The organism is Halomonas sp. AOP43-A1-21, from assembly GCF_052376775.1.
In the GTDB taxonomy this organism is placed as follows: domain Bacteria; phylum Pseudomonadota; class Gammaproteobacteria; order Pseudomonadales; family Halomonadaceae; genus Vreelandella; species Vreelandella colorata.
In genome coordinates this window covers 57672-114454 of sequence record NZ_JBQSWC010000006.1, presented here as the reverse complement: position 1 = coordinate 114454, position 56783 = coordinate 57672, and the positions used below count along the sequence as shown (strand labels likewise).

Genomic DNA, 56783 nt, shown 5'->3' with positions numbered 1-56783 from the left:
GAGTCCAGCAAACAATCGCAAGGACTGAACCAGAATGATGTCGATACTGATCATCTATTTACGCTGTTACAAGCCAGTGACGGTATGTTGAGGGCGATGTTTGACCTTCCGGTAATGGCATCCACGGCATTTGTACCAGTGAATGAAGACAGTGCAGACTTATCCATTGAGCAGTGGCATGAAGCACTGCGAGCTATATTGCAGCTTTTAGAGGTAGGCAGCCTGCAAGCGATCGAAAAGAGTGAATCGCTTCAGGGACTCACTCCACAGGCTATGCGGAGTGAGTACGATGCTTTTCTTGATCTGGTAAGATCTCTGGATTTTGCGGCAGCGCTACTCGCAGGTCATGACCTGCTGCATTCAAACTGAGGGACGATTAGTGCAACAGTGGCAAGCCGTTTCAAAAAACAAGCCTAAATTACTGCTGGTCGATGACCAGCGCATTAATATTATGGTGTTGTATGAGCTGTTTCGTGAGGAGTGTGAGGTATTCATGGCCACGGATGGGGCTCAAGCCCTAGATATGTGCCAAACGATAGCACCGGATTTGATTCTGCTTGACGTTTATATGGACGGCCTGGATGGCCATGAGGTCTGTCGTAGACTCAAAGCCGACCCTGGAACACGCGATATCGCTATTATTTTTGTAACGGCTCTAGGCGCGGTAGAGGATGAAGTGTTGGGTCTCGAACTTGGAGCGGTTGATTTTATCGTCAAGCCGATCAACCCCGTCATTGTCAAAGCACGGGTCAATACGCACCTAACGCTCAAGCGGCAAAGTGACATTTTGCGCTCGTTTGCATTGATCGATGGCTTAACAGGTGTCGCTAATAGACGCATGTTTGACGAACAGCTAAATCGAGATTGGCGCCAGTGCCTGAGGGAGCAATATACGCTGTCGGTGATCATGATTGATGTCGACTATTTTAAGCGTTACAACGATCTTTATGGACACTTGAAGGGCGATAATTGCTTGCAGCAGGTAGCTGAAGCTCTAATCGGTGTATCCTTCCGGCCGTATGATTTGATAGCGCGTTATGGTGGTGAAGAGTTTGCATGCCTGTTGCCTAAAACAGATTTGGCGGGGGCTTTACATGTTGCAGAGCGTATTGAGGCAAGCGTGCAAGCATTAAAGCTTGAACATATGGGCTCGGAGGTAGCGCAGCATGTGACTATCTCATTAGGTGTGGCATCGGTTATCCCAGACAGCAGCATGGAGCAACAAGCGCTGTTGGCGGAAGCGGATAAGCAATTGTACAAAGCGAAGCAGGCTGGTCGAGCTCGTGTCAGTTATGGCGCATTAGCAAGCTCGTCATAATGGTTATAAAAGACCCGCCAGAGAATAGTGATCCGACACTAATAGAGTAAAAGTATATTGCGTGATAATGAACACCATATTTAACATAATATATATTATGCGAACAACTAGAGGATCTTTGTGAAGCGCACAGAACCCGCAGCCTACTATCCTCAGTATCTAGGTTGAAGGCCGCCTCTAACCCCTGAATTGGGTCAGGTACATAGACATTAAAAAGCAGCCTGCTTGAGCAAGGCTGCTTTCCAAGGACATATGTCCAAGCACTAAAGGCTGTGTATCAGTGCTTATTCATCAGCTGGTGCGTAGGAGCCGTCTTCGCGGTGCACTTCTTTACCTGACAGCGCGGGAGTAAATACGCAGGCAACGGTCATGCCTTTTTCTTTACCGCGCAGTAGGTGCTCGTCATGCTGATCCAGCAGGTAGATATCGCCTGCTTTAATGGGCCAAATTTTGCCATCGGCCAGGGTTTCTACTTCACCTTCGCCTTCATAGCAAAAAACCGCTTCATAGTGATGTTTGTACTGAATATGGGTTTCAGTACCTGGAAAAATGCGCGTGATGTGAAAAGAAAAACCCGCGTTGTCTTCAGCAAGTACTAGACGCGTGCTGTCCCAGTTGCCGTTTTCAGCGGTTACCAGACGATCAGTTTTGCGCGCTTCTTCTAGATTACGAACAATCATAATTTACTCCATCCCTGAACGGCTGGCAGTACCAGCCGCTGAGTTTTTCGTTAGGGTGATTCGTAAGACTGCGTCAAATTACCTATTAATAACCGTTTTGACAGCCGCTTCCAGGATATCCAGCGCTTCAAGCAGGTCTTCATCGGTAATGGTTAACGGGCAAAGACATTTAACGACTTCGCCGCCCTGGCCACTCGTTTCAATAATCAAGCCGTTTTCAAACGCTTCGCTGGTGATTTTATCGGCAAGATCACCTGAGACAACGTCGATACCGCGCATCAAGCCGCGGCCGCGCTCGGTAGCTGGCATACCGTTTTCAGATAATAGAGTTGCCAGCTTCTGGAAACGCTCTTCTACAATACGCGCTTTGCGCTGAATATCGCGCTCAAACGTATCGTTAGACCAATATTTTTTAAGCGCTGCGGTCGCCGTTACCATGGCAAGGTTAAAGCCACGGAAGGTGCCGTTATATTGACCCGGTTTCCACATATCGAGCTCTGGGCGTATCAATACATGGGCAAATGGCAAACCAAACCCTGAGAGAGACTTAGAATTAGTCACGATGTCAGGCTTGATACCCGCATGTTCAAAACTGAAAAACTTCCCAGTACGGCCACAGCCGGCCTGGATATCATCCACGATCAATAGGATATCGTGTTCGCGGCAAATGCTTTCAAGGCGTTTCAACCAGTCCAGACCTGCCACGTTAATACCGCCCTCGCCTTGCACGGTTTCAACAATGACGCCTGCCGGGATATCCAGTCCACCTGATTGGTCACCGAGTAATTTTTCAAAATAATCAAGCGTATCGGCATGCTCACCCATGTAACCATCGAAAGGTAAAAAGCTTGCGCCCTGAGTAGGAATACCGCCGGTTGCTTCACGGAATTTACGGTTACCTGTCGTTGCCAATGCACCCATGGTCACACCGTGGAAACCATTGGTGAAAGTCACAATATTGTGACGGCCTTTGGCAACACGTGCCAGACGAATAGCTGCTTCAACGGCGTTCGTGCCCGTTGGGCCTGGCAGATGAACTTTATAATCCAGCCCGCGCGGTTTAAAAATGAGTTCTTCTAATGTTTCGAGATATTCCCGTTTTGCTGCCGTCCACATATCCAGGCCATGAACAATGCCGTCGCTGGATAGGTAATCAATCATGGCTTGCTTGAGATGCGGGTTGTTATGGCCGTAATTAAGCGTTCCGGCACCCGCCAAAAAGTCGATATATTCACGACCGTTTTCGTCGGTTAAACGAGCATTTTGCGCTTTGGTAAACACAACAGGAAATGAACGTGAATAGGTACGAACATTAGATTCCATACGTTCAAGTGTTTGAGTCTTCATTAGCGACCTCCTTGTGATCATTAAGCTGGCAAGAGTGTGACGAGATAATGCAGCGATAGTGCAGATTAGATGTGATCAGCCTGAAATGGGCCGATGCGAACCAGGTTCTCCGGATCATGTTCTCCACCCAGCTGTTCGGTAGAGAAATATTCTCGGCTATTAAGCGGCGCATGCCAGCGAGCTGCTAAGCGGCGAAACAAGCCCCAGGATGCCAGATTGTCAGGCGTAATCGTGGTTTCAAGATGATGAACGTTAGTGAGTTCAGGGCGTGACAGGATGGCTTCAACCAAGCGGCGAGCAAGTCCGGTGCCGCGGGCCTTTTCACCTACTGCCACCTGCCACAGAAAATAAGTGTCTGGGGCGTTATCTTTTACGTAACCAGAAACAAACCCGACAATTTCGCCCTCTTCGTTAGTGGCAACGGCGCATGTATCACGGAATTGCGTCGCAAGTAATAAGTAGGCGTAAGCAGAATTGACGTCCAGAGGAGGACACGCTTTCACTAATTCATATACTCCCCAACCATCTTCGGCATTCGGCTTACGGATAAACAGCGGTGTTTCAGAAAAACCAACCACTGCATCGGCTACCGTGGGGCGTGCAAGCTCAGATGACGATGTAAAAGGCTGTATTGGCGTATTCATAGTTATGCTTCGCTGTAGCGAATTTGATGCCCATTATAACAACTGATTATTAACAATTCAAAAATCATATTATCCACCGCCCTATTTTCCATAATTTTTGATTATAGTTGGCTCATTTAAGCCGCTCTTGGTGCCCTAAGTGGTGGTCTGCGTAATGAGACAATATGAGTTTAGTCTGACTTTGCAAAAGGTGAGGCATAAAAAAAGCGAGCCTGATGCTGGCTCGCTTTTTTAAACACTTCTTTTTGAAAAGTTAGAAAAAAAGGGGGGTCAATGTCGAGTCACTGTTCTCATGGTGACAAATTCTTCGGCCCCGGTCGGGTGGATGCCAATAGTTAAGTCAAAGTCACGCTTGGTAAGACCTGCTCTAACAGCAATGGCAATACCCTGCATAATTTCCCCCGCTTCATCTCCTACCATATGGACACCGACGACTCGATCGGTCTCATCATCCACAATGAGTTTCATAAGCGTGCGTTCCTGACTTCCCGAGAGGGTATGTTTCAGCGCTCGAAACTCAGTGGAATAAACCCGAATCTTGGCCAGTTTTTGCCGTGCTCCCTCTTCACTGAGCCCTACTGTGCCGATATTAGGATGACAAAAGACAGCAGTAGGTACCGTAGCGTAATCAAGAGGAGTTGGCTGCTTATCTTTAAAATGGTAATCAACCAGTTGCATGGCTTCAGCAAGAGCGACAGGCGTTAATTCAGGGCCGGCAGTTAAGTCGCCTAGCGCTAAAATAGATGGCACTAACGTTTCATAGCGCTCATTGACGGGAATTTTTCCGTCTCCATCCAAACAAATTCCCAGCTCTTCCGTGCCCAGCCCTTGAACGTTGGCTACACGCCCCGTGGCTGCCAGTACCGCATCCACCTCTAACACTTCACCGGTGGTCAGGTGGACGTTATAGCTGGATCCCGTGGCCTCGATACGCTCGATATTGGCATTAAAATGAAGGTTGACCCCCTTTTTGTCCATTTCGTTACGGGTGAACTCGCGCACCTCGTGGTCAAACTGCTTTAAAAATAGATCACCACGATAGATTAGATGGGTTTCGCTACCTAAGCCGTTAAAGATACTTGCAAATTCAACCGCGATATACCCACCGCCCAACACCAGGAAACGTTTTGGAAATTTTTCTAAATCAAACACCTGGTTTGAGTCCAGCGCATGCTCGTTACCTGGAAAATCGGGCACCCATGGCCAACCGCCTGTCGCCAGCAAAATTTTATTCGCCGTGATATGAGTAACGCCATTTTCATCTTTCAATGCCGCCGTATGGCCGTCAACCAGCTGTGCGCGGGCATTGAAAAGTGTGACGTCTGCTCCTTCAAGCATGCGCTGATAAATTCCGTTTAAGCGCTTAATTTCACTAGTTTTATTATCTCTTAACGTGGCCCAGTCAAACGTAGCAGGTTCTGAAAGGCTCCAGCCAAATCCTGCGGCGTCGTCGAAGCTGTCGTGAAAATGGGCCGCATAGGCATAAAGCTTCTTGGGGACACAGCCTACATTGACGCAGGTGCCGCCTAGATAGCGGTCTTCTACGATAGCGACCTTAGCGCCTGTCGCAGCTGCGGTACGGGCAGCACGCACGCCGCCTGATCCTGCACCGATCACTAGCAGGTCATACTCATATTCAGAATCGGCTACCATTATCTGCTCCTAATAAGTTTTTATACGCATTAAACGCTTAGCTGCGCCCGCTTATTGACCTTCGTCGCAGGGAAGGTTAAAACCTTCTCCACTTACTTGCATTTCGCCTTAACCTGACGATGTAATGAAACGGAGATTCAATGTCTGATTCTATTTCGACGCTTCTCGACAATAATCGTGCCTGGGCTGAACGCATGTGCGAAGAGGATCCCGAGTATTTTAAGCGCCTTTCAGATCAGCAAAATCCTGATTATTTGTGGATAGGCTGCTCTGATAGCCGGGTTCCCGCTAATCAGATTATTGCACTCCCCCCCGGTGAAGTCTTCGTTCACCGTAATGTTGCCAACCTTTTGCATCATACTGATATGAACGCGCTTTCTGTCGTTCAGTATGCCGTTGATGTACTCAAAGTAAGTCATATTATGATTGTCGGTCACTACGGCTGCGGCGGAATTAGAGCGGCAGTAACAGGCGGCGAGTGCGGTGTGGTTGATTACTGGCTACATTCGGTGCGTGAGCAATACAACCAGCATCGAAACACACTTGGACATCTTCCCCTGGATGATCAAATAGACCGTATGTGCGAACTCAACGTTAAAGCACAGGTTAACAGCTTATGCCGTACTAAAATTTTGCAGCGGGCCTGGCAGCGTGGCCAGTCCATTTCCGTGCACGGCTGGGTCTATGGTTTAAGCGATGGTCGTGTAAAAGACCTTAAATGTACGGTCACTGGCTTAGATCAGGTAGAAACGCTTTACCGTATCGATCGCATACAGTCTGGCGATTAAGCACCAGGCGACTATGGCTAAGCAGCACTTATAGCTAAGTAGTACTGTATTTAAGTAAGTACTATGGCTCAGCAGCATAGTCGCCTTTATTTGACTGTATTTGAGCGGTTACCCACCAATAGGGCAAACCACCCCAGTGCCCTTCAAACCACAATAGCCGTTCGGATTTTTATCGAGATATTGCTGATGGTACGTTTCTGCAAAATAAAACGTATCCAGCGGTTCGATGTCCGTGGTGATTGCTCCCCGGCCTACTTTACTCAAAGCACTTTGATAAGCTTCTGCGCTCTGCCTCGCTGCGGTTAGCTGCTCATCGGTGGTCGTATAAATCACCGAGCGATACTGTGAGCCAATATCATTGCCCTGACGATTTCCCTGAGTGGGATCGTGCTGCTCCCAAAACACCTGAAGCAAGGTTTCAATGGCCACTTTGCTTGGGTCATAGATCACGCGGATAACCTCAGCATGCCCAGTTCGCCCGGAACAAACTTCCTGGTAAGTGGGATGCTGGATAGTACCGCCCGCATAGCCTGCAGCTGTAACGTAAACACCGGGCTGCTGCCAGAAAAGACGCTCAACACCCCAGAAACACCCCATCCCCAGTACGATTTCTTCATGGTTTTCAGGATAAGGCGCATGTAGTGAGTGACCATTGATAGTATGGTGCTCACTGGTTTCGACGGGCGTTGTACGTTCTGTTTCTGCGCCTTTACCATCGTTTAATTGCGTCATGTCAGTCTCTCTATTGCTGCTTATAAATTACAGGGTTGCCTTGGCGGGAGAAGGTGTAAATCAAATCCACCGCCTGATTAGCACCTGACACAGCCTGTACATATAGATTACGCCATAGCGTATAACGTAACGTTAGTTCGGCAATCGGTGAGAAAATTCCCACCCCATAGCTAATACGCAGATCATCGGATAGTTGACCACTCAAGGCTACCTGACTGTCATCCCCTACACCGGTCGTATCCAGTGCCAGGTCATCGATACCAAACGCTTCACCAATGGAGCCAACAGCTCCACCCGTGCGGCCCAGTGACATGCCAATCAAGGCTGTGGTCAGGGCACTGTCCATACCGCCGCTGGAATCTGATGCTCGACCTCTTAATAGATACGAGAGGGCCTGGTTTTCAGGCATTGAAGGCTCCGAGAAAATCGTCACGTTGGGTTCTTCAGCGCTACCCGTTACGCGTAGTCCTGCAATGACATCGTCTGCGGTCACGTCCGGATTACGGATAGCTTCGAAATCAAGAGATGGCAGCGACGGCGGGCCGCTAAACAGTAGCTGGCCGCGTCGGATCAATAGGTCCTGGCCAAAGGCCTGGAAACGGCCATCAACGAGATTTACATCGCCAAACAGCTGAAGCCCGCCGCTGTCTTGGCGGATTTCCAGCGTGCCACCCAAGCCTGATTCAAGCCCATAGGCCGAAATTAGCATGTCTCTGCCCAGCGTCAAGGTGATCAGAACATCTAGCTCCATACCCGCTTGAGCTAACTCATCGGCGGCACTTGGCCCGCCATTTTCAGCCACGCGCCGCGCTTCTTCTTCAGCTTCGCGATCCTCGCGCTCGGTAATAATGATTTCATCCGAGCTGGGTTCAATCGCAGAGGAGGACTTTGAGCCAATCTCGAGCCGCGCCCAGGGTAAGTCGACATTACCCCGCACCTGGAGTAGTTCTGGCGTAATGCGTACTCGAATATCCGGTGCGGCCTCTAATCGGCCAAACTGGGGCAATACCAACAGTAACGGCTCTTGCGTGGCGTTCAAGTCGATCCCAATCCGCCAGTCGTCCGCGCCGGGCCAATAGGCGTCCCCGGTAATGTTCAGTCGGCCACGCTCGGCCGCCACGAAGCCATTAATATCCCCTTGCTCACCATCAAACGAGAGGGCTAACTCGCCATCGCGTACATCAACAGGAATATCGGGGCCGTGAACGCGCAACCCACGTAGTGCCAACGTGCCCTGCAAATCCGGCTGGCTGGTGGTGCCGCCAATCTGCACTCGGCCGTTTAGTTCACCCTCAAGACTATCCATGCTCACGACCATAGGACGATAAGGGGCAAGAGAGAGATTGTTGGCTAGCAGCTCGCCATCTAACGTGCCTCGTCCAAGCGGGTCATTGAGCGACAGGTTAAGCCTTAAATCGCCCGCTTCAGAGAACGATAGGACTATGTTGGTATCCGCCTGTGCCTGGTTCGCCTGAAGGTTTGCATCCAGATTAATAACCGGCAGTTGAACAGGCTGCCCATAATCGTTGATCGCGGTAATCGCAAGCTCACTAAGCACTTGAACATCGGCCTGCCAGCGTGCGCCTCCTTGGCGCCAATCAACGACCATGTCCGCCGTTGTATCCCCCTCGAACGACCACTCTTCAGGTAAGAAAGGTTCGAGCATCTCCATAGGCACTTCGCGTACGGTTAATACCGCACGCCCCTGGTCGGGGGAAGCATTGATCGGTTCCTGAGAGCAGACCAGACCGCCCTCTTCACGCCGTAAGCAGAAAGGCGACAGGCGTGCCTGCCCATTAGCCAGGTTGTAACTCAAATCAAGCGGCGCCTCCAGACGAATATTGCCCGCTTCTGAGTCAATTTCCAGAGGAGTTAGCCGGCCTTGATACTGCTGACCCTGTTGATTGAATCGCCCGTCCAGCGCTAATAGGGCTCGGCTAAGGGGGCTATCAGGCTGTCCCTGCACATTCACTTCCAGACGGTGTTGAGACAGCCGCCCTGTCAAATTCAGGTCGGCAGAGGATAGCCGTTGGCCGCCTGCAAGAATTTCCTGCAGGCCAAGCTGAATATCTAGCCTTGGGTCTTCAAGCCCCTGCACATTGGCATTCATCGATAGCCGTTCTACGCGGTTATCCGCAAAGCGCAGGTCGCGCCCCGATAGATCGGCAAGCAGCGCTGGTTGCTCGAAGCTACCGCTTGCCTGTAGATTGCCGGTTAAAGTACCCGCCAAGTCAGGCGATAAGGTACTTAACTCCCGCAGGTCTATGTCGGCATTTAATGACATTGTCTGCTCGCTAAGCTGCCCTGACGCTTGAAGACGGTTATTCCCCTGAGTGAATAACAGCTCGTGGATATCCACTTCTAAATTGCTGTTAGCGTCAAGCGCTGCCTGCAGCGTTAATGGGTAATCGCGCAGCTCACCTTCAATGTCGATATCCGCGATGCTAACGGACCACAGATCACCTAGCTGGCGCACGTTCAGATCAATATCGCCGGTTAAATTGCCGTCCATCTGATCAACAAAGTGGGCCGGATCAAATCGATCAAGGCGTATGCGGGTATCAATGGTTAGAGGAGCCAGCCAATCGATGCGCCCTTCACTACGCAGCGTGCTTTCCTCGACTTGTAGCGCTAAAGGGGCCCAGCGGAAATGGCTAAAGTCGCCATCGCCGTTAAGCGTTATCTGGGTAGGCGGCAACTGTGGCCCTTGTGCCTGAAGGCTGACCTCGGCACGGTAGGCTTCCAGGCTACCCGCAACCGTCAGGTCAACCGCTTCCACCACGTAGGGTTCATTGGTATTTTCGCCCTCCGTCTGTGGCTCCTCCGTTAGCGGCCATTGCAAGCGCTCGCTTTGTAGGCGAACCTGAAAGGGTAAATCCGGTGCCAAGGCATCTATTTGCGCATTAAGAGAGGCAGCTACCACGCCTGCAGCATTCAGCTCAGCCTGCAGGTTATTGAGTGGCCCGGAAAGGTCGAGCACAAGCGTTTCGCCACTTAACGCGGGGAATAACTCGGGCAGAAACAGCTCAGCATTTAACTGCGCTTCTAACGGATAATTGCCCGTCAGGTTAGCGTTACCCACAAGCGTTGCCTGAACATCGTCAGTCACTACTTCGAAGGTGTCGATTGCCACTTGGCTTTCCTGGGTGCTGCCCGCTAGCTGTAGCCGCTCAATAGAGTATTCGAAGGCACCTTCAAAATTTACATCGGTGACGGTCAGGTCGCTAACCTCCACATCAACCGGCAGTACTATCTCAGGTAAGGTAATCGGCTCGCGCGCGGCTAAACGCTCGTTGACAGGAACTGCTTGTGACGCATCTTCTTGGGGCTGGGTAATGAAAATAGCACCATCAATCCCTTCAGCGGTTAACGGCGTCTGCGTATCCTGAGTGAGCTGTACGCCAGACGATGGCGGTAAATAAACGTTTAGCTGATCGAGGCGAGTCGGTGCTAACGCCACCTGACTTTGTTCAGCGGTGGCCGAGGATTCAAACGATACCCAGTTGATATGCGTTCCATCCGCAAGCTGAACATCGACATTGTCTAGACGGACAGAGCGCAGCTCAATGGGAAAAGGCAAATGCAGCCTGAAGGGATCACCCGAATCCTGGGGCGGCTCTTCAGGCGTATCGCTGGCGCTTAAACGAATGTCTGCCCCATCAACCTGCAGGGTATCCAGACACAGTCGCCCTGAAAGCACGCAGTCATCGGCCCAGGCAAGCTCCAGGTCATCAATGACTACCCTGATATTGCCTAGCTCAAGGTGAAAGCCTTGTAGCGTGAATTGATCGAGAAGCGCCCCGTCCTGATGTTCAAATGAAAAATAGCCGCGCTGTTCCCCCTGAGAAAACAGTACCCCTGTTCCCCAGGGAGATAATGCTGTACCCAGCAGTACTGCGATTAAACCAAACAGCCAGAGTGGCAGCACGATAACCAGACGTACCAAGCTCCATATCAATAGCCACATACGATGGCGTGGTGAGTATTGATGGCGCGGCGTGGCGGTAGAAGATTCAACCTGGGACAAAGCGTGCTCCTAGAATTCCGGGCCGATGGAGAAATGCAGACGAAACGCATCTTCATGATCGAAGGGATGTGCTACGTCCAGGCGAATAGGCCCCACAGGCGATATCCAGCGGACGCCTACCCCGGCTCCGGTTTTTAAATCATTCGGCCCCCAGTTATCGAAAGCATCGCCGGTATCGATAAATGTGGCTCCCCACCAGTTTTCTCTAACACGGCGCTGGTACTCAAGGCTGGAGGTAATCATCTGTTGGCCTCCGCGTAGCCGGCCATCGGCATTACGTGGAGAAAGGCTTTCATAAGAGTAGCCGCGCACGCTGCGATCCCCGCCTGCAAAGAAACGCAGTGACGGTGGCAATTTGGAAAAATCGTCGGTTTCAATCGCACCAATACTCAAGCGGGCAGAAAAGCGGTTGTCGTTGTTGATGGTGCGTATCCACTCCGTATCGCCGGTTACACGCGTAAACTTGGCGTCCGAGCCCCAGATTCTGTCCGAATATTCGACTGAAAGCTGCTGACGATCGCCCCAGAGAGGAAACCGCTGCGGACGAGTTCGCGTGCGCGACCACTGAATACCCGGGTAGAAGAGCCACACCTCGTCAGCCTCTCCGCCTTGGGTAAAGTCTTCATAGGTGGTCCGGAAATACAGCGTTTGTACCCAATCGTTTTCAAATTGCCAACGGCGAGCCACTTCAACAGAGCCTTCCAGCGACTGAGTGTCGCTATCATCGATATTACGGATCCCGTACTGCAACCGGTAACTATCGCGCAATGGATCTTCAAGCGGAATGTTGTATACCCCGGTGAAACGCTGCTCGGGCGCAGAGAGATAAAGATCGTGGTCGAGGCTATGACCTAAGCTATTAATCCACGGCTGATGCCAGCTAAAGCGCAGGCGTGGACCTACATCGGTTGCATAGCCAATACCCACTTCAAACTGATGCCGATCGGCAGGCTCAACGCTTACATCAATGGGTAGCGTAGTATTGTCACGCTTATTGATGTTCAGTACGCTTAACAAAGCTGCGCTGCTGATCAGTGGCCGCTGAGGTTGAGAGGCAGTGGCCTCGCTAAACCAGGGATCACCGCCCCCTGGAGGGGTAATAGTAAGTTCTTGGGCCGTTTCCAAGCGTGGGCGTACGGTAACGGACTTAAACCAACCGGTTTCTCCAAGGCGCTGATTATAAGTGGCCAAGGATTCTGCTAGATAGGGATCATTTTCTTCAAAGGTTTGCATCTGCTGCAAACGGTCGGGATCGATATGGCTACCGGTAATATTTACCCTGCCAAACCGGTAACGGGTTCCGCTATCGAAATCCATATAAAGTCGGGCACTTTGCAGATAAGGGCGCACTTCCATACGTCGATCTGTAAAGCCCCAGTCAAAATAACCGCGCTCAATGGCAAGCCCTGCAAATTGGGTCCGTAAACGATCCCAGGGGGCATGACGTAACGGATCACCCTCGCTTAAGGGAAAATTATCCAAGGCTTCTTGAAAAGGCGGGTCGTCTTGAGCATCGCCTTCGATATTGATCGATAGCACTTCAATTTCAACACGCGGGCCAGGCTCAATCGTTAGCCTGATAGGTGGCGTAAGCTCAATGGTAATATCCGGCTCATAGTAACCAAAGACACGCAGGGCTTCTTGCGTGCGGCTACGTATCTCGGCTTCCAGGCGCACATCGGTATATTGCTCAGCGTCAATATTCTCCAGATATGCACTCACGTTTGCCTCAACATCGCCATCGACGCCACTGATGTCGGCAGTGAGCGCCCATGCGGGCATCACACTCGCCGCGCATAGCGGTAATATGATAAAACAAGCCACCTGAGTGGCGGAACGCCATCGCCGTTGTCTTCCCATACATAAAATCCCTAATAAATCAGCGACTCAGAGCTGTTTTGTTACGTAACCTATTACCGAAGCATTTCTATTTGAGCACTAAACGCTAATTGAGCTTGGCGAATCTGGCGTATATCGCTTTCAAGAGCCGCTAAACGTTGACTCCACTGTTGTTCAAATGCTGCCATCTCTTCATTATTAGCCGAGGCTGACTCTAACTGTAGCGTATTTAGCTCAGTTTCTAGCATATTAAAGCGCTCATTCATGGCCTCATTCTGGGCATCCAGCCGCTCGTCTAACGTTTGGCTCAACTGGTTGGACTGCTCTTCAATTGAGGTTAGCTGTTGCGTTGTGGTCTGCTCCAGATAATTGACTTCTTCAACAAGATTCTGTCGCCCCGTCGTGCCCGCCTGCTCAAGCGCATCTAGCGAGCTACTCAGCGCCGCTAGTTGACTGTCGCGTAAGGCAGCCTGCTCCTGATATTGACTAAGGCGCTGTGAAAAGGTTGCCATGGTTTCACTGGAAGCTTGATCCTCATTATCAGTAAGCACGCCGTAAAGCTCTTCTCGAGTATTCGTCAAGGCTATAGAAAGCTGCTCTTGCTCTTGAAAAAGTGTCGACATCTGAGCTTGTACAAAGGTTATCGTATCTTGTACGTCAGTGTCACCCGACTCCAGCCGAGCATGAACATTAGATACCTCACCACTCACCCGATGAAGCTCGGATTGAAGACGCTCACGTTCTAACCACAGCCCAACCGAGGCGGCGGCGAGTAAAGCAAACAGCAGGAATATCCCAAGCCATAATGGCCACACAGCCGGGCCTTTACGGTGGCGTAAATGCTGGGCCGTTAAGCTTTGGTCCACATCGGGAACAATTCGCTGAGAAGGCGTCGAATTGGGCATGGCGTTTCCTCAAAAAGACGTAGGGTCGGCGCGACGACCAATACCACGGTACTTTAACCCGCAGCTGGCAACAAATGTAGGGTCGTAAATATTTCGCCCGTCTAACACTAACTTAGCACTAAGTAACGCGGCCAACCGATGCCAGTCTGGGTTCCAGTAGGGCTTCCACTCGGTCACAAGCATTAATGCATCGGCGCCTTCGCAGGCTTCATAAGGGTCCTGATCGAACGTTTGCAGGTCTTCCCGATAGCCGACTTCCTGATGCAGGGCCGCCGTCGCCGCAGGGTCATGTAGCCTTACCTTAACGCCCTGTGCCCAGAGTGCTTCCAGAAGTGTCAATACGGGGGCGTGATCAATACGTGCCGTTCCGGGTTTAAATGCCGCCCCCCAAATAGCCACCGTTTTACCTTCAAGCTGGCCCTCAAAGTGGCTCCAAAGCTTGCGAAACAGGGTCTCTTTTTTCTGCTCGTTGATATCCATGACTTGTTCAAGCAGAGCAGAATAACGTCCGCTTTTGGATTGGACGTCTGCCAAGCGCATTAAATCGCGAGAGAAGTTAGGGCCGCCAAAGCCACAACCGGGGTATAAATATTCAAAACCAATGCGCGTATCGGCGCCCATGCCCTGACGTACATGTTCGACATCAACGCCTAACGTGTCTGCCAAACCGGCGATTTCATTCATATAGCTAATACGCGTGGCCAGCATGCCATTAATGGCCAGCTTAGTAAGTTCGGCTGCCCGGCGCGGCATAGGTTGAAACACTTCTTGGCGTCGATTAAAAGCACGCAAAAGCTCGCGTATTACATGTTCGCCCTGTGCGTCATCGCAACCCAGTAGCCAACGCGTTGGCCGAGTAAAGGAAGCCCAGGCGCGACCTTCTTCCAGCGTGTCAGGTAAGGCAACGCTGCTATGCTGGTCTTGCATTAAATCGTGTAAACGCTCCGTTTCACCCACCGGGAACGTTGAGTTATTGACTAGAACGGCGCCTTGCTGAACGTTGAGGTCTGGCTGCTGAAGTAGCGTGCTGGCCGCATTACGCTGGCTTGGGGAAAGTGCAAGCCAGATAACATCGGCGGGAGACGCCTGCGCTATATTATCAATAAGTTCCAGCGTACCATCGGTCAGGCCTTGCTCAATATGCGGCATTAATTCAGGTTCACGACGAAGCCAGTCAACTTGAGAAAGCACCGCCCAAGGGGCGCTTTCGTGGGGTAGCCACTGAACCTGATGGCCTACCCAGGCTAACGCAGCAGCAGCGGTCACAGCACTTAACTCGCTGCCATAAAGTAATACTCGCATTTACCAGACTCCTTGCGCGACGGAAAAGCGAGAAAGTATCGCCATGAAATTCATACAATGGTCCTTTTCATGCGTTCTGACCCAGGAGTGGTTAGAATGCCCATAATACTGAACGATTGAGTGGATACCACTCACCACTTGACGTCAACACCCAGGCTGGATGGAAAAAGTAATCATCCATTGCTGATTGAATATGGGAGCCAAACACATGCAAGCGACACCTCAGGATAGCACTGCTGGCCACTATCAAGGCAACGTCGATGCAGCGGAAGTTGCTAAATTTGAAGCACTTGCTAGCCGCTGGTGGGATCCTAAAAGCGAATTTAAACCGCTGCATGATATTAATCCACTGCGCCTGAACTTCATTGACGCTCGCGCGGGCCTTGCGGGCAAAAAGATACTGGATGTTGGCTGTGGCGGCGGCATCTTAAGTGAGTCCATGGCGCATCGCGGTGCCGATGTAACGGGTATCGACCTTGGCGAAGCACCGCTTGGCGTGGCCAGACTGCATGCTGAAGAGAGCGGCGTCTCTGTGGACTATCAACATATTAGCGTTGAAGCATTAGCGGCCCAGAAGCCGGGCCATTTTGATGTAGTGACCTGTATGGAAATGCTGGAGCACGTGCCCGACCCTGCCTCGGTTATCCGTGCGTGCTGTGCCTTGGTGCGCCCGGGTGGCTATGTATTTTTCTCCACGCTAAACCGTACGCCCAAGTCTTACGCCTTTGCGATTTTAGGCGCGGAATATGTTTTAAAGCTGCTGCCGCGTGGAACCCATGACTATGCCAAATTTATTCGCCCCTCAGAAATGGCCGCCTGGTCGCGTCAGGTTGGGTTAGAAGTGCGTGAGCAAACGGGATTGACTTATAACCCTCTTACTCGCCGCTACCGCTTGGTGTCTGATGACGTCTCGGTTAACTATATGATGTATTGCCGCAAGGTGAGCCAATAGATGTCGACCACTGCACCACTAGCCATTCTGTTTGATCTTGATGGCACGTTAGTCGATACCGCGCCCGACTTGGCACAGGCAACCAACGTATTGCGCGAGCATCACGGGCTGGCGCCGCTGCCCTATGAACAGATTCGCAGACAGGTTTCTAACGGAGGAAGCGCGCTGGTGACGCTGGCGCTGGGGCTTAAACTTGGGGCTCCTGAACACGATACGGCGCGTCAGTTTCTGCTGGATACCTATGAGCAAGCCGTAGCGGTACAGAGCCAGGTATTTGATCCGCTGAATCAATGGTTGATTGAATGGCATGGCAACCAGCGGCTATGGGGCATTGTTACCAACAAACCACGCCGCTATACCGAGCCGCTATTAGCCGCTTTGGCACTAGAGCCGGGTGCACTGCTGTGCGCGGATGATCTAAGTGTCAAAAAACCTGATCCTGAACCCTTATGGGAGGCAGCACGCCGTTTGGGAGTTGCACCTAATCAGTGCTGGTATGTCGGCGATCATGTGCGGGATATGCAGGCCGCAAAAGCCGCCGGAATGACGGCCGTTGCGGTGGGCTACGGATACATTAGCGAAGAAGATGACTATCGTCAGTGGCCAGCGGATCTTTGGTTTGAAAAGTGCTCAACGCTAGTCGAAGCATTAAACGCATTCAACATCACGTCCTAAGAAGGCAAACGTAAGAAGGCCAACATCTGTTTAACCGCTGGGCTCATAAGATTTATGCGCGTGGCGGTTGAGCATCAAATTTCTGCCCGCTAATACCAGTACTCGCCGGCCCCATTAGCCATAAATAGGTAGGCATGATGTCTTCAGGGGTACGCAATGTGTCGGGGTCTTCACCTGGATAGGCGCTTTGGCGCATTTGCGTACGTGTGGCTCCAGGGTTCAGCGTGTTGATACGTATATTAGCCTGACTTTCGAACTCATCGGCTATCACTTCCACAAACCCTTCTGTCGCAAACTTAGAAACCGAGTAGGCTCCCCAGTAGGCACGCCCTTTTCGCCCTACGCTTGATGATGTGAAAATAACCGAGGCATCCTGTGACTGCTGAAGCAGGGGTAACAGTGCCTGGGTCATCCAGATTGGTCCGTTAATGTTGACCTGCATGACCTGCTCCCATAACTCTGGGTCATACTGTTCAAACGGTGTAATACGACCTAGGAGCCCCGCGTTATGCAGCAGCCCATCCAAACGGCCAAATTCCTTATCGAGCGTGCTTGCCATATCGTGAAAGTCATCAAGCGTAGCACCTTCGAAATTAAGCGGAAAAATAGCCGGCTGTGGCCCCCCCGCCGCTTCTATTTCGTCATAAACCCGCTCTAGCTTTTCGATGGTGCGACCCAGTAAAATCACGGTTGCCCCATGGCGTGCATAGCTTAACGCTGCCGTACGGCCAATCCCATCACCGGCCCCGGTTACCAGTATGATGCGGTTCTCAAGCAAATCAGGCGATGCTTGATAGTCGATTTTGCAGCTCATGATACGTCCTAACCAACTTAAAATGCGTTGTTACCCAGCCGACTGACGAAGAAAATCACTCGCCAATCCTGCTGCACTACTTTGCGGGTAATCATCACGCACTTGCTCTAGCAGCTCGCGACTACGTTCTGCTTCGCCCTGACGCGCTTTTACCAAGCCAAGTTTATACAGTGCATCAGGCACTTTGCTACTGCTACTGAAGTCTGAGATGACACGGCTAAAGGACGCATCAGCGTCGCTTAGCTGGCCTTCGGCGGCATAGAGTTCACCCAGCCAATAATAGCCGTTAGATGCCAGACTGCTGTCAGCATGAGTGGTGACGAAGCCTTCAAAGGCTTTAATTGCTTCGTCAAAGCGACGTGCCTGAACGTGAGCAAACGCCGCCTGATAGTCCGACTGGGCATCTTCGCTGACGTTACGCGCAGAAGGCGCATTCACCACTTCCTGCGCCGCTTCCGGCTCTACCTGAGGAGTCGCCTGCTCAATTTGAGTCGGGCCGCTGTTCATCAGGCGATCTTCGATATCCAGATACTGCTGCTGGGATTGACGCTTCAATTGCTCAAGCTGGTGACGCAGCTCTTCAATCTGCCCACGCAGCTGCTGGATTTCCTGCTGGTGCTCTTCTACTTGATTAAACAGTACAAGATTACCGCCGGCAGATTCCTGACGCTGGGTCTGCTGATAGAAACCGCTTGAGCTACCGGAAGAAAGATCTTGAACGAGCGGCTGTTGGGCAACCGCCGCGAGTGGCAATACGGACAGCGGGAGCACTAAGGCTCCCGCACCGCACAGCCTCTCAAAATAGCGTTTGAGACTGTGATTCATGACAACTCCGTAGATCACATCGGCGTGCCCTCAGGCACGCCAACGGAATCAGTAATTAAATACAACGCGACGGTTCTGGGAGTAAGCGCTTTCGCTTTGGCCGCTAGCTGCAGGACGCTCTTCACCATAGCTCACAACGCTCATTTGCGAGTTGGAAACGCCCTGAATGTTCAGGAAACGCTGAACGGCACGGGCACGACGCTCACCTAGCGCCATGTTGTATTCACGGGTACCGCGCTCATCGGTATGACCATGTAATACAACTTGTGCATTCGGGTTGGCACGCAGGTAACGCGCATGGGCCATTACGGCAGACTCGTATTCGCTTTTGATAGTGTCGCGGTCGTAATCGAAGTAAATGGTACGTACTTCAGGGATACGAGAATCAGCTTGCTGACCAGCACCTGAGCCAGAACCCGTAGTAGAACCATACTGACCACCTGTACCAGCGCCCGAGGTGCCTGCACCCATGCTGCTGCCATCTTGGCTTCCGTAAGAATCACCATCTTGGGTTCCGCCGGTGCTGGAACAGCCAGCGATAACTACGATAGATAACGCGACTGCCAATGAGCGAACCAACGGTTTAAGTTGCATAATCAGACTCCTTGCCTGAAAGAAATTAACACTATCAATCATTAGTTTAAAAACGGCGACCATGCAGGATCCCGCACATCGCCTTGTGCTGCAGGAAGCCGGAATGACGACCGCCCATCGGCAGAAACGGCACTCAGCACCCCGTTGTTACCCTGTTGGGTAGCGAAGATTACCATGGTCCCGTTCGGCGCAACACTAGGAGATTCATCTCTTGTTGAATCACTTAGTACCACAAGCCGTCCGCCGTCTAAATCCTGACGAGCCACCTGATATCCACGGCTGGAACGGTGGACCAAAAAGATTTGATCGCCATCGGGAGAATAGCGTGCTCGAGCGTTGTAGTTGCCGGTAAACGTCAGGCGTTTTGTCTCACCGCTGCCTAGTGAATACTGGTAAATCTGCGGGCCACCACTGCGATCAGAGGTGAACAGCAGGCTACGACCATCGGGCGACCAAGCGGGCTCGGTATCGATGCTGTTGCTGTTGGTAAGACGTTCCACTGAGCGATTGCCAATATCCATGATGTAAATCTCAGGCTGGCCATCTTTGGATAAGGACATCGCAATACGACGGCCATCCGGCGACCACGTCGGCGCGCCGTTGATACCATCAAACGATGTTGCCATTACACGCTGGCCGGTGGCGACATCCTGAATATAAATCGCTGGACGCTCAGTTTCAAAGGAAACATAGGCAAGTTTGCGGCCGTCCGGCGACCAGGAAGGTGACATGATAGGCTGATCAGAGGTTAATACCTGCTGGCTATTACGCCCGTCTGCATCGGCTACGTAGAGCCCGAACTGCATATTGTCGCCAAGCCCTTGAGCCGTTACATAGGCGATGCTGGTAGAAAAAGCGCCGCGAATATCGGTAATCGCTTCAAATATCTGGTCGCTGATGTAGTGAGCCGCACCACGCAGGTCATTGGCATTGGCATTGGCCGTAACGCTTTCACCAATCATACGGCGCTGGCCACTGATATCCATCAGGTCAAACTGAAGCTGATAGCCACTACCTGTCTGCTCAGCGCGACCTACCACTAGATAACGCACATCGAGCGAACGCCAGGTGCCGAACTCAACGTCATCGGCTTGGCTGGGCTTTTCAAACATGGCACTACGCTCTAGCGGTTCAAATAGACCGCTACGCTCCAAGTCATCCTGAATAATCTGAGCGATATCTTCGGACATCCCCTCATTGCCGGCAAAAGGCACCACGGCAATAGGCAAGGCCTGATCGCTGCCTCGCGTAATTTCAATGGTCAAGTTTGCGTTTGCAAAACTACTGAAAGCTATCAGTAAGCAGAATAACCAAAATTTCTTAAACAATTTAGTTTGCATCAACGGACTCCCCCTGGGGAAAAGTTCAAAGTAATTCTTGGGCGTATTTCGCGCTGCTGCGCTTCTGACAGTTGAAGTAGCTCGGAATAAGGAGCCGCTTGTTCAATAGCTTGAATGGCTGACTGATCAAACGCACTATCACCACTTGAAGTCGCTATAGTTGCTAGTAATACCTCCCCTGATGGACCTAAACGAACATTTACTATGGCCCGCATTCCATCGCTAGCCCCACCAGGGATGATCCAAGCTTGCTCAACTGCACGGCGCATTATATTGCTGAAATTATTTACAGCCTGCTGCGCTTGTTGCGCATTTGCCGCGGCCTCCGCTTCACCGGCTAGCTGACGCTGCATGGCGGCTTCCGCTGCTTCCGCTGCCTGGCGTTGACGTTCAGCTTCTTCACGTGCGCGCCGCTCTTCGGCCTCCCGCTCACGCTGTGCTTCTGCTTCACGTTGACGTGCGGCTTCTGCTTCTGCTTCGGCTTTGGCCTCTGCTTCAGCGGCAGCTTTGGCCTCTGCTTCAGCGGCAGCTTTGGCCTCTGCTTCAGCGGCAGCTTTGGCTTCTGCTTCAGCGGCGGCTTTGGCTTCTGCTTCAGCGGCGGCTTTGGCTTCTGCTTCAGCGGCGGCTTTGGCTTCTGCTTCAGCGGCGGCTTTGGCTTCTGCTTCAGCGGCGGCTTTGGCCTCTGCTTCGGCGGCCGCTTGCGCTTCTGCCTCTGCCTCTGCCTGTTCACGAGCCTGCTGGACTTCAGCTTCGCGAGCCTGCGCTTGTGCCGCCTGCTCCTGAGCTAGGCGTTCGGCTTCCTCAGCGCGTCGTTGAGCTTCGGCTTCGGCAGCCTCTTGCGCTTGCTCTAATGCTTGCGCCTGCGCTTCGGCTTCACGACGAGCGGCTTCTTCAGCCGCTTGCTGTTCGGCCGCCTGGTTATCCGGCTCCGGCTCAGCTGCCTCGGGCTCGCTTACGCTAGGCTCGGCCGTTGGCTCCGTTGCGCTATTCATCGCCGCTTGCTGCTCGGTTGCTTGCTGAGCCTGGTCGGTAAACGTTTCTGTACTGACCAGCGTTGCTTGTACGATGGAGGAAGAGTCCGGTTCTGCTGTTGAGCTGGGCCAATTAATAAAACTAAAAACAATAATAGCCAAATGCACGCCCACCGCGAGTACGGTTGGCAACTTATAGCCAACATCCTGCGGGTCGCGCGGCGTATCAGCGGTCACTTGCGTCTTGCCCTTACCCATCTTGCGGCGGCTCTGAAAGCAATCCTACATTTTCAACGCCGGAACGCTGTAGCGTGCTCATTAGCAAAACGATCTGGCCATACTGCACGTTACGGTCACCGCGCACCATGACAGGCGTGCCCGGGCGACGTTGTAGAATCGCCCCGACGCGTTCCGACATCTGCTCAAGTGAAACTGAGGTTGAGTCTTCGCCCAGGGTAATAAAATACCCGCCTTCGCGATCAACCGAGATAATGATGGGGTCACTATCCTGGGTATCAATCGGCTGCGATGAGACCTGCGGCAGATCGACCTGAACGCCTTGAGTCAGCATAGGGGCGGTAATCATAAAAATGACCAGCAGCACCAACATAACGTCGATAAAGGGGACGACGTTAATCTCCCCCATCGGTTTATTCTTGCCGCTACGGTTGAAAGGACCTTGCATGGCGAACTCCCTTAACTGGCGCTAGGCTTGCCGTCACGGCCTTGCAGGTTACGATGCAAGATGGCGTGAAACTCTTCGGCGAAGTCTTCATATTTACCGAGTAAGCGAGACGCATTGTTGGATAGACGGTTATAGAAAATAACCGCAGGAATCGCGGCGAAAAGCCCCATGGCGGTGGCAATCAAGGCCTCTGCAATCCAGGGCGCGACCGTTGCCAGGGTTGCTTGCTGCGTCATGGAAAGAGATTGGAAAGAACCCATGATGCCCCATACGGTGCCGAAGAGGCCAATGTAGGGGCTTGCTGATGCGACCGTGGCGAGAAACACCAGATGCTGTGTTAGACGATCCTCTTCACGAGACCACGCAACGCGCATACTACGCTGTACGCCTTCAAGCACCGTATCGGCGTTGCGGGTTTTAGGCATCAGGCGATTGAATTCACGAAAACCCGCCTGAAAGATATGCTCAGCGCCGTGGCGCGGATCATCAGCAGGAATTTCCCGGTATAGCTCATTCAAGTCGACACCTGACCAGAACGACTCTTCGAACTGGTTATACTCCTGCTTAGCTCGGCGCAAGGCGATACTGCGCTGAAAGATGACTACCCAAGACAGGATTGACCCCACCACCAGTAGTAGCATCACCAGCTGCACAACAACGCTGGCATTCATTATAAGGTGCGGGATGGACATGGTGTTATCGTTCACAGGTGCCCTCATCAATCAATTAAGTCGGTAATACCCGACAAAGTAGTGGTTTCCAGGTTACGAAACCGTGGTTGCTGTTTGTAGACCTGTTTTAAATGCAGCGGGCCACGCTTTGGGCCGCATGCGTTCTGCACTTAGGCAGGCTATCTCGACTGTCGCACTGCAAAGGAGTTCCTCTCCCCGCATTACACGTTGCTCAAACGTTACCCGGCAGCGGCCTATTTCGGTGATATGTGCCGTGACGTCGACCACGTCATCGAGACGCGCCGGTTTCGCATAGTGACAGGCTAAGCGATATACCACTAGCTGTGTACCTTCGTCTAGTAACGTTTGCTGATCAAGACCTTGCTCACGTAGCCATTCGCTGCGCGCGCGCTCCATAAACTTCAGATAGTTAACGTAGTAGACAATGCCACCGGCATCAGTATCTTCCATATAAACACGTACGGGCAGCGAGCGCGAAATACTCATGGGCGTCGCTCTCCTTCCATATCCACAGAGTGCTCGTTGGGAACGCGGTTAAAATGCAGCCAAGCCTGACGCGTGACGGTACGCCCGCGGGGCGTGCGCATCATTAGGCCTTGCTGGATAAGGTAGGGCTCGATAACGTCTTCGATGGTATTACGTTCCTCACCTATGGCCGCGGAGAGTGAGTCAACACCTACCGGACCGCCCTCGAACTTATCAATCATTGCAAGCAGCAGGCGCCTGTCCATGTGATCCAGGCCATAGTGATCCACGTTGAGCATATTCAGCGCAGCATCAGCCAGGGAAACATCCACCGTGCCGTTGCCTTTCATTTCTGCATAGTCGCGCACCCGGCGCAGCAAGCGATTGGCGATACGCGGCGTGCCCCGAGAGCGGCGGGCAATTTCGATAGCGCCCTCAGCGCTGGTTTCCACCCCCAGCAAGCGCGCTGAGCGAGTGACGATTTCGGTCAGCTCTTCGAGATTATAAAATTCCAGCCGTTGAACGATGCCAAATCGATCGCGTAACGGCGATGTCAAAAGCCCTGCCCGGGTGGTTGCACCCACCAGCGTGAAGCGAGGCAAGTCCAGTTTGATCGACCGAGCCGCCGGGCCTTCGCCAATCATGATATCGAGCTGAAAATCCTCCATGGCCGGATAGAGCACTTCTTCAATCGCAGGAGATAAGCGGTGAATCTCGTCAATAAACAGCACGTCACCGGGCTCAAGGTTGGTCAGCATGGCTGCCAAATCCCCTGCCCGCTCGAGCACGGGCCCTGACGTTGACTTGAGTCCGACGCCCATTTCGGTAGCGATAATATTGGCAAGCGTCGTTTTACCCAGCCCTGGTGGGCCAAACACCAGGGTATGGTCGAGACTCTCTTCGCGAAGCCGGGCCGCGCCAATAAATATTTCAAGCTGCTCGCGAACCCTCGGCTGGCCGATATAGTCATCAAGTCGCTTTGGACGAATGGCATAATCAATTCGCCCTTCTCCCTGCTCTGGTTCAGCCGCTATCAACCGGTCATGTTCTAACATAGATGCTCTTCTTGAATACTGTCTTAAATACCTGGCAATCTGCTTACTCTGGGTTACTGCAAAACGACGGGGTAGCTCAGCCGCTCATTCGCTGTGTTAATGCTGCCTTGATCAAGGCCTCTGTCGATTGCTTGGGGTCAAGATCTGCCAGCATTTTGCTGGCTTCGGTTAGCTTGTAACCTAGGCTTACGAGCGCGGACTCAGCGTCGGCCAAGCTATTGCGGGTAGGTCGCCCGTTGGTAGCTTCAAGGGGAAGCGGCGAATCAGAGCCATGCTCCCACTCGGGGAAACGATCGCGCATTTCAATAATAAGCCGTTCGGCCGTTTTCTTGCCGACACCAGGCAGCTTGGTTAGCGCTTTGCTGTCATCATCACGAACACAGCGCATAAACGCGTCTTCATCCATGCCGGACAAAATAGCCAGAGCCAGTTTAGGGCCAACGCCGTTAACCTTGATGAGGGCTCGAAACAGCGCCCGCTCATGCTCACGCGCAAACCCGTAAAGCAGGTGAGCATCGTCTCGAATGGTTAAGTGGGTATAAAGCGATGCTTTCTCACCCAATGCCGGTAGCGAAACAAGCGTATTCATTGAGGTCTCAAGCTCGTACCCCACGCCCTGGACATCAATTACAATCCAAGGCGGTTGTTTTTCCAGCAGATAGCCACTCAGACGTCCGATCATAAATACGCTCGCGATAGTAAAAACAGGCGTTTACTATAATGCTACTCTGTACAAGTGACCAGTAGTGGTTAAAGACGCCAACGCCCGGTTGAGGCACGCCGGCTTCGCCCACTGGAAGCGCTGGGAAGCCTATTGCCCGTATAGGAGTGGGTTAACGCAATAGCTAATGCATCAGCAGCATCGGCTTGCGGCGTGGCGGAAAGTTTTAATAGTGCAGTAACCATATGCTGCACCTGCAGTTTATCCGCACCGCCATGCCCCGTTACGGCTTCTTTAATGCGTCGCGCCGCGTATTCCGCCACGCTTAATCCGTGGTTGGCCATACATACCAGGGCCGCGCCCCGGGCTTGGCCAAGCTTAAGTGCTGAATCAACATTTTTAGCCAAGAATACGCGTTCAATGGCAGTGTCCGTCGGTTTGTATAAACCCACCACTTCGCTTAGCCCCGCATATATTTGCGCCAAACGCTGCTCCAGCGGCCCGTCTGATGTACGAATACAGCCGCTGGCCACATAGGTGGGCTTCACCCCGACCATATCAATTACACCGTAACCGGTAATTCGGGAACCAGGATCGATACCCAGAATGCGCACCGGTAACGCAGTGCGTGTTTCGTCCATATACGTTTACTCGTGCTATGCGACAAAGCCCTAGGCGACAAAAGCGCTGATGCAAAAACACCGACGCCAGAGCGTCGGTGTTTTTAGTCAGCTTACGATCGAAAGCCTGTCTATTAGAGGGTTCTATCTCAAGAACCATCCCAAGGGCTGTCTCAAGGGCTATCGATTTACTCGCCAGCCGTTTCAGGTTTGGCTTTTTGACGTAAGCGGATATTGAGATCTTTTAGCTGATCAGGGCTAACCTCACCCGGTGCGTCGGTCATCAAGCAGGCCGCGCTTTGCGTTTTCGGGAAAGCGATAACTTCACGGATAGTCTTGGCACCAACCATCAGCATGACCAGGCGGTCCAGGCCGAATGCCAAGCCGCCATGGGGCGGCGCGCCGTACTGAAGCGCGTCCAGCAAGAAACCAAACTTCTCTTGCGCTTCTTCTTCACCGATGCCCAGAATTTCAAACACGGTGCTCTGCATGGTTTGATTGTGGATACGGATAGAACCGCCGCCAAGCTCGGTACCGTTCAACACCATATCGTAGGCACGCGATAAAGCTTTGGCCGGGTCGGCCTTGAGCTCTTCCGGCGAGCAGGAAGGCGCAGTGAACGGATGGTGTAACGGGCTCAAACGACCGTTATCATCGGCTTCGAACATCGGGAAGTCGACGACCCACAGCGGCGCCCAAGCTTGTGTGTAGAGATCCAGATCTGCACCCAATTTGACGCGCAGCGCGCCAATGGCTTCATTGACGATGCGCGTTTTGTCGGCACCGAAGAAGATGATATCGCCATCTTCTGCGCCAAGACGGTCAAGCAGCTCTTCAACGATATTTTCCATGAACTTGACGATAGGCGACTGAAGCCCTTCAAGCCCTTTAGCACGCTCGTTGACCTTGATCCAGGCCAGTCCTTTCGCGCCGTAGATACCCACGAACTTGGTATATTCGTCGATCTCTTTACGCGAAAGCTTGGCACCGCCCGGTACCTTGAGCGCGGCCACTCGGCCATCTTCAGCACTGGCCGGGCCTGAGAATACTTTGAAGTCGACCTGCTTCATCAGATCGTCAACGTCGGTCAGTTCAAGCGGAATACGTAGATCCGGCTTGTCTGAACCAAAGCGGTCCATGGCTTCTTGCCAGGTCATGCGCGGAAATTCGGGAAGTTCAACGCTGAGCACTTCCTGGAAGAGCTGACGAATCATGGCTTCGGTAATGCCCATGATGTCGTCTTCTTCAACGAAAGAGGCTTCGATATCAATCTGAGTGAATTCAGGCTGACGATCGGCGCGTAGGTCTTCGTCACGGAAGCACTTGGCAATTTGATAGTAACGGTCAAAACCCGCCACCATTAATAGCTGCTTGAAGAGCTGCGGTGACTGAGGCAGTGCAAAGAAGCTGCCCGCATGGGTGCGGCTAGGCACCAGATAGTCACGGGCGCCTTCGGGCGTCGCGCGCGTAAGGATTGGCGTTTCGATATCCAAAAAGCCCTGGTTTTCCAGGAACGCACGCACGGTATGCGAAATACGCGAACGTAGACGCAGTTTCTCGATCATGTCTGGGCGACGCAGATCAATATAGCGGTGCTTCAGGCGAACTTCTTCACCTACTTTGCCATGTTCGTCAAGCTGGAACGGCGGTGTGGAAGCGGTGTTCAGCACTTCAACGTCTTTGGCCAATACCTCAATCATCCCGGTGGGCATGTTGGGGTTCTGGGTGCCTTCCGGACGCAGTCTGACACGACCCGTAATACGCAGCACATATTCGCCGCGGGCACGGTCGGCAGTTGCAAACGCTTCGGCAGTATCCGGGTCTACCACAAACTGAGCGATACCATCGCGGTCACGCATATCGAGGAAAATAACCCCACCGTGGTCGCGACGACGATGTACCCATCCGCAAACGGTGACCGTTTGATCCACCAATGTCTCGTTTAGCTGGCCGCAATAATGGCTGCGCATGTCAAATCCTGTTCTGTTTCGTGGCAAATAAAGTGTCGCGGGCCAGGCTGGCCCAGGCAACCGCAGTTAGGCCGCAGTGCCTGTAGACTTGGAAGTAGTGTCGCTTTTAGCGCTGTCTTTACCCGCCGTGCCTTTGGCATCGGCGACTAAGTTCTTTTTACTTCCCGTTTTAAAATCGGTTTCATACCAACCACCGCCCGCTAGGCGGAACCCTGCTGCGGATACGAGCCGCTCAAGGTCATTACGGTTGCACGCAGGACACTCTTTTAACGGGTCTGCGCTGATTTTCTGTAATTTTTCCATGCGATGGCCGCAGGCCTTGCACTCATATTCATAGATAGGCATGTTGATGACTCCTAAAAAGCTCAACGACGACAGGATATTGGCGAATATAAACACAGCCAGCTGCGAATATTTGGCCTGCCGAGATAAAATCCAAGGCTGCGGTTGATAAAGCGACAATATTATACCCTTTTGTGCCCCCTGCCGAGCAAGGTTAACTAGCCCCCGGCACTTAACTGGAGAGAATAAAATGCCTAACGCAGTAATGTTAGATGCTAAAAGCCTTGGACCCCAGATTGATTTAAGCGCTATCCGTGACGCGGTTACGCATCTTGAAGTATTTGATCAAAGCACCACCCAACAGGCAAAAGAACGCCTGGCCAATGCTGAAATCGCGCTGGTTAATAAAGTAGTGCTAGATGCTGAAACCTTAAAACAGCTGCCGTCACTGCGCTTGATTTGTGTGATGGCCACTGGACTTAACAATATCGACCTTGAGGCGGCTAAAGCACAAAAGATCAGCGTTAAGAATGTAACGGCGTATGGCACGGCCAGTGTGTCCCAGCATACGCTGATGTTGATGCTGGCCCTGGCTAACCGGCTTCCGAAATATCAGCAGGAGGTAGCAAATGGCGCCTGGCAGCGCAGCGACTTTTTCTGCCTTCAGGACCACCCCACTCTGCAGCTGGCAGGCAAACGCCTGGTGATGGTTGGCCAGGGCGAACTGGGTACGGAAGTCGCACGTTTGGCAGAAGCGTTTGGCATGCAGGTAAGCTTTGCAGCACGTCCTGGCAATGAGGCAAATGATTCACGCCCTTCACTGGATGATTTACTGCCCGAGGCGGATATCATCAGCCTACACTGCCCGCTAAATGCCGATACGCAGCACCTAATTGATCAAAAGCGCTTAGCAGTGGCTAAACCGTCACTACTACTGGTTAACTGCGCTCGTGGCGGTATTATCGATGAAGTGGCTGCCCTTGAAGCATTACGTCAAGGCAGCATTGGCGGATTAGCCGTTGATGTGCTGCCCGTAGAGCCGCCGAGAGAGGGGCATCCACTATTGGACGCGTTAGAAGAGCCTCTTAACCTGATCGTGACGCCGCATAACGCATGGATAACGCCGGAAGCGCGACAAAATATTATCGCGCTTACGGCGGAGAACATTACTCAGTGGAAGCGTGGCGAGTAATCGTGAAATGGTTAATTAATGCATTGAGAAGTGCTCAGGCACTGAACTAGCGTCCACTGCCTCGCATTCAATATGGGTTACCCGCGCTTGCGCGGGCCCCTTCCAAAGCCACTCACTAAGCGCTTTAACCTTTTCGCTATCGCCACACATGAGCACCTCAACCCGACCGTCGGCCAGGTTTTTGGCATGGCCGGTTATCTTGGACTGCAACGCCTGTTCCTGGGTGGCGTAGCGATAGCCAACACCTTGTACTTTTCCTGAAACAAACGCGCGCAGGCAACAGGCTTTCATCACCGTTCACCGGTATCTTGTACGTGGTCTTTGTGGACATGGTCTTTGTGAACATGGTCTTTGTGGACATGGTCTTTGTGAACATGGTCTTTGTGAACGTGGCCTTTAGGCTCTAGCGGCTCAACGCCCAGCAGCTCGTGCTTAACCAGCACCGCACTATTGCGCGGAATCAGCTTTCTGCCCCGACGTAGTAAAAGAGAACGCGTAAACGCAGCACCGAATAATAAAATAAGCGACGAGTAATAAACCCATAGCAATACCATTACGACTGAGCCGGCGGCTCCATAGGTCGACGCCGTCGCGGTATACGCTAGATAAATCGCGATTAGCGTGCGGCCAATGGTAAATAAAACGGCAGTAACCACGGCGCCAATAAATACATCCTGCCATCCCAAGACCACATCAGGTAACACTTTGAAAATGGTCGCAAAGAGTAACGTCACTACCGCTAAAGAGATCAGTGATTCCACAATAGTGGTCAGATAACCGGCTAGCGGAAAAATATCGTTTGCGGCTTGCAGCATACCGCGTACCACTACGCCTAGAACCAACGAAACCAGTAAAATAAAACCGATTGAAAGAACCACGGTGAGCGATAGAAGCCTGGTTTTGACGAATATAAACATGCTATTGCTGGTAGGTTTCGCCGTCACCCCCCAGATAGTGTTTAGAGAAAACTGCATTTGTGCAAACACCGTGGTAGCACCGACTAAAAGCGCACCAAACCCCAATAGCGTTGGCAGTAAACCCGATTCTTCAATCCGCGACTGGGCTACGGCACCCTCAATTGCTGACGCTACATCCGTTCCTAAAGAGCCTTGCAACTGGGCGACAATTTGCCCTTGAGCAGCATCTTCACCCAACACTATGCCGATGACCGTCACGGCAATAATAATCGTAGGGGCCAAAGAAAAAAGTGTATAAAAGGCCAATGAACCTGCGTAGCTAAACGCATTACGCTCAAGCCATAGGGCTACAGCATCCTGTACTACCTTCCACCAAAAGATGAGGGTGCTTTTAATCATATTCATTCCCTTGAGCAATTTAATAGTTACTTTATGCGTAATAGTTTATCAGCATAGCGAATGCTGGCGCAGCGCGCAGTATTGATCACATTGCACGCTATAATCTTGCCCTCCATAATGGTCTTCTTATCAACCAAACGTTCAAGGAAGCAACATGGCCCCTGCCGCAACAAGCTCTAAGCCTGCTTACGCCTTCGATTGTTTGGTATTTATTGGTCGTTTTCAGCCTCCCCATCTGGGCCATTTAGCGATTATTCGCGAAGCATTAAAGCAGGCACGTCAGGTTATTGTACTGGTTGGCTCTGCTTGGCAGGCGCGTTCGCTGCGTAATCCATGGAGCTTTGATGAGCGTCAAACAATGATCCGTTCAGGATTTGATGACGCCGATAATCAGCGCTTGGAAATAAGCCCCTTGCTTGATGCGCTGTATAACGACGATGTATGGGTAAGGGATGTTCAGAGAAAAGTACGTGACCTAGCGGCTCCGGCCAATGCACGGCTGCCGCGAATCGGCTTGATTGGCGCAAGCCGAGGTCAATCAAGCTATTACCTTTCGCTCTTTCCCCAGTGGGAATCGGTGAGTGTACCGCTGGTTGAAGGCATTTCCGCAAGCCAAATCCGTGAACGGCTGTTCCGATCGCCCGGCTCCACCGGCGATTACCTAACCACGGGGGCTTACCACGACCTGCCGCCTGGAGTAGTGAATAGCGTCAGTGAGTTTTGCCAGGGAGAGGCTTACTATCAGCTACTAGAAGAGCAGCAATTGCTCGATCAGTATCGCCAAGCCTGGGCGCAAGCCCCCTATCCGCCTATTTTCGTCACTGTTAATGCCGTTGTGGTGCAATCAGGCCATGTGCTTTTAGTGCGCCGCACAGCGGCACCCGGCAAAGGTCTTCTCGCCTTACCTGGAGGGTTTATCAACCCCCATGAGCGGTTGCTGGATGCCTGTATGCGTGAACTTAGGGAACGGCTGCGCCTTAAAGTCCCCGAGCCCGTGCTGAAAGGTTCGCTGCGCGGGCAGCGTCTGTTTGACGAGCCACACCGCAGCTGGCGTGGCCGCACGCTGGCTGAAGCCTTTTACTTTGCGCTACGCCCAGACCAACAGCTGCCCCGCTTAAAACCTGTTAAAGGCGGCGACCATGCGCGCTGGGTCGCCTTGGCGGATTTAGAACCGGATAGCCTGTTTGAAGATCACTTCTTTATTATTCAGAATTTTCTTGGCTTGCCCGCGGATTTTAGCGCTCGGCCCTAATTCAGGCCCTAGCCGTTACGCCTGTAGAAAATCACGCGGTAGCTTCATCATCTGTCGCCAGAGCTTTTCGACGCCGGGCTTGTGAACAAGTGAGCAGCGATAAAGTCGGATCTCAAGCGGAATATCCCAGCTTTCATCGCCCGCTCTTACTAAACGGCCGCTTTTGAGCTCTTCACGTATACAGAAATCAGGAATCCAGGCAGCGCCAATGCCTTGAAGTACCATGCCCTTTAGCCCTTCTGCCATGGCTGTTTCATAAACTGTGCGCAATCTCATACGCAGTGGATCATTTTTCAGCAACATGCGCACACTTCGCCCCAAAAAAGCCCCTTGGGTATAAGCCAGATAGGGAATGGACGCATCACTGTGTAGCGAAAAGCAGGGCTTGCCCGTTTCATCCGGCAGTGAAACAGGTAGCATATTGACCTTGCCTATCGAAAATGACGGAAAAACTTCCGCATCCAGCTGCATGGTGGCAAAGGGGTCGTAATACGCCAGCATCAGGTCGCAGTTGCCTTCACGCAGCACATGAATAGCCTCCCCGACGTTCATGGCGACCAAGCGTGTGGGAAGCTCGCCCAGGCCTTTTTGAAGACGCGAGATCCAGGGAGGAAAAAAGCTGAGTGCCAATGAATGGGCCGCTACGATATCAAGCGCCTCATTGGCGATGGATAACCCCCGCAGATGGCTCAGAGACTCATTAAGTTGCTCAACTAGATTACGTGCGGTAACTAGGAATAACTGCCCTTCAGACGTGAGTCCTACCGGCGTAGTAGAACGATCAACCAGAGTAACGCCAATAGCCTGTTCCAACGCACGAATACGTCGGCTAAAGGCAGGTTGAGTGACATGCCGCTGACGTGCAGAAGCAGAAAAACTGCGTGTATTGGCCAGCGCGACAAAATCTTCTAACCATTTTGTTTCAAGATTCACCCAACACTCCTTTGCCCATCAAACATTTTGTAATTTGACCATTTACAGCGCCAACTACTGAACGGGTGACATTAGATAAGCCGCTCTTGAAACCACTTTTTTCCATAACGGACGCTGCTGTACTTCATCTATTGTGACACGCCGGCACTGGGCTAAATCCTGCTCCAGCATGGTGTGTACTTTCTCAGCAAATTCCGGGTTAGGAATAAAAGCAGTAATTTCGAAATTTAACCGAAACGAGCGGTTATCTAAGTTTACTGTACCCACGGTTGCTGCATCATTGTCGATAAGAATTACTTTTTGATGTAAAAAACCTGGAAGATAACGGTATATTTTAACACCTGCTTTTAACATGTCCGGTAAAAATGCAAAGGCTGAGAGAAACACAAGTAGATGGTCTGGGCGCTCGGGAATCATAACGCGTACATCTATACCGCGCATGGCCGCAAGGCGTAGCGCATCCTGTACGCCCTGGTCAGGGACAAAATAGGGGCTGGTAACCCACAGCCGATGCGTGGCGCTATGAATTAACTGCTGAATTAACAGGCTTGCTGTGTCTTGCCTGTCTGCAGGCCCTGAAGGAACAATAACTACGTGCTGATCATGATCAGGGTGGCTTTCCGCCTGCCAGTTTAAACTGGCTACCTCGCCTGTTGCCCAGTGCCAATCTTCCCAGAAAGCTTCCTGCAAGCCTAATACACTGGGCCCTTCCAGCATTAAATGTGTATCGCGCCAAGGCCCATGGCGTGGATGCTGGCCAAGGTACTCTATGCCGACATTGAACCCACCTAACCATCCACGCTTACCGTCTACAACGGCAACCTTACGGTGATTGCGGAAATTTAGCTGAAAGCGATGCTTAAAGCCTCTGGATGAACGAAAAGCGCTAACCTCTACTCCCTCAACGGATAAATCTTTAAGGTAACCTTCGCCCAGCTTACGGCTACCGATTTCATCGTAAAGAAAATACACCCGCACACCGCGGCGAGCGGCGTCAACAAGATGCTTCTGCAGGCGACGTCCCAGCGCATCGTCGCGGACAATAAAAAACTGCAGCAATAAGTAGTGCTCTGCCCTGTCGATCCCTTCAAACAGGCTGTCAAAGGTAGCATCACCATCAATCAGCAATGTGGCGTTATTGCCCCGTGTTAGCGGCATCATTGCTAACTGCTCAACGGCTTGAGTATCCGAGTTGGTAGGCGGCGCTAAAAAAGGTAACGCGCTTTCTTGATAGCGGGCCAATACACGCCTAAGGACGGTATCGCGTTCGCCACGGGCCATGACATAGCCATAAAAACGCGGACGCCCAAAAAACCAGTACGCCGGCAGCGCTACATAGGGAAAGGTAAGCAGAGAGATAATCCAGGCTACAGCGCCTTGCGATGTCCGACTCGACATTAACGCCATCACGGCCGATACAATCCCTAACAGGTGTATCAGCATAATGCCTGTCCCTAGCAGCCAAGAGGCCATACCCACTACTCCCTAAACGTATCGGTATATCTATCAAACGCGTTTTGGTTATTTGAGGTTTATGTACAAAAGCCCCGTATGAACGGGGCTCCTGTGAATTAATAACCAATCACAGCACAGACTGCGTTATGCGGTTTGAGCAATAATCTCCTTCCACTTGGCAGGCCCGGTCTGATGAACGGAGGTACCCAGGCTGTCTACAGCAACCGTTACGGGCATATCTTCGACTTCAAACTCGTAGATAGCTTCCATGCCTAAATCTTCAAATCCCACCACGCGGGATTTCTTGATAGCTTGGGCCACTAAGTACGCCGAACCACCTACTGCCATTAGATAAACCGCTTCGTTATCACGAATAGCGTTGATCGCTTCCAGGCCACGTTCAGCCTTGCCTACCATGCCTAAAAGCCCTGTCTCTTCGAGCATGGTACGGGTGAACTTATCCATCCGGGTTGCCGTGGTCGGGCCAGCAGGACCCACAACTTCGTCACCAATCGGATCAACCGGGCCAACGTAGTAAATAAACCGACCTTTCATATCGACGGGCAGCGGCTCACCTTTAGCGATCATATCGACCATGCGCTTATGGGCAGCATCACGTCCTGTCAGCAGCTTGCCGTTAAGCAGAAGCGTGTCGCCCGGCTGCCAGGTTTTAACCTCTTCAGGCGTGACGGTATCCAGATTCACGCGCTTGACGTTAGCCCCCGCTTCACGGGTGATTTCCGGCCAATCTTCCAATTTAGGTGGCGTTAATGCTGCCGGGCCTGAACCGTCAAGCGTAAAATGCGCATGGCGAGTGGCGGCACAGTTGGGAATGATCGCGACCGGTTTGTTCGCGGCGTGGGTGGGATAATCTTTTACCTTGATATCCAATACCGTGGTAAGCCCGCCCAAGCCCTGTGCACCAATGCCGCTTTTGTTGACCTTATCAAACAGCTCAAGACGCAGCTCTTCTGCCCGATTGCTCGGACCACGTGCCTGTAGATCCAGGATATCGATAGGATCCAGCAGCGCCTCTTTGGCGAGTAGCATGGCTTTCTCAGCCGTGCCGCCAATACCAATACCCAACATACCCGGCGGGCACCAGCCTGCGCCCATTTTGGGAAGCTGCTCCATGACCCAGTCAACGACACTATCGGAGGGATTCAGCATGGCGAATTTGGACTTCGCCTCACTGCCACCGCCTTTTGCCGCGACGTGAATATCAACCTTATCACCAGGCACCAGCGTGTGGTGGATAATAGCGGGCGTATTATCTTTAGTGTTCTGACGCTTGCCGTCAGGATCCGCCAGTACAGACGCGCGCAGCACGTTATCCGGCAATAGGTAAGCCCGGCGAACGCCTTCATTGACCATGTCGTCCAGGCTCATATCCGCGTCCCAGGTAACGTTCATACCCACATGAACGAACACAGTCACGATTCCCGTATCCTGGCAGATAGGCCGATGGCCGGTGGCGCACATTCTCGAATTAATCAAAATCTGCGCGATAGCATCTTTTGCGGCCGGGTTTTGTTCCCGTTGATAAGCCGCATCCATCGCGTCAATGAAATCTTTAGGATGATAGTAAGAGATATACTGAAGAGCATCGGCAACGCTTTGAATAACGTCGTCCTGGCGAATCACGGTCATGGAGTAACAGCTCCTTGGTTTTCGTCTTTTCTACGGCTTTTTTTAACATGCATGGGAATAGCCGCTTAAGCGTGCAAGGAGTATACCGTATTGACCCGCAAGCGGCAGCCTCTACCGTGCGTAATGACAGCTGCAATATATGTTTTAGTGAGATGTAAGCAGCCCTAAAAGATAACGGTATAATTATTTATTTAACGTATGGCTGGCAGCTGGGACAACGATACAAGCGCCGAGAACCGACCATCGTACGTTCAATAACATCGCCACAGCGATGGCAAGAGAGCCCAGCACGATCAAATACCGCAAACCGCCACTGGCGGCGCGACTCACCTGAAGCAACGGCCTGCTCAATCCACGCCTGAGTATTAGTCACTCCGGCTAGTTGGTAAGCCTGGCGAGTAATATCCACGATCAACTCTGCCAGCTGCATTTGCTGGGCGCTGGTTAAATCGGCTGGCCGGTGTTTGGGGTGAAGTTGCGCGAAAAACAAAATTTCCGAGCGCAGATAGTTACCCAACCCAGCCACGAGACCTTGATCTAACAGCAGCGACCCTAGGCCACGCTGGTAGAATTGCTTCATGGTTAAACGCGCCAGCACATGTTCGGGCGTTACCTGCTGGCTTAACAGGTCAGGCCCTAAACGTGCCAGGAAAGGATGTGTTTCCAGCTCGCTTTCCTGCCATAGGGAAATATCCGATGCACTATACAGGCTGGCCACCCTGCCCTCGGTTTCCAGGCGTGCTCTTAAAGAACGCTTGGTGGTAGGTGGCTCATCGACGCGATGAAGTTTCCATACTCCGTACAGCTGATTATGGGAATACAGCACCTGCTGATTAGCAAAGCGGATCAGCATGGCTTTGCCCCGTGTATCCACGGCAGTCACTTGAGTACCTATCAACAAATCAACCTGCTTGGCAAGTTCGGGAAAGGCAAACCAGGCATCATCAATCATCCGGCCGCCAATCTGCTTTTCAATCCGGTCGGCTGCCCGACGTATTTCCGGTCCTTCCGGCATAACCTACCCTAGCGCCAGCTGTTTTTCTTTCATTTGATGCACTTGGTCGCGCAGGCGCGCCGCCTCTTCGAACTCCAGGTTCTGGGCAGCTTCGAACATGGCATCCTCCAGCTTGCTGATAGCGGCTAGCAAATCATGCGGGCCCATATTGGCGATATCATACTGGCCTTCGCCCTCGGCCACCTTGCGCTCAGCGCCACGCTTACGGCTGTTCTTTTTACCTGGCGTTTGCGCAGCTTCAAGTATATCCGCTACGGAGCGGGTAACGGTTGTTGGCGTAATACCGTGCTTTTCATTATGCGCTTTCTGTTTGGCCCGACGACTCTCGGTCACATCAATGGCTTTACGCATTGAATCGGTAATACGATCCCCGTATAAAATAGCCTTGCCGTGAGCATTACGCGCAGCTCGACCGATAGTCTGAATCAGTGAGCGTTCAGCACGCAAAAAGCCTTCTTTATCCGCATCAAGAATGGCAACCAGCGACACCTCGGGGATATCAAGCCCCTCACGAAGCAGGTTAATCCCCACCAGCACATCAAATTTGCCTAAGCGGAGATCGCGAATGATTTCCACCCGCTCGACCGTATCGATATCGGAGTGCAAATAACGGACACGCACACCATGCTCGTCAAAATATTCGGTTAAATCCTCGGCCATGCGCTTGGTCAGCGTGGTCACCAGTACGCGCTCGCCTACTGCGGTACGCAACCCAATCTCGGAGAGTAGATCATCCACCTGGGTGCTGGCGGGGCGTACTTCGATTTCAGGGTCCAGAAGCCCCGTCGGGCGTACTACCTGCTCGACAACCTGGCTTGCATGTTCAGCCTCATATTTACCCGGTGTCGCCGAGACAAAGATTGCCTGAGGTACAATCGACTCCCACTCTTCAAACTTCATGGGTCGGTTATCCAGCGCCGAGGGCAACCGAAAACCGTACTCCACCAGCGTCTCTTTACGCGAACGGTCGCCTTTATACATACCGCCTACTTGCGGCACGCTGACGTGAGACTCATCAATAAACAGCAGCGCATCGTCAGGCAGGTAGTCAAAAAACGTGGGCGGCGGCTCACCTGGCGCCCGGCCAGATAAATAGCGCGAGTAGTTCTCGATCCCGTTGCAGTAACCCAGCTCAAGCATCATTTCGATATCATAGAGCGTACGCTGCTCGAGGCGCTGCGCTTCTACCAGACGCTCGTGCTTGCGCATCCAGTCAAGGCGCTCTTTCAATTCAGCCTTGATCGAGTCGATTGCCCCCATAATGGTCTCGCGGGGGGTAACATAGTGCGATTTAGGATAAATCGTCATACGCGGTACCTGACCCCGTATATCCCCGGTTAACGGATCGAACAGGCGAATAGTGTCGATCTCGTTATCAAACAGCTCAACACGCACCGCTTCTTCATCAGAATCGGCCGGAAAGATATCAATTACATCGCCACGTACACGGTAGGTACCGCGCCGAAAATCCATATCGTTGCGGGTATATTGAAGCTCCGCCAAGCGGCGCAGAAAGGCTCGCTGATCGATTAACTCGCCGCGGGTAAAGTGCAGTCGCATCTTTAAATACTGGTCGGGATCACCCAACCCGTAAATTGCCGAAACGGATACCACAATGAGCGCGTCACGACGCTCAAGCAGCGCTTTAGTGGCCGAAAGGCGCATCTGCTCAATGTGATCATTGATAGAGGCATCTTTTTCGATAAACGTATCGGATGACGGCACATAGGCCTCAGGCTGATAGTAATCGTAATAAGATACGAAATACTCAACGGCGTTATCGGGAAAGAAGGCCTTGAACTCCCCATAAAGCTGCGCCGCTAGCGTTTTATTGGGCGCCATCACGATAGTCGGGCGCTGAAGTTGTTGCACTATGTTCGCCATAGTGAACGTTTTGCCCGACCCGGTTACCCCCAGTAGCGTTTGATGGGCAAGACCTGACTCCAGGCCGCCGACCAACTCTTTAATGGCGTTTGGCTGATCACCGGCAGGCTTAAATTTCGACTGCAACCGAAACTCTTTGCTCATCGTCGCTCCTAACTGGGAAATTAAACCGTTTGCGTGGTGATATCGATTGTTGACTGAGTCATCAGCCGCTGAATAGGACAGCGATGGCTGATATCCTCGAGCCTGGCCCGCTGCTCCGGGTCAGTAATACCATGCAGCGTTAGCACCACATTCAATTTGTACGTGCCTTTGGCTTCCTGGCTATCATCCCGCTGAACCGTTACGGTAATCGCTGTAAGCGGCCACTGCTTACGCTTGGCATACATTTGCACCGTAATCGCCTTACAGGTGCCCAGGGCGATATCAAAATAGTCGTGCGGGTCTGGCGCGCTGCCTTCACCACCGACCACTTCGGGAACATCGGCATATAAGGCTTCCAGGCTATCGACTTCAACTCGTTGCCGAAACGCGTGGTTACGCTGACTGATTACCGTAATAGGCGGATGCATCAGGATACTTTCACTCCTAGTTTCAACTTCTCGACGGCGTTGATTAGCGCCTCACGTTTAACGCGGCCATCCACGTCTGCCCCATGGCGACCGACTTCTGCACTATCGACACCATCCAGCATCATCAACGCCGTGGTAATCTTGTTGACCTGTTCGGCATCTTTTACGCCTTGAAATGTTAGTGATTGCTGTGCCATGACGTTATCTTCCTCATTTATTCCTATGCAAAACTGATACAGAAGAAAGAGTCTAGCACGCTAATGACACCTTGCAATTAGCGTCTTTTGCCCACAGGTTGAGAGGCTTAGCGTCCTTACCACCCTTTTAACTATCAGCTACCTTCAAACCAGGAGTTTATATGGCAACGGTTATCCCCTCCACTACGATCACCGACAACGTGCGCCTGAGCCACCTGGCAGCACTGGATGTAAAAGGGGCAGATGCTGAAAAATTCCTACAGGGCCAAACAAGCGCTCAGGTGAGTTTAGCCGATGGCGAGTTTGCGCCACTTACCTGCTTTTGCACACCTAAAGGCAGAATGCTGGCTAATGGGCAGCTTCTTCGCCTCAATGCCGAACACTTCAGATTGATACTCAGCACGTCGCTGGTCGCCTCGCTGGCGGCCCATTTAAACAAGTTCGCCGCGTTCTACCGCGCCGAACTGGTACATAACACTGAGGTTACATTTATTGGCGCCAGCGACAATGCAAGCTCGTTAGCAACTTCTCTGAATGTAACGCTTCCCGAGAAACCCTTCGCTCAGAGTGTAAACAACCTTACAAGCGTTATCCGTGTGCCTGGGGAAATGCCCCGCTGGCTATTTTGTGTATCAGATGCGTCTTCTCTAAGCGTGGTCGACGATGAACCGCAAAAGGCGGCTTGGCAGCTTGAAGATATCCGCAGCGGAATCGCCTGGCTGACAGAAGCTCAACAGGATCACTTTTTACCCCAGATGCTTAACTGGGAGGCACTAGGCGGGGTGAGTTTTAAGAAAGGCTGTTATACCGGTCAAGAAGTAGTTGCCCGAGCGCACTTTCGTGGACAAGTTAAAAAGCGCTTGGTTCACGCTGAGCTCAAGGCAAATACATTGCCGGACGTCGGCGCCAGCATTACCAACGAAGTAGATAAAGCCTTGGGCGAAGTAGTGACAAGCGTTAGAAAAGATAATGACAGCGTGGAATTACTCGCCGTCATGAGTACCAAAGCAGTCGAAGAAGCGATGTCGCTTTATTGGGAAGGTAGCACCGTCACCCTGTTGCCGTTGCCTTACCCTCTTGAACGGCTTGACCCTGAACAACAAGCGGCGTCAATCAAGAGCTGAACCAATATCAGTCGATGGCGAGTTTAAACAAGCGAGCGGCATTCGCAGTACTGCATGCCGCTATTTGCTGCTCAGTCTGACCACGCAGATCTGCCACAATGCGACACACCTGAGCCACACGCTTGGGTTCATTACGCGCGCCCTGATGGCCACTTAACGGCATATCGGGGCTATCTGTTTCTAACACAAAACCATCGTCGGGCAGCGCAGCAACCATTCGCTGTAACCGCTGGGCGCGCTCATAGGTAACCGCACCGCCCAGGCCTAACACAAACCCCAGGTCTAAAAACTTGCGGGCCTGCTCAATAGAACCCGAAAAGGCGTGGATGAGCCCTGCCTGGGGAAGCGCCAGCTGGCGCAGACGCTTGCTAACCTTATCATTCGCCTGTACGCAGTGAACGACTACGGGAAGCTTATGCTGCTTGGCCAGATGCAGCTGATCATCAAACAGATCCCACTGTTTATCCCAGGTATCTTTAAAACGCGCATCAATACCGCATTCTCCGATCGCCGATACCCACGGGTTCGCACTTAGCATTCGCTCCAACGCATGAATATCGTCTTCTCGTCGATGCTGATCCATAAAATAGGGATGTAAGCCCAGGCATACGCTGACATCGCTGCGCGTGCCAAGGGCCAACACCTGCGACCAGCATTGCCGCGTGGTCCCGGGAACCACAAAGTGCTCAATCCCAGAAGCATGGGCAGCCGCAAAAACCGCGTCACGATCTTGATCAAAGACGCTGAAATCCATATGACAGTGGGCATCAACAAGCATTGTCAGCGACTCCTTCTTTTGTAGAGATGGAGAGCGTGTAGAGATGGAGAGCGAGCTGCAGATAAGCGTGCGCAAGCCCTTCCCTGGGCTCACCGATATCAGATTTCATTGAGAGCCGCGGAATTAATGCTCGCGAGTAGGCTGGAAACGAATATCCGGCCAGCGCTCTTGGGTCATCTGTAAATTAACCCGCGTAGGTGCAATGTAGGTTAAGTAGCCACCGCCATCAATGGCAAGGTTGGCGCTGGCCTTACGCTTAAACTCTTCCAGCATTTTGGCATCTTCGCAGTATATCCACCGCGCCGTTTGCACATTAACCCCTTCGTACAAACAGTCGACCTTGTACTCTTCCTTCAGCCGGTGGGCAACCACATCAAACTGCAGTGTACCCACTGCGCCAAGAATCAGGTCATTGTTGTCCATGGGCATGAACACCTGCGTGGCGCCCTCTTCCGAGAGCTGCTGCAGACCTTTCTGAAGCGCCTTCATCTTCAAAGGATCTTTTAGGCGTACACGCTTGAAGAGCTCAGGGGCAAAGTGAGGAATACCGGTAAAGCGCATATCCTCACCGACCGTAAAGGTATCGCCGATCTGAATCGTGCCATGGTTATGCAAACCAATGATATCGCCGGGCCAGGCTTCCTCAACATGCGAGCGGTCAGATGCCATAAACGTCAGCGCATCGGCAATCTTGACGTCCTTGCCGATCCGCACGTGGCGCATCTTCATGTTTTTCTCGTACTTGCCGGAGCACACACGCAAAAAGGCGATGCGATCACGGTGATTAGGGTCCATGTTGGCCTGTATTTTAAATACAAACCCGGTAAAGCGTTCGTCCTGCGCAGTTACTTCACGTACGTCGGTGTCATGCGGCTGGGGAGCAGGTGCATACTCTACAAAGCCGTCCAACATTTCACGTACGCCAAAGTTACCCATGGCGGTACCGAAGTAAACCGGTGTGAGTTCGCCCCGACGGTAGGCTTCAAGGTCAAATTCATGCGAAGCACCGCGCACCAGCTCTACCTCCATACGCAGCTCTTCTGCCTGCTCTTCACCGAGTACAGCATCGACTTCTGGGCTATCCAGTCCTTCAATCCGCTTATCTTCGGGAATGCGGCTACCCTGGCCTTGCGTATAGAGGTGAATCACATCGTTATACAGGTGATACACGCCTTTAAAATGGCGCCCCATGCCCACCGGCCATGTCATCGGTGCACATTGGATATTAAGAACAGTCTCGACTTCATCCATGACTTCGATAGGGTCACGAATGTCACGGTCCATCTTGTTGATAAAGGTGAGGATGGGCGTGGTACGAAGGCGGCACACTTCCATCAACTTAACGGTTCGATCTTCGACGCCCTTGGCGCCGTCAATCACCATCAAGGCAGAGTCAACGGCCGTTAAAGTCCGATAGGTATCTTCAGAAAAGTCTTCGTGTCCTGGGGTATCAAGCAAGTTAACGATACGCCCGCCGTAGGGGAACTGCATAACGGAGGTCGTTACCGAGATCCCCCGCTCCTGCTCCATCTTCATCCAGTCAGAAGTCGCGTGGCGGTCGTTACGTTTACTCTTTACCGAGCCGGCCAGCTGGATGGCATTACCAAATAGCAGCATTTTTTCGGTAATCGTCGTCTTACCCGCATCCGGGTGCGAAATGATTGCAAAGGTGCGTCTAAGCCCCGCCTCGTAGGCTAACTGGGTATCTTTCATCTTGCCTCTATAGAAATTTGTACTCAGCTGCGTACTTACGCTTCGTAAGGAAGCCTTAAGCAACTCAAACTGAGGTTTGCATAATTGGGCGAGATTGTACCGTTAGGAGGGAGCAGGTGCCATGTTCATCACAAGGAAGTGTTAACGCAGGAACTAATAGTGCAGTTATACCCCGCCTAAGCGGGGCATAATAGATCGATTACTCGACAACGGGGCCTTCTTCCTCACCACCGCCCTCTTGCCACTCTTCTTTATTGCCGGTAGAAGCGGCTAACCCACGCGGCTCACTATTGATCGCTTCATGGCCGGTTGAATGACTGCGCTCATGATCTTCGATATCAACGACCGGGCCCTCTTCTTCGCCACCGCCACTTTCCCACTCTTCTTTATTTCCAGTAGGAGCAGCTGCGCCGCGAGGCTGGTTTTCCAACACTCCCTCGTGACCTGCTCCCTGGACAGTGCTAGTACTTGTAGTAGTACCTGTATCAGTGCTCGTGTCAGTCTGAGCAAACACCAGAGGGCTTGCGGTCAAACCTAACGCCACGCCTAAGATACTAATTTTTTTCAACGTTTCCTTGTTCATAGCGATTCCTTTTTTGGCTACATGTGCCTGGATAGCAAACAATCATTTAAAACCCACACTACATATGTAGCAGTCGCATCACTTTTTGTAAAAGTTTTGTAAGACTTAGTTTTTAATCATTCGTTGGTCACAAGCAAAAATACTGGAGGTGGGAGCGATTGGTTTTAGCGTTCACCCAGCTGCCTCGGCTGGAAAACGATCCAGAAAAAAACTATAAAAAAAACGCCGAACAAGTCGGCGTTTGGCGTTTCAAAATAATCGTAAGCACTTAATAAGCGCTTATCCAATTAAGCATATGTGTTGATCATGGTGCCAACATTGCCATCTTTAGCCAGGCCGGGTTCAGCGCCCATATTAGCGGAAGCCATAATTTCAGTGACTTGCTGAGCTTGCATATCCAAAGCCTGTTTAAACAACTGCATTTGGGCCTGTTCTGCGGTTTGCGCTTGGTTCATATAAAGCGCTGTACTCACCGTATTGCTTATAGAAACATCCATAAACCTTACCCTTAAAAAACCAAACGTTGTCTTAGACTAGCAAAGATACAGGTTAGCCACAAAAAAACGATCGCTACCGCTATGCCTCATTATATCTAATCAAGATCCAAAACGATCTGCTCGAAATGGTGCCATATCAATTTCTGTAGGCTTGTCTTCCATCATATCAGCCAATAGCTGCCCTGTGGCCGGACCAAGGGTAAAACCTTGATGGCCATGACCAAACGCTAGCCATAACCCAGGGTGACGCGGTGCGGGACCAATGACAGGCTTCATATCCGGCAGGCAAGGCCGTGCGCCCTTCCAGGCAACCGTGTCGCGCCGCTCATCCAATGGAAAAATGCTCCGGGCTACTTTTTCTGCAGCGCCCAACTGCTGTTCATCGGCGGGCGATTCCATACGGTCTAATTCAGCCCCCGTGGTCAGGCGAACCCCTGCATTCATTGGCGCTAACAAATAACCAACTTCAGCATCCATCAACCAGTTATTTAATTTGGCGGGTGGCTTAGTGGCATAGTGCATATGGTAGCCACGCTTCACAAAAGTGGGGAAATGATAGCCAAGCCCTTTCATCCAATCGCCAGCCCAAGGCCCCAATGCTACTACCACCTCATCAGCTTCCAGCGTTTGCGCCTGGGTAACCACCCGCCAACGCTCGCCGACCTGCTCAATTTTTTGAATATCCGCCTGAAGAATTTCTCCACCATGTTTAGTCACATCGTCAGCGTAAGCGGCCACCAATGCGCCAGGATCCGACACGGTCCACGGATCTAGCCAGTGAATAGCACCTATAATATCGCTTCCCAGATTAGGCTCTTTACGCTCTATACCCGTGCGATCAAGTACAGCAAACTGAACGCCGTAAAGCGCACGCGCCTCTTCAGCCTCTTCAATACGCTTGTCCAAGCGCGCCTGAGTACGGTAAATCTCCAGCCAGCCTTCTCGGCGCACTAAATGCTCAGCACCTGCCGCTTCAATCATTGGCCCGTGTGCTTTTAGGCATAGCTGAATTAGAGAAGCCCATTGCGGAACGATTTTTTTATACTGTCGGGATGATGAGTTATGCCAATAACTTAATAGCGGAGAGGCAGCATTCAACATACCGGCTGCACGATAACGGATATCCACGCGCCGATTAGGCAACACGCTTAAAATTGTTTTCATGTCACGTGGGAATGCGTAGGGACGAACCGCCTCACGCTGAATAATGCCTGCGTTACCAAACGAGGTTTCACGACCAGGCTGACGGCGGTCCACCAGCGTTACCTGATGTCCGCGCTGCTGCAGATGCCATGCGATACTGACACCTACCATGCCTGCACCTAACACCACCGTTTGTCGCGTCATTTTATGCCCCTCGAAGTAGAATCCGTATTTACTATAAACAAAAACTAGAATTAATAAGCATTTGAAAAATATCACTAAACATCAGCCTTTTATATAGTCAAAAAATCTCTTTTAACTATCAAATACAGCAATTAAACCTACTAAAGATTTTATAACAGATGAGTTCACTACCAGGCGCTAATACTGCAGGATAAAAGAAGATAGACAGGTCTCAGAAACTCATACGGGAGGGTCGAATGCAGGTATGCAGAGTAAAAAAAAAGATGTATAGAAAAAAATTAGAAACGCAAAAAACCACAATTAAGTGGATAGAAGATAAAAAAATAAGGAGATCGACACAAGATATATAAGGAGAGAGGTTAATGGGGTGGATGATGGGGATCGAACCCACGACCACCGGAGCCACAATCCGGGGCTCTACCACTGAGCTACATCCACCACAACCTAAAACTGGGGCCTTGCTTCTATCAACTGGGGTGGATGATGGGGATCGAACCCACGACCACCGGAGCCACAATCCGGGGCTCTACCACTGAGCTACATCCACCATTGATAGCACTACTTAGAAGATCACCTAACCGGCTTTGACCATTTAAACGCTTTATTAATGGCACGCCCAGCAGGACTTGAACCCGCAACCTACGGCTTAGAAGGCCGTTGCTCTATCCGGTTGAGCTATGGGCGCACGTAAAGCATTCGAAACAAGCTGAATACCGATGAGCACTTGACCACAACCACGCTCGGAAAAGCAATGTACCACCTTTCACGTTAAGTGTGGTCGGGATGGAGGGATTCGAACCCCCGACATCCTGCTCCCAAAGCAGGCGCGCTACCAGACTGCGCTACATCCCGATTTATCACTCTTGACGCTTACCGCGCTGCCCGTCTCAAGCGAGGCATATATTACTATTTCTAGATTTAAAGTCAACACTTAATGCGATTGATTATGTAGATGCTTTGCCTTACCGCCCTGGCATGCGAAAATTACCTCTAGGCAAATGCTCAAGCAAAATCTGCTTTAGCGCTAAGTGTTTCAACCTCCACAGGGATCCTTGTCAATGACCGCCCAACTTATCGATGGAAAAGCCATCGCTGCTCATGTCCGCCAACGCGTTGCCGAGAAGATAGCAGCACGCAAGCTTGCTGGCGCTCGTGCACCAGGACTAGCCGTTGTTGTGGTCGGGGAAGACCCCGCGTCTCATGTCTATGTGAATACCAAGCATCGAGCCTGCAAGCAGGCTGGAATCCTGTCGTTCCAGCACGCATTGCCAGCAGATACCACTCAGCAGGCATTGGAAAACCTTATCGACCAGCTTAATGCGGATCCACGTATTGATGGCATTCTGGTACAGCTTCCACTCCCAGCTCATCTGGATGCCGGGCCTATTTTAGAGCGTATTCTTCCAGGCAAAGATATTGATGGTTTCCATCCCTACAACTTGGGCAGGCTTGCCCAGCGGCTACCGGCCCTACGCCCTTGTACACCCAAAGGGATAATGACTCTGCTCGCGCAAAGCAATCTTAGCGTACGCGGGCTCAATGCCACGATTGTTGGGGCCTCGAATATTGTAGGTCGCCCCATGGCCCTTGAGCTTATATTGGCAGGATGTACTACGACCATCTGCCATCGTTTTACGCGTGATTTAAAAGCGCATGTCAGCCGAGCGGATCTAGTCATCGTCGCGGTCGGTAAGCCCAGCATCGTAAAAGGCGAATGGATCAAAGAAGGTGCCATCGTGATTGATGTTGGCATTAATCGCCAGGAAGATGGCTCCCTGGTCGGTGATGTTGATTTTGCTGTAGCGGCCGAGCGGGCAAGCTTTATCACCCCCGTACCTGGCGGCGTTGGACCGATGACCGTTGCCACATTATTGGAAAACACCCTTGAAGCGGCTGAACGTCACGACGCTGAAGCCTAGGCTCACGATGTTTTAAATCCTCGATCGTTAATATCCGGCCGTTAATACTAGGTCTTTACTGCTGAATCTTTAATTTTTAACGTATGGACGATGGAGTCTACTCTATGAAGCGTATTGGTATTATTGGCGCGATGGCACAGGAAATTAACGTTCTTGTCGAACAACTCGACAACGCCGAACGCTATGAACACGCTGGATTTGTATTCCATACGGGTACACGCCACGGGCTGGAAATCGTGATTTTGCTATCGGGTATTGGCAAGGTAAATGCGGCAGTAGGTACGGCTATTTTACTAGAGCGCCATCAGCCGGATGCCATTATCAATACCGGCTCAGCGGGCGGCTTTGCAAGCGATCTCAAGATTGGCGATGTGATTATTTCAGATGAGGTTCGCCACCATGATGTAGACGCCGTAGTGTTTGGCTATGAAATTGGCCAGGTACCCGGCATGCCAGCGGCTTACCTGGCAGATAAGCTACTACGCGATATCGCCCGACAAGCCATTGCTACGGTCGGTGAAGTTAACGTTCGTGAAGGACTGATCGCAACAGGCGATGCCTTTATGGCGGACCCTGCCCGCGTCGCAGCGACCCGAGCGCAATTTCCTTCTATGCTAGCCGTGGAAATGGAAGCCGCCGCCATTGCGCAGACCTGTCATCTCTACCAATGCCCGTTTGTAGTCATCCGCGCGCTATCCGATATTCCAGGTAACGACGATAACCACCTATCCTTCGAGGAGTTTCTCGACGTGGCGGCCGCACACTCATCGCGCATGGTGGAAGAGATGCTTTTAGGGCTGGCAAGCGCCAATCAATAAAGCACTCTGCCCTACCACAAACAAACGGAGCCCACTGGCTCCGTTTGTTTTTTATACAGCGAAAGGTTACGCCTTGATTGACCACTCAAGCGACTCACCCGCCAGTAGCGGAATAATCTTTTTGTCTCCAGCATAGGGATAGCTTTCCGGCATATTCCAGGCTTTACGCTCCAGAGTAATCTTATCGGCGTTAGGCGCCAAGCCATAAAAGCGCGGACCATTGAGGCTGGCAAACGCTTCGAGCTTATCCAGTGCATTCATTTCATCAAACGCCCTGGCATATAATTCGATGGCCGCAGGTGCCGTATAAGCGCCAGCACAGCCACAGCTGGACTCTTTATCGCCCTGCGCATGGGGAGCACTGTCGGTGCCCAAAAAGAACTTGGGGCTACCGCTGGTAGCGGCCTTCAATAGTGCCTGACGGTGCTGTTCACGCTTAAGAATGGGCAGGCAGTAATAGTGTGGGCGAATTCCTCCGACCAGCATTTTATTGCGGTTAAACAGCAAATGATGAACGGTAATCGTCGCGGCTACATTATCCGGCGCTGAGGCAACAAACTCCGCCGCCTGCTGGGTGGTGATATGTTCAAAAACCACCTTAAGCGACGGATGCCGCTCCAGTAGGGGTTTCATTACCTGTTCAATAAATACCGCTTCCCGATCAAAGATATCGATATCGGCGGTGGTTACTTCGCCATGTACTAGCAGCGGCATGCCCACCTTGGCGAGCATTGCGATGGTTTCATCGCAATGGGCCAGATCCGTAACGCCAGAATCCGAATTGGTGGTGGCGCCTGCAGGATAGAGCTTGACGGCCTTGATAACACCGCTTTGTGCTGCGCGCTCAATTTCTTCTGGAGGCGTAGTATCCGTCAGATAGAGCGTCATCAACGGCTCGAACGCACTTCCTTCAGGCAGTGCGGACAAAATACGCTCGCGGTATTCAAGTGCCTGTGCCGTGGTCGTTACCGGTGGGGTTAAGTTAGGCATAATGATCGCGCGCCCCATCTGGGCGGCGGTATGCCCCACCACGGCGCTTAACGCCTCGCCATCGCGTAAATGAAGATGCCAATCATCGGGGCGGGTCAGGGTAATAACGTCCACGGCAAGTCCTAAGCAGGTAAAAGAAAAAAACGCCAATACAGTATACGCGATAAGGCTGGCAGAGAAATCTGCTCATCGTTGCCACAGCGCGTGCCAAGTATCGTATTATAACGGCACTTTTAGAGGTTCTAAGGTCCAATTGTTTATGCAAAACGTGCGACGCTATGCGGACATCATTGCCAGCATAGAAGGTTTGGTGTGGCTAGGCTTGGCCTGGTCAATCTCCATTTCGGTCCATAACGGGAGTACCGAGCCAACTTTGGCAGCTCTATTCATTGCTGGCGCACTAATTTTATTTAGCTGGGCGCATCGTCCTATGCGCTTTTTATTGCGTCGTTACCATATTCGCAAGCGGCGTACGGATATGTGGATCCATATCCTGGCTCTCCCGCTGTTATTAGCAATGTTTTTTCATATCATGGTAGAAGCAACATTCGGCGATACATGGCTGCCACCTAAAATGTTGCTATTCAATCTTTTAGCCTCAGCGGGTTGGCTTACATACGTTATGACCCTGATCATCAAATCTATTATCCACAATATTAAAACGTCCAAGAAATAGGTGGCCCATGCAACCCGCTCTGCCGCTTCCTCTCTCTACGCCTAACCGAAATCTTGTTCGCCTAACGATTGTACGCGGCATCACCTGGACAGGTTTTTTACTTGCAATCATCGTGGGCGTTGAGCTTTTAGGATTCAATTTACCGGTTACCGCCGTCGTAAGTGTCGTTATCGCGATGGGGGCTTTGAATATCGTCACTTGGTGGCGCCTGGGTCGTCCACGTGCGGTTGAGCATATTGAGTATCTGCTGCATCTATTAGCGGACATTACCGGACTAACGCTTTTATTCTATTTTTCTGGTGGTTCAACCAACCCGTTCATCACTTACTATCTGGTGCCGGTCACCATTGCCGCGGCAACGCTACCGTGGCGCCACGCCTGGGCTTGTGCTGGCAGTGCCATGGCCGGCTACAGTTTTTTAATGTTCTATTACCACCCAATCCCTCAACTAGGCCATATCAATAGCGATGTGATGCTTAACCTACATGTTCTGGGAATGTGGCTAAACTTTGGCCTCTCTGCGGGCTTGGTAACTTTCTTTATTTACAAAATGGCCTATGCATTACGCAGCCGTGATAAAGCCCTTTCGCGCACCCGAGAAGCGGCACTGCGTAACGAGCAGGTGCTGGCCGTGGCGACCCAGGCCGCCGGCACAGCCCATGAACTAGGCACTCCGCTCTCAACCATGGCCATTTTATTAAAAGAGATGCAGGAAGAAACTCCTGAAGATGGGACCCTGCATCAAGATATTCGCCTGCTTCGCCAGCAGGTCGATATTTGCAAATCGCGCTTACAGCACTTGGTTACCAGCTCTGATCGCCAACGCATGGCTGAGCCAGAAATATTGGATGCGCAGGATTGGCTGACCGGAGTGGTGCAGCGCTGGCTGGTATTACGCCCAGATGTCAGTCATCAGTTTGATATTACCGAAAAGCGCGGCAGGCCTTGGCTTGCGGTAGATACCACGCTGGATCAGGCGCTCATGAACCTGTTGAATAACGCCGCAGATGCCAACCCCGAGCATATCGCCGTTCGCCTGGACTGGCAGGAAGAGAGCGTGGTCATCGATATTCGCGATCACGGGCCGGGGATTGCCATGTCCATTGCTGACCAGCTTGGCGACACGTTTATTTCCACCAAGAGCAAAGGCATGGGAATTGGTTTGTTTTTAACCCATGCCACGATCAACCGCTTTGGTGGCGGTGTCAGCCTGTATAATCACCCCGAAGGCGGCACCCTGACAGAAGTGACGCTGCCGAGAAGTTCAGCCCCCAATTAAAGTGCAGACCTGCCTAAGTAATGTATTTAAAACGCGCTTTAATCAGTTTCAAACAACCACGCTGAGGACATCATGCAAACGACAGATCAACGCCTATTAATTATTGATGATGATGAAATGTTCTGTCATGTCCTGAGCCGTGCCTTTACTCGCCGCGGTTTTGAAGTAATGACAGCGCACGATGCCGACCAGGCGCTCGCTGTCGCAACTCAGTTTCAACCCACAATGGCAACGTTGGATCTAAAACTTGAAAATAGCTCAGGACTAAAACTGCTGCCTGACATGCTAGCTGCCGTTCCCAGCTGTCGCATTGTCGTTCTGACCGGCTACTCCAGCATTGCCACCGCCGTTGAAGCGATGAAGCTTGGGGCGGTTAACTACCTGTGCAAGCCAGCTGATGCAGACGATATTATTGCCTCGTTTGAGCAACAGGAGGGCGATCCCAATATTGAACTTGCAGATAATCCACCTTCAATTAACCGTATCACCTGGGAGCACATTCAAAAGGTGCTTCAAGAGCATGATGGGAATATTTCCGCGACGGCCCGGGCGCTAGGCATGCATCGCCGTACGCTGCAGCGTAAACTGCAAAAACGCCCTGTACGGCGCTAAGTAAATAACACCTCGTCACATTGACTGAGCGTAGCGGAAAGCGTTACTGGGCTGTCCAGCCTAGATCAATATTCCAACTTGCCCCGGTTACCGCGCCGGCGGCATCGGATGCTAAGTACGCCACCATTTGGGCGACTTCTTGAGGCTCGATCAAACGTTTAACCGCTGCGTTTTTAAGCATGATTTTTTCGACAACTTCCTGTTCATCCATATTATTAAGCTTGGCCTGATCAGCGATTTGATTGTCAACCAAAGGGGTTTTTACATAGGCCGGACATATCGCATTGGCAGTGATTCCTTGCGTTCCACCCTCAAGCGCTGCCGTTTTGGTAAAACCGATCAAACCATGCTTTGCACTAACATAAGCAGCCTTGCCCGGTGAGGCTACCTGCGCGTGCACCGAGGCGATATTAATAATACGCCCCCATTCTGCTTTGCGCATATGAGGCCATGCGGCCTGCGCCAATAAGAAAGGTGCCGTCAACATCAGATCAATAATCTGACGCCACTTCTCCTCAGGAAAATCTTCGATTGCCGACACATGCTGAACACCGGCGTTATTGACCAATATATCCACGCTGCCAAAACGTCTTACAGCATCGTTGACCGCCTCACGACACGCCAAGGGGTCAGTCAAATCAGCTTGGAAAAAAGCCGCACCAGCAGCATCAGCTACTTCCTTACCTGCCGAGTTAAAGTCGACCGCAAGCACTTGATAGCCTAATTCGCAAAAATGCTTGACGACAGCCGCGCCAATGCCGCTGCTAGTGCCTGTTACTAGGGCGACACGAGGTGTTGAGCCTGTTTGAGACGTCATTCAGCGTTCCTTTTCGAGTAAGTAAAAACTGCTTAGCGAGAAACTCTATGAGTATAGAAGCCTCTTCAGTCTGATGCATACTCCTTACACACTGTTTACCCTAAGCTTTCCAGTAATGGGCGCGATTGCAAGCCGCGTCAATCACTGTGATTATCTGCATCTATTGGCGAAATGAGCGCGGCTACGCCACAATAAGCGCCGCTTCCCCTATTTAAACCCTCGACATCAGGAGCTCTTACATGTTTGTGGTAATTTTTGGCAGAATGTCCTGCCCTTTTTGTGTTCGCGCCAAATATCTTGCTGAACGGCTGGAATCAGCGGGTAAAATAGAGGGGTATCGCTATGTCGATATGCCTTCTGAAGGCGTGACTAAGGAAGACATCGCTAAAACAGCGGGTAAGCCCATTTACACGGTCCCTCAAGTATTTGTTGATCAAACGCATGTGGGCGGCTTTACAGAATTTGACCAGTTCGTTCGTGATAAGCAGTTACTCACGTCTTAGGGCTATAATTCAGCTCCTTCTACGCTGCGGGGTTTGGCAAGGAAACGCCCTGCTTTGCCCCTTTCAATTCTTTGCTCCCCAGCCCGCCACCGCGATAAAACCACGCGATCACTAGCGAAGGGTTACCGGCACTAAGCTAACTTTTGCGTTAAATATACCCCTTCTCCGCGTTGAAAACGGGGCTTAGCCGTTTGCCTATACTGAAGGGAACAAGTCATTTACTTCTAATAGAGCTTGTTTAGGCGGAGAGGACACCATCATGCAACGTGATGAATTCATACAACAGCTGTGGCTTGATTACATTCACATGCATCCTGATATTGGTGCCTTGAGACTCTGGCCACTGTCCACTATGCCGGAGTACTTAACCCTCGTTACGCTTAACCATGGCTCTTTTGCTGCTTCTGCCTTAAATAGCCGACTTGCGCATATGGGGTATCGCCATGTCGATCACTATGCCATGGCAGATAAAGGACTACTGATCCATCTACTCGCCCCCAATGATAACGGCAGTTGGCTTGTATTAGCCGAGCTGCAGCTTGCCACACTCCCCAAATCCCCGCGTGAGGCGCTGGGCGTACTGATCAATCAATCCCATCCTCAGGATTGCGTTGGGCATAATCTGCTGTGCCGTGGGCGCCCGTGGCCGATGCCTACCTGGCGACTTTACCAACAGATTCAACACGCCAGCCCATTGGCGGCTTGGATAGCCGTAATGGGGCCTCGTTTGCATCATGCAGGTTTTGATTGTGAAGCGCTAGGCAACTCGTTAACTGAGCTCAATGGTCAACTAGCGACGGAGGGCATGCCCTGCTTAAAAGAATCTCATAACGGCGTTTTCTCGCATTCATCGCTGATAGATCATTACTTTTACCCCACCATGCCGCAAAAGGTAACGTTTAGTGAAGGCGATGAGCACCGCCTGTGTCTGGGAGGACTAGCGCTGACTGAAAAGCACATAGAGGCAGGCCATGAAAGGATTGCCCAACTATTAATGCCGGCCCATGCGCGTTGCGAAATTGCTTAGGCGGCCATCCAAGACCGCCCAGTTGCGAAACTAGCGCTTAATCAGCAAACGTCATTTCCGGCACGTGGTCTGGCACTATCAACTTACCCGCTGTCTTTTCGATAATTTCCTCAACACTCACCCCTGGCGCACGCTCTTTAAGGACAAACGCACCATCTTTAATTTCCAGATAGGCCAAATCAGTCAGCACGCGATTAATACACCCAGCACCAGTAAGCGGCAGCGCACATTTTTCCAGCAGCTTGGATTCGCCATGTTTAGACGCATGAGTCATGGTACAAATAATATTTTCAGCGCCTGCCACTAAGTCCATGGCGCCGCCCATCCCCTTGATCAGCTTCCCAGGGACCATCCATGAAGCAATATTGCCTTCCTGATCGACCTCAAAAGCGCCAAGCACGGTTAAATCAACGTGCCCACCACGAATCATGGCAAATGACTCAGCGGAGGAGAAAATAGCAGCTCCAGGCCGGGCCGTTACGGTTTGCTTGCCTGCATTAATCATATCGGCATCCAGCTCTTCCTCGGTCGGGAAACGGCCCATACCCAATAGGCCGTTTTCCGACTGGAGCATGACGTCGATTCCATCAGGAATGTAATTGGCAACCAGGGTGGGAATACCAATACCCAGATTGACGTAGAAACCATCTTCAAGCTCGCGTGCGACACGCTGTGCCATTTGTTCTCGTGTTAAAGCCATGGTGGCAACCTCGTTATTGGACGTTAAAAAAATAGAGTGAGCCGTTATGCATCAAGAGATTAGCTATGCAGCGTGCGTTTCTCGATGCGCTTCTCGAACGTGCCTTGAATGATTCGATCCACATAAATTCCCGGCGTGTGGATCTGACTAGGCTCAAGCTCACCTGGCTCTACAATTTCTTCAACTTCAACCACGGTAATTTTCCCCGCCGTTGCCGCCAATGGATTAAAGTTTTGCGCGGTATGACGGTAAACCACATTGCCATAGCGGTCCGCTTTCCACCCTTTCACGATCGCGAAATCACCCACCAACGCTTCTTCCAGTATGTAATGGCGCCCGTTGAATTCGCGTACTTCCTTGCCTTCACCAATCGGCGTGCCATAGCCCGTCGCGGTATAAAAAGCCGGAATACCGGCGCCCCCGGCACGCATTTTCTCAGCAAGCGTCCCCTGCGGAGTCAAAATAACCTCTATTTCGTCATTGAGCATCTGCTGCTCAAAGAGCGCGTTTTCTCCCACATAAGAGGCAAATATTTTACTGATCTGGCGGTCTTCCAACAGTACGCCCAAACCAAACCCGTCGACGCCGCAGTTGTTGGAGGCGACCGTGAGATTTTTGACCCCTCGGCGTTTAATTTCTGCAATTAGGTTTTCCGGAATCCCGCATAGCCCAAAACCACCAGCCAATACGGTCATACCATCTTCGATACCTTCCATCGCTTCTGCGTAGGAACCTACACGCTTATCAAATCCTGCCATTGCTCGGCCTCACATTATTGTCGGTGGTTCGTAAAATGCGCTTGTCGATAATCTCAGTGTTGTCTCTGTTAATATATTTGTTAAGTTTGTTTTTCTTATCAATTAATTTTAAAAATTTATAAAAGAGAATCATATGACGGTAAAGCAGCTACGGGCTTTCCTAGTGGTCGCCCAAACCCTTAGCTTTACACAAGCCTGTGAACGTCTGCATCTTTCTCAGCCTGCCTTAAGCTTAGCCATTAAAGGGCTGGAGGCCTCACTGGGTGGCAAATTACTTATCCGCAGCACGCGAAGCGTGCGCTTGACGCCGGAAGGAGAGTCCCTGTTACCGCTGGCCAAGCATCTGCTCGCCCAATGGGATAATACCGAAGAACGCCTGCGCCAGCGGTTTACGCTTCAGCTTGGTAGACTTAGCGTAGCCGCCATGCCCTCGTTTGCCTGTAATCTCTTGCCCGCTGCAATGGTAAAGTTTCGTCATCTATACCCTAAAATCAATATCACGGTACATGACGTTATCAACGAAGAAGTGACGGAGATGGTGCGCTCCCGTCAGGTTGAAATGGGGATCATTTTCTCTTCTGAAGGGGCGGATCGCCTGACCTTTACGCCGCTTTTTGATGATCATTTCGTTGCTGTGCTTCCGCCCAGTTCTCCACTCATAAGCAAATGTTCTCTGACGTGGGCTGAGCTTTTAAACAATGACTTTATTACCCTCCAGCGGCCCTCTATGGTGCGCCGCTTGTTAGAGCAGGCGCTAAACCAACAGCATATCGACTTAACCGTGGCTTTTGAAAGCCATCAGCTTTCAACCGTAGGACGCATGGTGGCAGACGGGCTGGGGGTTAGCGCTGTGCCATCAATGTGTATTCGTCAAATGCATGAACTGGGCGCACACTGTGTACCGCTAACCGCCCCCAGTATTTCCTGCCAAGTGGGGATTATCACGCATCAAGAGCTATCCGTGGCAGCTCAAGCGCTACAAACAGTGCTGATTGAAACGGTACAAGCGCCTTGCTTTCCTTGAATGGCAGAATCCTTTTAGCACGTTGTGCTGGGCAGTATGAGCTTGATCCATTAGCATTAAAGGCATTTATTAGTTTTGGCGAAGGATAGGTATGGCGATTTTCAAGGGTTTCGTCAGCATTGTGTTACTCACGCTTAACACCCTTTTTTGGGGCGTACCGCTTATTGCGCTGACCTTTCTAAAGGTTATTATTCCCGTAAGGCGCTATCGAAACTGGATACTGAAAGGCCTATGCGCGGTAGCGCTCAACTGGATTGGAGTTAACTTGTGGTGGATGAAGCGCTGGCTGAAACCCCAGATCAATTTTTCGGTTCCG

At 51.7% G+C, this 56783-nt stretch carries 57 protein-coding genes and 4 tRNA genes (2 of these 61 cut by a window edge); 17 read left to right on the top strand and 44 right to left on the bottom strand.

The window, feature by feature from the left end; translation table 11 throughout:
• Positions 1 to 369: the end of a PAS domain-containing hybrid sensor histidine kinase/response regulator gene (locus tag ACT3R7_RS05415; protein WP_417419939.1), read on the top strand. 4152 nt of this gene lie to the left of the window's left edge; only the last 369 of its 4521 coding nucleotides appear in the window; the start codon falls outside the window, past its left edge; its stop codon occupies positions 367 to 369.
• Positions 370 to 379: 10 nt separating this feature from the next.
• Complete coding sequence (locus tag ACT3R7_RS05410) at positions 380 to 1318, top strand: diguanylate cyclase (RefSeq protein WP_496198854.1); 939 nt, start codon at positions 380 to 382, stop codon at positions 1316 to 1318.
• Positions 1319 to 1602: 284 nt separating this feature from the next.
• Here ACT3R7_RS05410 and ACT3R7_RS05405 read toward each other — a convergent pair whose 3' ends face one another.
• From ACT3R7_RS05405 to gorA, 4 genes are all read right to left on the bottom strand, one after another.
• On the bottom strand, positions 1603 to 1998 hold the full coding sequence (locus tag ACT3R7_RS05405; protein WP_192539014.1) for an ectoine synthase: 396 nt from the start codon (positions 1996 to 1998) through the stop codon (positions 1603 to 1605).
• A 78-nt stretch (positions 1999 to 2076) separates the two neighbouring features.
• Complete coding sequence (gene ectB / locus ACT3R7_RS05400) at positions 2077 to 3345, bottom strand: diaminobutyrate--2-oxoglutarate transaminase (RefSeq protein ID WP_192539013.1); 1269 nt, start codon at positions 3343 to 3345, stop codon at positions 2077 to 2079.
• Between the two features lie 65 nt (positions 3346 to 3410).
• A complete protein-coding gene (gene ectA, locus ACT3R7_RS05395) occupies positions 3411 to 3989 on the bottom strand; it encodes a diaminobutyrate acetyltransferase (RefSeq protein ID WP_192539012.1) in 579 nt (192 codons plus the stop codon).
• A 270-nt stretch (positions 3990 to 4259) separates the two neighbouring features.
• Positions 4260 to 5642: a glutathione-disulfide reductase gene (gene gorA, locus ACT3R7_RS05390; protein WP_192539011.1), complete on the bottom strand. Its 1383-nt coding sequence runs from the start codon at positions 5640 to 5642 to the stop codon at positions 4260 to 4262.
• Positions 5643 to 5782: 140 nt separating this feature from the next.
• On the opposite strand from gorA, the gene can reads away from it, so the two are divergent.
• Complete coding sequence (gene can, locus ACT3R7_RS05385) at positions 5783 to 6430, top strand: carbonate dehydratase (RefSeq protein ID WP_192539010.1); 648 nt, start codon at positions 5783 to 5785, stop codon at positions 6428 to 6430.
• 108 nt (positions 6431 to 6538) lie between these two features.
• Here the strand turns inward: can and msrA are convergent, their stop codons facing one another.
• Genes msrA through ACT3R7_RS05360 form a run of 5 tightly spaced genes read right to left on the bottom strand, consistent with a single transcriptional unit; the run spans position 6539 to position 15235 of the window.
• Entirely contained in the window at positions 6539 to 7162 is a 624-nt protein-coding gene (msrA, locus tag ACT3R7_RS05380) for a peptide-methionine (S)-S-oxide reductase MsrA (RefSeq protein WP_417419937.1), read from the bottom strand.
• Between the two features lie 10 nt (positions 7163 to 7172).
• Entirely contained in the window at positions 7173 to 11189 is a 4017-nt protein-coding gene (gene tamB / locus ACT3R7_RS05375; RefSeq protein WP_496198853.1) for an autotransporter assembly complex protein TamB, read from the bottom strand.
• A gap of 9 nt (positions 11190 to 11198) precedes the next feature.
• Entirely contained in the window at positions 11199 to 13049 is a 1851-nt protein-coding gene (tamA, locus tag ACT3R7_RS05370; protein ID WP_417419936.1) for an autotransporter assembly complex protein TamA, read from the bottom strand.
• Between the two features lie 53 nt (positions 13050 to 13102).
• Entirely contained in the window at positions 13103 to 13933 is an 831-nt protein-coding gene (locus ACT3R7_RS05365; RefSeq protein ID WP_192539007.1) for a coiled-coil domain-containing protein, read from the bottom strand.
• 9 nt (positions 13934 to 13942) lie between these two features.
• The gene (locus ACT3R7_RS05360) at positions 13943 to 15235 is read right to left on the bottom strand and encodes a nucleotide sugar dehydrogenase (protein WP_192539006.1); all 1293 of its coding nucleotides are present in this window, start codon (positions 15233 to 15235) and stop codon (positions 13943 to 13945) included.
• 208 nt (positions 15236 to 15443) lie between these two features.
• Here ACT3R7_RS05360 and ubiG point away from each other — a divergent pair, with 208 nt between their 5' ends.
• Entirely contained in the window at positions 15444 to 16187 is a 744-nt protein-coding gene (ubiG, locus tag ACT3R7_RS05355; protein ID WP_192539005.1) for a bifunctional 2-polyprenyl-6-hydroxyphenol methylase/3-demethylubiquinol 3-O-methyltransferase UbiG, read from the top strand.
• Entirely contained in the window at positions 16188 to 16862 is a 675-nt protein-coding gene (locus ACT3R7_RS05350) for an HAD family hydrolase (RefSeq protein ID WP_192539004.1), read from the top strand.
• Between the two features lie 52 nt (positions 16863 to 16914).
• On the opposite strand, the gene ACT3R7_RS05345 is transcribed toward ACT3R7_RS05350, so the two are convergent.
• From ACT3R7_RS05345 to ACT3R7_RS05285, 13 genes are all read right to left on the bottom strand, one after another.
• Positions 16915 to 17676: a YciK family oxidoreductase gene (locus ACT3R7_RS05345; RefSeq protein WP_192539003.1), complete on the bottom strand. Its 762-nt coding sequence runs from the start codon at positions 17674 to 17676 to the stop codon at positions 16915 to 16917.
• Positions 17677 to 17706: 30 nt separating this feature from the next.
• On the bottom strand, positions 17707 to 18501 hold the full coding sequence (gene ybgF, locus ACT3R7_RS05340; protein WP_192539002.1) for a tol-pal system protein YbgF: 795 nt from the start codon (positions 18499 to 18501) through the stop codon (positions 17707 to 17709).
• A gap of 48 nt (positions 18502 to 18549) precedes the next feature.
• Positions 18550 to 19095, bottom strand: coding sequence for a peptidoglycan-associated lipoprotein Pal (gene pal / locus ACT3R7_RS05335; protein WP_018916118.1), 546 nt, complete (start codon positions 19093 to 19095; stop codon positions 18550 to 18552).
• A gap of 41 nt (positions 19096 to 19136) precedes the next feature.
• Complete coding sequence (gene tolB / locus ACT3R7_RS05330) at positions 19137 to 20435, bottom strand: Tol-Pal system beta propeller repeat protein TolB (RefSeq protein ID WP_417419935.1); 1299 nt, start codon at positions 20433 to 20435, stop codon at positions 19137 to 19139.
• Positions 20435 to 21664: a cell envelope integrity protein TolA gene (tolA, locus tag ACT3R7_RS05325; RefSeq protein WP_496198852.1), complete on the bottom strand. Its 1230-nt coding sequence runs from the start codon at positions 21662 to 21664 to the stop codon at positions 20435 to 20437. The genes tolB and tolA overlap by 1 nt, the downstream gene beginning before the upstream one ends.
• The gene (gene tolR, locus ACT3R7_RS05320) at positions 21657 to 22091 is read right to left on the bottom strand and encodes a protein TolR (protein ID WP_018916115.1); all 435 of its coding nucleotides are present in this window, start codon (positions 22089 to 22091) and stop codon (positions 21657 to 21659) included. Before tolR ends, tolA begins: the two co-directional genes overlap by 8 nt.
• A gap of 11 nt (positions 22092 to 22102) precedes the next feature.
• The gene (gene tolQ, locus ACT3R7_RS05315) at positions 22103 to 22783 is read right to left on the bottom strand and encodes a protein TolQ (protein WP_018916114.1); all 681 of its coding nucleotides are present in this window, start codon (positions 22781 to 22783) and stop codon (positions 22103 to 22105) included.
• A 72-nt stretch (positions 22784 to 22855) separates the two neighbouring features.
• Positions 22856 to 23269 carry a tol-pal system-associated acyl-CoA thioesterase gene (ybgC, locus tag ACT3R7_RS05310; protein ID WP_192538665.1) on the bottom strand — a complete coding sequence of 138 codons (414 nt, stop codon included), beginning with the start codon at positions 23267 to 23269 and terminating at the stop codon, positions 22856 to 22858.
• Positions 23266 to 24303 (bottom strand): Holliday junction branch migration DNA helicase RuvB, encoded by a 1038-nt coding sequence (gene ruvB, locus ACT3R7_RS05305; protein ID WP_018916112.1) that lies wholly within the window; start codon positions 24301 to 24303, stop codon positions 23266 to 23268. Before ruvB ends, ybgC begins: the two co-directional genes overlap by 4 nt.
• 76 nt (positions 24304 to 24379) lie before the next feature.
• Entirely contained in the window at positions 24380 to 24985 is a 606-nt protein-coding gene (gene ruvA / locus ACT3R7_RS05300; RefSeq protein ID WP_192538666.1) for a Holliday junction branch migration protein RuvA, read from the bottom strand.
• A gap of 68 nt (positions 24986 to 25053) precedes the next feature.
• The gene (gene ruvC / locus ACT3R7_RS05295) at positions 25054 to 25578 is read right to left on the bottom strand and encodes a crossover junction endodeoxyribonuclease RuvC (RefSeq protein WP_412767948.1); all 525 of its coding nucleotides are present in this window, start codon (positions 25576 to 25578) and stop codon (positions 25054 to 25056) included.
• 194 nt (positions 25579 to 25772) lie between these two features.
• A complete protein-coding gene (gene aspS, locus ACT3R7_RS05290) occupies positions 25773 to 27554 on the bottom strand; it encodes an aspartate--tRNA ligase (protein ID WP_192538668.1) in 1782 nt (593 codons plus the stop codon).
• A 66-nt stretch (positions 27555 to 27620) separates the two neighbouring features.
• Positions 27621 to 27899, bottom strand: a complete 279-nt coding sequence (locus ACT3R7_RS05285; RefSeq protein WP_192538710.1) for an FmdB family zinc ribbon protein — start codon at positions 27897 to 27899, stop codon at positions 27621 to 27623.
• A gap of 187 nt (positions 27900 to 28086) precedes the next feature.
• Here ACT3R7_RS05285 and ACT3R7_RS05280 point away from each other — a divergent pair, with 187 nt between their 5' ends.
• Positions 28087 to 29028 carry a D-2-hydroxyacid dehydrogenase gene (locus ACT3R7_RS05280; RefSeq protein ID WP_192538669.1) on the top strand — a complete coding sequence of 314 codons (942 nt, stop codon included), beginning with the start codon at positions 28087 to 28089 and terminating at the stop codon, positions 29026 to 29028.
• A 15-nt stretch (positions 29029 to 29043) separates the two neighbouring features.
• Here the strand turns inward: ACT3R7_RS05280 and yccX are convergent, their stop codons facing one another.
• A complete protein-coding gene (gene yccX / locus ACT3R7_RS05275; protein WP_192538670.1) occupies positions 29044 to 29319 on the bottom strand; it encodes an acylphosphatase in 276 nt (91 codons plus the stop codon).
• Positions 29319 to 30344 (bottom strand): YhjD/YihY/BrkB family envelope integrity protein, encoded by a 1026-nt coding sequence (locus tag ACT3R7_RS05270; protein ID WP_417419933.1) that lies wholly within the window; start codon positions 30342 to 30344, stop codon positions 29319 to 29321. The genes yccX and ACT3R7_RS05270 overlap by 1 nt, the downstream gene beginning before the upstream one ends.
• A 154-nt stretch (positions 30345 to 30498) precedes the next feature.
• Between ACT3R7_RS05270 and ACT3R7_RS05265 the strand changes: the two genes are divergently transcribed.
• The gene (locus tag ACT3R7_RS05265; protein ID WP_192538672.1) at positions 30499 to 31596 is read left to right on the top strand and encodes a bifunctional nicotinamide-nucleotide adenylyltransferase/Nudix hydroxylase; all 1098 of its coding nucleotides are present in this window, start codon (positions 30499 to 30501) and stop codon (positions 31594 to 31596) included.
• Between the two features lie 15 nt (positions 31597 to 31611).
• Here ACT3R7_RS05265 and ACT3R7_RS05260 read toward each other — a convergent pair whose 3' ends face one another.
• From ACT3R7_RS05260 to ACT3R7_RS05230, 7 genes are all read right to left on the bottom strand, one after another.
• Complete coding sequence (locus ACT3R7_RS05260) at positions 31612 to 32529, bottom strand: LysR substrate-binding domain-containing protein (protein ID WP_192538673.1); 918 nt, start codon at positions 32527 to 32529, stop codon at positions 31612 to 31614.
• Positions 32530 to 32583: 54 nt separating this feature from the next.
• Positions 32584 to 34002 (bottom strand): cardiolipin synthase, encoded by a 1419-nt coding sequence (gene cls / locus ACT3R7_RS05255; protein ID WP_192538674.1) that lies wholly within the window; start codon positions 34000 to 34002, stop codon positions 32584 to 32586.
• A 126-nt stretch (positions 34003 to 34128) separates the two neighbouring features.
• Positions 34129 to 35634: a fumarate hydratase gene (locus ACT3R7_RS05250; protein WP_018916101.1), complete on the bottom strand. Its 1506-nt coding sequence runs from the start codon at positions 35632 to 35634 to the stop codon at positions 34129 to 34131.
• A 187-nt stretch (positions 35635 to 35821) separates the two neighbouring features.
• Positions 35822 to 36649 carry an endonuclease VIII gene (gene nei / locus ACT3R7_RS05245; protein WP_192538675.1) on the bottom strand — a complete coding sequence of 276 codons (828 nt, stop codon included), beginning with the start codon at positions 36647 to 36649 and terminating at the stop codon, positions 35822 to 35824.
• Positions 36650 to 36652: 3 nt separating this feature from the next.
• Complete coding sequence (gene uvrB, locus ACT3R7_RS05240) at positions 36653 to 38677, bottom strand: excinuclease ABC subunit UvrB (RefSeq protein ID WP_192538676.1); 2025 nt, start codon at positions 38675 to 38677, stop codon at positions 36653 to 36655.
• A gap of 20 nt (positions 38678 to 38697) precedes the next feature.
• Entirely contained in the window at positions 38698 to 39105 is a 408-nt protein-coding gene (locus ACT3R7_RS05235; RefSeq protein WP_018916098.1) for an OsmC family protein, read from the bottom strand.
• Complete coding sequence (locus ACT3R7_RS05230) at positions 39105 to 39302, bottom strand: hypothetical protein (protein ID WP_018916097.1); 198 nt, start codon at positions 39300 to 39302, stop codon at positions 39105 to 39107. The genes ACT3R7_RS05235 and ACT3R7_RS05230 overlap by 1 nt, the downstream gene beginning before the upstream one ends.
• Positions 39303 to 39463: 161 nt before the next feature.
• Here ACT3R7_RS05230 and ygfZ point away from each other — a divergent pair, with 161 nt between their 5' ends.
• Positions 39464 to 40426: a CAF17-like 4Fe-4S cluster assembly/insertion protein YgfZ gene (gene ygfZ / locus ACT3R7_RS05225; protein WP_192538677.1), complete on the top strand. Its 963-nt coding sequence runs from the start codon at positions 39464 to 39466 to the stop codon at positions 40424 to 40426.
• 7 nt (positions 40427 to 40433) lie between these two features.
• Here ygfZ and ACT3R7_RS05220 read toward each other — a convergent pair whose 3' ends face one another.
• From ACT3R7_RS05220 to ACT3R7_RS05180, 9 genes are all read right to left on the bottom strand, one after another.
• The gene (locus ACT3R7_RS05220) at positions 40434 to 41204 is read right to left on the bottom strand and encodes a TatD family hydrolase (RefSeq protein ID WP_417419932.1); all 771 of its coding nucleotides are present in this window, start codon (positions 41202 to 41204) and stop codon (positions 40434 to 40436) included.
• Positions 41205 to 41327: 123 nt separating this feature from the next.
• A complete protein-coding gene (locus ACT3R7_RS05215; protein WP_192538678.1) occupies positions 41328 to 42917 on the bottom strand; it encodes a peptide chain release factor 3 in 1590 nt (529 codons plus the stop codon).
• A 199-nt stretch (positions 42918 to 43116) separates the two neighbouring features.
• On the bottom strand, positions 43117 to 43500 hold the full coding sequence (locus ACT3R7_RS05210; RefSeq protein WP_417419931.1) for a hypothetical protein: 384 nt from the start codon (positions 43498 to 43500) through the stop codon (positions 43117 to 43119).
• A gap of 287 nt (positions 43501 to 43787) precedes the next feature.
• Positions 43788 to 43997, bottom strand: coding sequence for a putative motility protein (locus ACT3R7_RS05205; RefSeq protein ID WP_417419930.1), 210 nt, complete (start codon positions 43995 to 43997; stop codon positions 43788 to 43790).
• Positions 43998 to 44096: 99 nt separating this feature from the next.
• On the bottom strand, positions 44097 to 45344 hold the full coding sequence (locus tag ACT3R7_RS05200) for an NAD(P)/FAD-dependent oxidoreductase (protein WP_192538681.1): 1248 nt from the start codon (positions 45342 to 45344) through the stop codon (positions 44097 to 44099).
• A 363-nt stretch (positions 45345 to 45707) separates the two neighbouring features.
• Positions 45708 to 45782 (bottom strand) — tRNA-His (locus tag ACT3R7_RS05195).
• Positions 45783 to 45816: 34 nt separating this feature from the next.
• Positions 45817 to 45891: transfer RNA gene (locus ACT3R7_RS05190), tRNA-His, on the bottom strand.
• Positions 45892 to 45952: 61 nt separating this feature from the next.
• Positions 45953 to 46029 (bottom strand) — tRNA-Arg (locus ACT3R7_RS05185).
• Positions 46030 to 46119: 90 nt separating this feature from the next.
• A tRNA-Pro gene (locus tag ACT3R7_RS05180) sits at positions 46120 to 46196 on the bottom strand.
• A 206-nt stretch (positions 46197 to 46402) separates the two neighbouring features.
• On the opposite strand from ACT3R7_RS05180, the gene folD reads away from it, so the two are divergent.
• Both folD and mtnN read left to right on the top strand, forming a co-directional pair.
• Entirely contained in the window at positions 46403 to 47263 is an 861-nt protein-coding gene (gene folD, locus ACT3R7_RS05175) for a bifunctional methylenetetrahydrofolate dehydrogenase/methenyltetrahydrofolate cyclohydrolase FolD (RefSeq protein ID WP_192538682.1), read from the top strand.
• Positions 47264 to 47367: 104 nt separating this feature from the next.
• Positions 47368 to 48081, top strand: coding sequence for a 5'-methylthioadenosine/S-adenosylhomocysteine nucleosidase (mtnN, locus tag ACT3R7_RS05170; RefSeq protein WP_192538683.1), 714 nt, complete (start codon positions 47368 to 47370; stop codon positions 48079 to 48081).
• Positions 48082 to 48147: 66 nt separating this feature from the next.
• Here mtnN and pyrC read toward each other — a convergent pair whose 3' ends face one another.
• Complete coding sequence (gene pyrC, locus ACT3R7_RS05165; protein ID WP_417419929.1) at positions 48148 to 49185, bottom strand: dihydroorotase; 1038 nt, start codon at positions 49183 to 49185, stop codon at positions 48148 to 48150.
• Positions 49186 to 49330: 145 nt separating this feature from the next.
• Here pyrC and ACT3R7_RS05160 point away from each other — a divergent pair, with 145 nt between their 5' ends.
• From ACT3R7_RS05160 to ACT3R7_RS05150, 3 genes are all read left to right on the top strand, one after another.
• Positions 49331 to 49747 (top strand): hypothetical protein, encoded by a 417-nt coding sequence (locus tag ACT3R7_RS05160; protein ID WP_192538685.1) that lies wholly within the window; start codon positions 49331 to 49333, stop codon positions 49745 to 49747.
• A 7-nt stretch (positions 49748 to 49754) separates the two neighbouring features.
• Positions 49755 to 51026, top strand: coding sequence for an ATP-binding protein (locus ACT3R7_RS05155; protein ID WP_192538686.1), 1272 nt, complete (start codon positions 49755 to 49757; stop codon positions 51024 to 51026).
• Positions 51027 to 51098: 72 nt separating this feature from the next.
• Positions 51099 to 51638: a response regulator transcription factor gene (locus tag ACT3R7_RS05150; protein WP_192538687.1), complete on the top strand. Its 540-nt coding sequence runs from the start codon at positions 51099 to 51101 to the stop codon at positions 51636 to 51638.
• Between the two features lie 43 nt (positions 51639 to 51681).
• On the opposite strand, the gene ACT3R7_RS05145 is transcribed toward ACT3R7_RS05150, so the two are convergent.
• Positions 51682 to 52455 (bottom strand): 3-hydroxybutyrate dehydrogenase, encoded by a 774-nt coding sequence (locus ACT3R7_RS05145; protein WP_192538688.1) that lies wholly within the window; start codon positions 52453 to 52455, stop codon positions 51682 to 51684.
• 239 nt (positions 52456 to 52694) lie between these two features.
• Here ACT3R7_RS05145 and ACT3R7_RS05140 point away from each other — a divergent pair, with 239 nt between their 5' ends.
• Together ACT3R7_RS05140 and ACT3R7_RS05135 are read left to right on the top strand one after the other, a co-directional pair.
• On the top strand, positions 52695 to 52958 hold the full coding sequence (locus tag ACT3R7_RS05140) for a GrxA family glutaredoxin (protein WP_192538689.1): 264 nt from the start codon (positions 52695 to 52697) through the stop codon (positions 52956 to 52958).
• 259 nt (positions 52959 to 53217) lie between these two features.
• A complete protein-coding gene (locus ACT3R7_RS05135; protein WP_496198851.1) occupies positions 53218 to 53985 on the top strand; it encodes a DUF1338 domain-containing protein in 768 nt (255 codons plus the stop codon).
• A 37-nt stretch (positions 53986 to 54022) separates the two neighbouring features.
• Here ACT3R7_RS05135 and ACT3R7_RS05130 read toward each other — a convergent pair whose 3' ends face one another.
• Both ACT3R7_RS05130 and ACT3R7_RS05125 read right to left on the bottom strand, forming a co-directional pair.
• A complete protein-coding gene (locus tag ACT3R7_RS05130; RefSeq protein ID WP_192538691.1) occupies positions 54023 to 54685 on the bottom strand; it encodes a CoA transferase subunit B in 663 nt (220 codons plus the stop codon).
• 59 nt (positions 54686 to 54744) lie between these two features.
• Positions 54745 to 55443: a CoA transferase subunit A gene (locus ACT3R7_RS05125; RefSeq protein ID WP_018916080.1), complete on the bottom strand. Its 699-nt coding sequence runs from the start codon at positions 55441 to 55443 to the stop codon at positions 54745 to 54747.
• A gap of 133 nt (positions 55444 to 55576) precedes the next feature.
• On the opposite strand from ACT3R7_RS05125, the gene ACT3R7_RS05120 reads away from it, so the two are divergent.
• Both ACT3R7_RS05120 and ACT3R7_RS05115 read left to right on the top strand, forming a co-directional pair.
• The gene (locus ACT3R7_RS05120; protein ID WP_192538692.1) at positions 55577 to 56467 is read left to right on the top strand and encodes a LysR family transcriptional regulator; all 891 of its coding nucleotides are present in this window, start codon (positions 55577 to 55579) and stop codon (positions 56465 to 56467) included.
• A 91-nt stretch (positions 56468 to 56558) separates the two neighbouring features.
• A protein-coding gene (locus ACT3R7_RS05115; protein ID WP_192538693.1) for a 1-acylglycerol-3-phosphate O-acyltransferase, YihG family crosses the window boundary here: on the top strand, positions 56559 to 56783 show its start. Its footprint extends 657 nt past the window's final position; only the first 225 of its 882 coding nucleotides appear in the window; the start codon lies at positions 56559 to 56561; the stop codon falls past the right edge of the window.

Excerpts from the sequence above, each read along its gene's own strand:
- ACT3R7_RS05405 (WP_192539014.1), bottom strand. The coding sequence starts at position 1,998 with ATGATTGTTCGTAATCTAGAAGAAGCGCGCAAAACTGATCGTCTGGTA.
- ectB (WP_192539013.1), bottom strand. The coding sequence starts at position 3,345 with ATGAAGACTCAAACACTTGAACGTATGGAATCTAATGTTCGTACCTAT.
- ectA (WP_192539012.1), bottom strand. The coding sequence starts at position 3,989 with ATGAATACGCCAATACAGCCTTTTACATCGTCATCTGAGCTTGCACGC.
- gorA (WP_192539011.1), bottom strand. The coding sequence starts at position 5,642 with ATGGTAGCCGATTCTGAATATGAGTATGACCTGCTAGTGATCGGTGCA.
- can (WP_192539010.1), top strand. The coding sequence starts at position 5,783 with ATGTCTGATTCTATTTCGACGCTTCTCGACAATAATCGTGCCTGGGCT.
- msrA (WP_417419937.1), bottom strand. The coding sequence starts at position 7,162 with ATGACGCAATTAAACGATGGTAAAGGCGCAGAAACAGAACGTACAACG.
- tamA (WP_417419936.1), bottom strand. The coding sequence starts at position 13,049 with ATGGGAAGACAACGGCGATGGCGTTCCGCCACTCAGGTGGCTTGTTTT.
- ACT3R7_RS05365 (WP_192539007.1), bottom strand. The coding sequence starts at position 13,933 with ATGCCCAATTCGACGCCTTCTCAGCGAATTGTTCCCGATGTGGACCAA.
- ACT3R7_RS05360 (WP_192539006.1), bottom strand. The coding sequence starts at position 15,235 with ATGCGAGTATTACTTTATGGCAGCGAGTTAAGTGCTGTGACCGCTGCT.
- ubiG (WP_192539005.1), top strand. The coding sequence starts at position 15,444 with ATGCAAGCGACACCTCAGGATAGCACTGCTGGCCACTATCAAGGCAAC.
- ACT3R7_RS05350 (WP_192539004.1), top strand. The coding sequence starts at position 16,188 with ATGTCGACCACTGCACCACTAGCCATTCTGTTTGATCTTGATGGCACG.
- ACT3R7_RS05345 (WP_192539003.1), bottom strand. The coding sequence starts at position 17,676 with ATGAGCTGCAAAATCGACTATCAAGCATCGCCTGATTTGCTTGAGAAC.
- ybgF (WP_192539002.1), bottom strand. The coding sequence starts at position 18,501 with ATGAATCACAGTCTCAAACGCTATTTTGAGAGGCTGTGCGGTGCGGGA.
- pal (WP_018916118.1), bottom strand. The coding sequence starts at position 19,095 with ATGCAACTTAAACCGTTGGTTCGCTCATTGGCAGTCGCGTTATCTATC.
- tolB (WP_417419935.1), bottom strand. The coding sequence starts at position 20,435 with ATGCAAACTAAATTGTTTAAGAAATTTTGGTTATTCTGCTTACTGATA.
- tolA (WP_496198852.1), bottom strand. The coding sequence starts at position 21,664 with ATGGGTAAGGGCAAGACGCAAGTGACCGCTGATACGCCGCGCGACCCG.
- tolR (WP_018916115.1), bottom strand. The coding sequence starts at position 22,091 with ATGCAAGGTCCTTTCAACCGTAGCGGCAAGAATAAACCGATGGGGGAG.
- tolQ (WP_018916114.1), bottom strand. The coding sequence starts at position 22,783 with ATGTCCATCCCGCACCTTATAATGAATGCCAGCGTTGTTGTGCAGCTG.
- ybgC (WP_192538665.1), bottom strand. The coding sequence starts at position 23,269 with ATGAGTATTTCGCGCTCGCTGCCCGTACGTGTTTATATGGAAGATACT.
- ruvB (WP_018916112.1), bottom strand. The coding sequence starts at position 24,303 with ATGTTAGAACATGACCGGTTGATAGCGGCTGAACCAGAGCAGGGAGAA.
- ruvA (WP_192538666.1), bottom strand. The coding sequence starts at position 24,985 with ATGATCGGACGTCTGAGTGGCTATCTGCTGGAAAAACAACCGCCTTGG.
- aspS (WP_192538668.1), bottom strand. The coding sequence starts at position 27,554 with ATGCGCAGCCATTATTGCGGCCAGCTAAACGAGACATTGGTGGATCAA.
- ACT3R7_RS05285 (WP_192538710.1), bottom strand. The coding sequence starts at position 27,899 with ATGCCTATCTATGAATATGAGTGCAAGGCCTGCGGCCATCGCATGGAA.
- ACT3R7_RS05280 (WP_192538669.1), top strand. The coding sequence starts at position 28,087 with ATGCCTAACGCAGTAATGTTAGATGCTAAAAGCCTTGGACCCCAGATT.
- yccX (WP_192538670.1), bottom strand. The coding sequence starts at position 29,319 with ATGAAAGCCTGTTGCCTGCGCGCGTTTGTTTCAGGAAAAGTACAAGGT.
- ACT3R7_RS05270 (WP_417419933.1), bottom strand. The coding sequence starts at position 30,344 with ATGATTAAAAGCACCCTCATCTTTTGGTGGAAGGTAGTACAGGATGCT.
- ACT3R7_RS05265 (WP_192538672.1), top strand. The coding sequence starts at position 30,499 with ATGGCCCCTGCCGCAACAAGCTCTAAGCCTGCTTACGCCTTCGATTGT.
- cls (WP_192538674.1), bottom strand. The coding sequence starts at position 34,002 with ATGGCCTCTTGGCTGCTAGGGACAGGCATTATGCTGATACACCTGTTA.
- ACT3R7_RS05250 (WP_018916101.1), bottom strand. The coding sequence starts at position 35,634 with ATGACCGTGATTCGCCAGGACGACGTTATTCAAAGCGTTGCCGATGCT.
- nei (WP_192538675.1), bottom strand. The coding sequence starts at position 36,649 with ATGCCGGAAGGACCGGAAATACGTCGGGCAGCCGACCGGATTGAAAAG.
- uvrB (WP_192538676.1), bottom strand. The coding sequence starts at position 38,677 with ATGAGCAAAGAGTTTCGGTTGCAGTCGAAATTTAAGCCTGCCGGTGAT.
- ACT3R7_RS05235 (WP_018916098.1), bottom strand. The coding sequence starts at position 39,105 with ATGCATCCGCCTATTACGGTAATCAGTCAGCGTAACCACGCGTTTCGG.
- ACT3R7_RS05230 (WP_018916097.1), bottom strand. The coding sequence starts at position 39,302 with ATGGCACAGCAATCACTAACATTTCAAGGCGTAAAAGATGCCGAACAG.
- ygfZ (WP_192538677.1), top strand. The coding sequence starts at position 39,464 with ATGGCAACGGTTATCCCCTCCACTACGATCACCGACAACGTGCGCCTG.
- ACT3R7_RS05220 (WP_417419932.1), bottom strand. The coding sequence starts at position 41,204 with ATGCTTGTTGATGCCCACTGTCATATGGATTTCAGCGTCTTTGATCAA.
- ACT3R7_RS05215 (WP_192538678.1), bottom strand. The coding sequence starts at position 42,917 with ATGAAAGATACCCAGTTAGCCTACGAGGCGGGGCTTAGACGCACCTTT.
- ACT3R7_RS05210 (WP_417419931.1), bottom strand. The coding sequence starts at position 43,500 with ATGAACAAGGAAACGTTGAAAAAAATTAGTATCTTAGGCGTGGCGTTA.
- ACT3R7_RS05205 (WP_417419930.1), bottom strand. The coding sequence starts at position 43,997 with ATGGATGTTTCTATAAGCAATACGGTGAGTACAGCGCTTTATATGAAC.
- ACT3R7_RS05200 (WP_192538681.1), bottom strand. The coding sequence starts at position 45,344 with ATGACGCGACAAACGGTGGTGTTAGGTGCAGGCATGGTAGGTGTCAGT.
- folD (WP_192538682.1), top strand. The coding sequence starts at position 46,403 with ATGACCGCCCAACTTATCGATGGAAAAGCCATCGCTGCTCATGTCCGC.
- mtnN (WP_192538683.1), top strand. The coding sequence starts at position 47,368 with ATGAAGCGTATTGGTATTATTGGCGCGATGGCACAGGAAATTAACGTT.
- ACT3R7_RS05160 (WP_192538685.1), top strand. The coding sequence starts at position 49,331 with ATGCAAAACGTGCGACGCTATGCGGACATCATTGCCAGCATAGAAGGT.
- ACT3R7_RS05155 (WP_192538686.1), top strand. The coding sequence starts at position 49,755 with ATGCAACCCGCTCTGCCGCTTCCTCTCTCTACGCCTAACCGAAATCTT.
- ACT3R7_RS05150 (WP_192538687.1), top strand. The coding sequence starts at position 51,099 with ATGCAAACGACAGATCAACGCCTATTAATTATTGATGATGATGAAATG.
- ACT3R7_RS05145 (WP_192538688.1), bottom strand. The coding sequence starts at position 52,455 with ATGACGTCTCAAACAGGCTCAACACCTCGTGTCGCCCTAGTAACAGGC.
- ACT3R7_RS05140 (WP_192538689.1), top strand. The coding sequence starts at position 52,695 with ATGTTTGTGGTAATTTTTGGCAGAATGTCCTGCCCTTTTTGTGTTCGC.
- ACT3R7_RS05135 (WP_496198851.1), top strand. The coding sequence starts at position 53,218 with ATGCAACGTGATGAATTCATACAACAGCTGTGGCTTGATTACATTCAC.
- ACT3R7_RS05130 (WP_192538691.1), bottom strand. The coding sequence starts at position 54,685 with ATGGCTTTAACACGAGAACAAATGGCACAGCGTGTCGCACGCGAGCTT.
- ACT3R7_RS05125 (WP_018916080.1), bottom strand. The coding sequence starts at position 55,443 with ATGGCAGGATTTGATAAGCGTGTAGGTTCCTACGCAGAAGCGATGGAA.
- ACT3R7_RS05120 (WP_192538692.1), top strand. The coding sequence starts at position 55,577 with ATGACGGTAAAGCAGCTACGGGCTTTCCTAGTGGTCGCCCAAACCCTT.